This is a genomic window from Rhizobium sp. Root149, from assembly GCF_001427345.1.
Lineage (GTDB): Bacteria > Pseudomonadota > Alphaproteobacteria > Rhizobiales > Rhizobiaceae > Neorhizobium > Neorhizobium rhizoryzae.
Genome location: NZ_LMGD01000004.1, coordinates 54847 through 112010, shown reverse-complemented (window position 1 = coordinate 112010; position 57164 = coordinate 54847). Strand labels below are relative to the sequence as shown.

Here is a 57164-nt window from a genome sequence, read left to right as displayed (position 1 = left end):
CGGCAGTTGACCTGCCCACCCACAAAATGACTTTGGAGAATGCGTATCTTTCCCCTGTTGACTCAGGCGCTAGCGCTGCCGATTTGCGGTTCCTGCTGCTGATTGCCGGACTCGCAGGCATGCTCGTTATGCCTCTTATCTTCAATGCAGCATTCTACCGAGCCCTGCGTGAACCCTTCGTCCTCTGGCACTCGGTCCTCACAACATCGCTGCTGATGACGATAGTTGTTACATCTGGTCTATCGGTCGCTTTATTCGATCCTCCAGCAATGACGCTGAGCTGGATGACGACACTGCTCTTCGGGGTTACGATCAGCTCGGGCGCCATGTTCACATATAGCTTTATTGAGCCCGGCATGATGCATCCCCTGCTGCGGCGCATTCTACCCTATTGTGCCGCATGGGCGGTCTTCCTGAGCGTCTTTCACGCCACCTTCCCCTTCGTCGCACGTCCGGTGCAATCAGTCGTCTACACGGCGGCGTTTGGACCGATACTGGCTGCCTTCGTCTGTGCGATGGTCGATTCCTTGCTGAGAGGAAGCCGTGCTGCGAGGTTCCAGGCCATCGGTTATGCGCCGTTGGCACTGGTCGGATTGGTACGACTGGTGACAGGGGTAAGCCCCTGGCTGCACAGCGCGGACGCGATGGTCCTCTTCTATTTCGGGTGCATGTTTGAAGTGCTTCTCACGACGCTTGGCGTGGCAGAACGTTTCGTCACCATCAGGCGGGAGCGAGATCGTGTGCGCAACGAGGCAGATCTCCTTGAACGGCTATCTGAAACCGATCCGCTGACAGGTCTGCTCAACAGGAGGGCGATCGAGCGGCAGTTCGAGCAGCTTCGCGAGGTTGGTTTCACCGCGCTGGCAGTCATCGACCTCGATCATTTTAAAGCGATCAATGATGGATACGGGCACAGCACCGGAGATGAGGTACTTAAGGCTGTAGCCGTCGCACTGAAGGCAGGGTCGAACGTGCGCGCGTATCGCCTTGGTGGCGAGGAGTTCATACTTCTCCTTCGAGGTCAGGACGTGGATGCAGAGGCCGAGTTTCGCCGCCAGGCAATCCCTGCGACCGTCGCCAATGCGGTTCCGGGTCTCGCAGGGCCTGTGACGGCGAGCATGGGCATCACAGCTATCTCTAGCGTCGATGCCTTCACGACCGTTTATGAACGAGCAGACAAGCATCTTTACGAAGCCAAGAGTGCGGGACGAAATAGAACCCGCAGCGAGTTAGGTCCCACGCATTCATCGGTAACCGCCCAGATTGATCAGGTCATGATTGCATAGCCCGCAGCAGCGCCGACCATGCGGCTCATTACGACTAACTCATTTGCTGATATCTATGTCTGCAAGTGGCGGAAAAGGCTTATAGCACCTCGCGAGCATCTGCTTTCAAGTGTCTGCCACGATGGCTTCTACTACCGAATTGAAGGTGCAAAGCGGTCGTGACGCATGGAGTTGCCCCTTAAAAACCGGACAGGATCAGGTTTCTGTTTGACGGTTTAAGAACTCACGAGGGGAGCGATACCCCAATGCCTTGTGCGGGTGAAGGGTATTGTAGTGTTCGAACCATGAGGGCAGTTGCGCGATGACGGTTGCGGCGTCTGGTCGAGGGTTCACTGAGACGTAGTCGCGCTTGAATGTTTTGACGAAAGCCTCTGCCATCCCATTGGATTGGGGGCTGCGAATGGGCGTGGAGCAAGGCTCCATGCCGATATCGACAAGCAGTGACCTGGTGTCCTTTGCGATGAAGCAGGAGCCGTTGTCAGTCAGCCATTCGATTGGCTTTGGAAGAGTGTTGATGAGACCGAAGCGATTCTCCACAGCCGTAATGACCAAGTCTTGGACGTCCTCACTCTTCATGCCCTCTGTTGTCGCGACATGGGCAATGGCTTCGCGATCACAGCAATCGAGCGCGAACGCAACGCGGACCTTCTCCTTGTTGTCGCAGCCGATCTCGAAGCCGTCTGAACACCAGCGCAGATTGGATTGCTCGACGGCAATACGGCCATCGTGGCGATGGGTGTCGAGAGCACCGGTGTGGCGCTGAAGAAGCATGCCGTGAACCTTCATCACCCGGTAGACGCGTTTGGCATTTGGCCACGGTCGGCTTTCGCTTCGGGCTTTACGGCAAAGGATCGCGTGCACCCGGCGATATCCGTAGGTGGGCATATCGTCGATGATGGTCTTGATCTCATCCACCAGCTCCCGATCAGCAAGCGGCGGACGCCCTCTGGCTTTGGAGGGAGGTCGCTTCACAGATTCCGCGATGTTGGATCGGGCGACACCCAAAGTCTCACACACCGTCGTCATCGGGAACCGTCCTTCGGCAACGAGAGCGAGCGCAACAGGTGTTTTTTTGACCCTGATGCGATCTCAAGCGCTTCCTTGAGGATTTCGCCTTCCATCGTCTTCTTGCCGAGGAGGCGCTGCAGCTCTTTAACCTGGTTCTGAAGCGCTCTGTATTCGGATGCAGGAACGACCTCTTCCTGCGATGCCGTGGCCGTCAGCGCACCCTGCGCCGCAAGTTTGCGCCAGGCGAATAGCTGGTTCGGTTGAATGCCGTGCCGTCGCGCCACGATGCTGACCGTGACATCAGGCTCGTAGGTCTCCTGGACTATCGCCAGCTTCTCCGTTGTCGACCAGCGACGGCGACGCTCACGGCCGGACAGCACTTCTATCTTGGGGATGTGACTGGTCATAATGGGCACATTACTCCTAACACTTAGCAAGTGGGAGATCGTGTCCGGGGATTTAGGGGGCCACTACAACGCACGAGCCGCATATCGCTCAACAAAATACCCTTTTGGGCGTCTTCGCCTTGAAGGGTATCGAACCTACGGCGCGTCCATAAGACATAGCTTAGTCAATTACTTAGCTGCTCTGAGCGGCTTACGCATAACTATGGNGCGTCTTCGCCTTGAAGGGTATCGAACCTACGGCGCGTCCATAAGACATAGCTTAGTCAATTACTTAGCTGCTCTGAGCGGCTTACGCATAACTATGGAACTTAACTTAAGGTTAATTCGCTGTTGATCGCGAACGGACTCTAATGATCAGACGCGACAAATTTAGTGCAAGACGACTATCTACAGTGAGGCTGCAAGGGAGTCGTTTTTCGTTTACCCGCTTGGTAGCCCGACCGGCCTGGACAATCTACGTTGTGCGGCTATCCGAAAAATCGCATTTGCTGCGCCGTATCCGTTGTAGCCGTTGCGTCGCTCGATGATCTCGAAGAAGAAACCTTCGCCGAAGGTGCGGCTGTAGAGCTGGAAATATTCCCCGTCATGGTCACGATCGTAGAGAATGCTGAGGTCGCGCAGCCGATCAACGAAATCAGGCATTAGGCCGAAGCGGGCCTCTAGATCGTCGTAATAGTTCTGCGAAATCGGCAGCGGCTCCAGGCCACACGTCTTCAGCGCCGTTGCCGTCGCGAAGATATCACCCGTCTGGAATGCGATATGCTGCACGCCCGCGCCAAAACCTTCTGTCAGGAAGTGGCCGGCAAAGGTTTTGCGGCTTTCCGCGCCGTTGATCGTCACGCGGAACCGGCCATCCGCGGCATGGATCGCCTGGCTGCGCACGAGGCCGCCCGGATCGGCAACATCCACCATACCGGACCGACTGACATCGAAGATCGCCGTGTAAAACAGAAGCAGGCTTAGCATCTCGTCGTAACGGGTTGTCTGTGCCAGATGATCAATTCGCGTCAGGCCGGCGCCCGTGGTCGAGGTCGACGCGAGGTCAAACTCCTTCGACCAGATCTCTCCCAGTGCATCGCTGCCATCGATGAAATAGATGATCTCGCCACCGCTGGCGGTGACCGCGGGCACCGCCGCCTCGCCCGGACGACGCGGCTCGGAAAAGACTTCCGCTCCCATCGCAAGCGCCCGTTCGACCGCCCGCCGAGCATCTGCCACGCGCAGACCGAAGGCATAGACGTTGACGCCGTGCACGGAATAGGAGGAACTGGCGATACTGTCCGGATCGTTGTTGATGACGATGCGGATCTCGCCCTGCTGGTAAAGATCGACCTTGCGGTTCTTGTGCTGTCCGGCCTTAACGAAACCGAGCGTCGTCAGGAGTGCCACCAGGTCATCGGCGTCCTCCGGCGAAGCTGCGAACTCGACGAACTCGACGGCCTCCACGGCAATGCGCGGCGGCACCTCGTCAGTCGTGACCTTGAGATCGGGAGCCGCCCGCCTCACGTCATCCATCAGGTTGAGAAGCGAGCGATGGCCATCCTCCGCAATCAGGCGCGCCGAACCGCTGCGGAACTGGTCGTTGAAGATTTCCAACGACAGCGGCCCGTCATAACCGGTGGCAGCAATCGCCGCCATGAAGGGCACGAGCGGCAGATCGCCTTCGCCCGGCATGTTGCGGAAGTGGCGGCTCCAGTAAAGGAGATCCATATCGATCTGCGGCGCATCGGCCAGTTGGACGAAGAAGATCTTGTCGCCGGGGATCGAGCGGATGCTTTCCGGATCGATCTTGCGAGACAGCGTGTGGAAACTGTCGAGGATGAGGCCGATGTTCGGATGATCGGCGCGGCGCACGATTTCCCAGGCATCGCGATGGTCATTGATGTGGCGTCCCCATGCGAGCGCCTCGTAGCCGATGCGCAGGCCGCGCTTTGCGGCCCGTTCGCCAAGCTCGCGGAAATCGGCCGCCGCCCGGTCGATGCCGCCGAGCGAGACGGGAGAGACATTCGAGCAGACCAGCATCAGGTCCGTGCCCAGCTGCTCCATGATGTCGAACTTGCGCTCCGCCCGGTCGAAGCAGCGGCTGCGATAGGGCTCGGGCATGCCTTCAAAATCGCGGAACGGCTGGAAGAGCGAGATCTCCAGCCCGTGATCGCTGACCATGCGCCGGACATCGGCCGGCGAGGCGTCATGGATCAGGAGGTCGTTTTCGAAGATCTCCACCCCGCTGAATCCTGCTTTGGCGATGGCATTCAGTTTCTCCGGCAGGTCACCGCTGATCGAGACGGTCGCGATCGAGGTTTTCATCACACGCTCACTCCCTCACCCTGTTTCAAAGCCAGCCGCAAGGCGGCCTGATCCACATCCTGTCCGGTGAACAGGTGGAACGCATCGACGCCCTGGAAGAAAAACAGCTCGTATCCGCTCATGATCGAGAGACCTGCCGCCTTGGCCGCCAGCAGGAACTCCGTATTCACCGGCGTATAGACGGCATCGAATGCCCAGCGCGCGCCGGTGAGGCCGCTCTCCGGCACGGCGGACCCGGCATAGCCGACCATGCCGAGCGGCGTACAGTTGATCAGCCCATCGGCGCCTTCCACGGCATCATCCGCGGATGACGCCACCTCGACGATCAGATCAGGTGCCGCCTGGCTCACGGCCGTGGCAAGCCCCTTGGCCCGCGCCTCATCGCGGTCAAAGAGGTTGAGATGACGGCAACCGAGCTCGATCAGCCCGAAGGCGACCGCCTTGCCCACCCCGCCGGCGCCGATCATGGCCACACGACCGGGCACGGCATCATGGCCGAAGGCTGTGCGGAAACCGCGGACGAAGCCGGTATAATCAGTGTTGAAGCCGCGCGGCGTGCCGGTCCCGAAGAGAACCGTATTGCAGGCTGCGATCTGCCGGATGGCGGGGTCCGCCACATCCAGAACGGAAACGACGCGCTCCTTGTAGGGATAGGTGACGTTGATGCCGGTAAAGCCTTCTGCGCCGCAGAAGGCAAAAACCTCTTCAAAGGTCTGGTTCCGCTGCGGCGGAACCAGACGCTCGTAGGTGACAGTGAGACCGCAGAGACGACCCGCGATCCCATGCAGACGGGGCGACTGTGACGCGGCGATATTATCGCCGATGAGGCCAAGCCGAATTGTCTTTGCGGTCATGCTGGCAATCCCCGATCAGTTGGACTTGATGGCATCGACGGATGTCGGGGCCGCGCCGAAGCGACGCTTCCACCAACGTGTCTGCGTGAAAAGGACGAAGACGATGATGCCGAGAAGCGTCGCCGACAGCGGGCTTGTGAGGATACCAAGCGCAAAGTCCGGCAGGCTCTCGCGCTCGGAGATGATGGCGCGACGCCAGTTGTCATCCATCAGACGGCTCAGGATGATACCCAGGATGACCGGAGCCACCTGGTATCCGTAGAGCTTCATGAAGTAACCGAACACGCCGAATCCAAGCATCCACCAGACATCCGCAACGGAGTTGTTGATCGAGTAGGCGCCGACAACGCTGAGCAGCAGGATGAGCGGGAAGAGCACCGCCTTCGGGCATTCGATGATCTTCGTAAAGATGCGGATGCCGGTCAGGCCGAAGATCAGCATGAAGATATCAGCGAGAACGAGGTTGCCGACGGTGAACCAGAACATGTCCGGCTTTTCCAGAAGGAGCAGTGGTCCCGGGTTGAGGCCGTGGATGAACAGCGCGCCGATGATGACGGCGGTGACCGCATCACCCGGAATTCCGAGCGTCAGCATCGGAATATAGGCGCCGCCGACGGCGGCATTGTTGGCGCTTTCCGGTGCGATCAGGCCCTCCTTCGCACCCTGGCCGAAGGGCACTTCCGGGTTCTTGGTGATGCGCTTGGCATGGTCATAGGCCATCAGCGCAGCAATATCCCCGCCGGTGCCCGGCAGCGCACCGATGATGACGCCGATGCCGGAGGACTGCAGCGTCAGCGACAGGTGGCGTTTGATATCGCCCCAGAGCGGCACGATGCGATCAATCTTCTGCTTCACCGCCTGGGCGTTCAGGTGATGGATTTGCAGCAGGGCCTCGGAGACCCCGAACATGCCGATCATCAGCGCGATGGAAGAAATGCCGTTCATCAGCGAGACGGAGCCGAAGGTGAAGCGCTGCTCGGCGGTCATGGGGTCAAGCCCGACGGTGCCGAGCAGGATGCCGAAGGCACCGGCAAACACGCCCTTGGCTAGGCTTTCCCCGGAGAGCGCACCGACGAGCAGGATGCCCATCACGGCAATCAGCATGTAGTCGCGCGGCTGGAATTTGATGGCGAATTCGCTGATCGTCGGGGCGGCGATGGCCAGCACGACGATGCCAACCAGGCCACCGATGAAGGACATGACCGTCGACAGGCCGATCGCCTGCCCAGCCTCGCCCTTCTTCGCCATCGGGTAGCCGTCAAGGCTGGTAGCAATGGCAGCTGGCGCGCCTGGAATGTTGAGCAGGATGGCCGTTCGCGAACCGCCATAGACGCCCCCCATGAAGATGCCGTTCATCAGCGCCAGCGCCGGGTTCACTTCCCAGCTGAAGGTGAACGAGATCAGAATCGACACCGCCATGGTGACCGAGAGGCCGGGAATGGCGCCGATATAGATGCCGGCAAAAGCGCCGAGGGCGGTCAGAAACAGGAGATCCGGCTGGATCCACGATGAAAAAAGATAGGTCAAGGCGTCCATGACGTCAGATCCCCGCCGAGAAGAGTGATTGGACCCAGGCAATGATGGCGCGTTCCGGGATCAGACCCTCGGGCAGCACCACCTGGAACACCAGGCGAAACACGACGTAGACGCAAATGATGGAGAGCACCGACAGGCCAAACGCACGCTTGAAACGGCCACCCTGCAGGAACGTGATTGACGCCAGCAGGAAGAGGAAGGATGCCGGGATAAAACCCAGCCAGTCCAGGATCAGGCTGTAGACCAGGATCAGCCCGCAGAACACCACCACCGTTGCCGGCAGGATTTCAGCACGGAGCCGTTCAAGGACGGCTGCTGGAGCGGGCTTTCGTAATGTGTTGGACAGAATGATGGCGAGTGACACGACCATAACCGCAGACATGGCCATCGGAAATGCTCCCGCCGAACTCAGGGCGCTGAAGCCAGAAATGCCATAGGCCTGCCAGAGAAGGAAAAGGCTGCCAATCAGCAGGATGAGCGTGAAGACCACTTCGCCGGGCCGGCGTGTGGTTGGCTGTTCTTGCATGAGATGCTCCCCAGGTCGCGGGGCAGCAAATCCATGGTGCCCGGAACCGTCAAATTAGCGGGTTGATGCAAAATGAGTGGCGGCAACGACCGGTATCAGGACCGGCCGTTGCACTCGAAAACCTCATCAAGGCTTCGGAATGCCGAATTCTTCCGGCGACTTCTTGCCCATGCCGGCATCGTAGACAATCCAGGAGGTCGTCGACTGCCACTTCTTCAGGAAGCTGTTGGCTTCATCACCCGATACGTTCATCGAGACATAACCGCGGTCTGAGAGCAGCTTCTGGAAGGCTTCGTTGTTGGCACCCTTTTTGAAGGCATCCACCAGCTTTGCCTTCACGTCATCCGGGGTTTCCGACTTGACGAAGACGCCGAAGAACGGCCCCCAGGGCAGCAGGTTCTCGAACTGCGGATAATCGGCGGTGATCGGGCGGGCGTCCGGCAGGACGGGGCTTGCTTGCTTGTCGAAGATCGCCAGGATCTTGATGCGGCCGGCCTTCACATGTTCGACGGCAGCGCCGAGAACGGCAGGCATGAATTCGACAGCGCCGCCCTGCATGGCGGTCAGTGCCGGGCCGTCACCATCGAAGGGAACGGCGGTAACCTTGAAGTCCAGCTTGCTGGACAGCATGGAACCGACAACCGACGGCAAACCGCCCGGGCCGGTGGACCCCATGCGCACCTTGCCGGGATTCTTCTGAACGTATTCCACCAGTTCCTTGAAGGTGTTGAACGGTGCGTCCTTGTTTGCCACGATCACCGGAATGCCACGCGCCAGCACGTTGACCGGATAGAAGTTCGAATAGTCGAGATTCGACAGGCCCATGACCTTGTAGAGCTGCGGGTTTTCCGCGCTCATTAACAGGGTATAGCCGTCGGCCGGCTGAGTCGAGACGAATTGGGTAGCAATCACGCCGACGCCGCCGGTCTTGTTGGTCATCACGATCGAACGACCGAGTTCCTTCTCGACATGCGGCGCGACGGAGCGCATCACCAGATCGGTGCTGCCGCCGGCACCCCACTGGATCACGCCTTGCAGGTCCTGTTTCGGAAAATCGTTCGCCATCGCGAAAGATGCGGCCAGGCTGAGGGCAACCGCCCCCATGAGTGTCTTCAGCATAGTGTTCTCCTCCCGTACCCCCGGGCTGTGGTGTTTGAGGTGGCTGCGGATCCTCCTCCGCATGCCCCGGATCCTGCTTGTGCAGGCGTGATCATCTTTTTCTATTCCTTGACATAACGCAAATACCATTTTGAGCATGGATCATGCCGAAATGTTATGAATGATCTGTTTGTTCATATGATCCTCCATCAGGCCTCTCAAGAGCTTCACAAAGCGCTCTGCATAGCTCGAAAGCGCTGCATCTGCACGGAAGGCAACATATGTCTGGAAGGTCGTTTCTTCTTCGATGGGAATGATTGCAAGGCTAGTAGAGCCGATTTCGGCAACCGTGAAGGCGTCAAGCACAGCAACTCCCAGATTATGTTCTACCAACCGGCAGACCGTCGTGCCGAATCGAGCACGAATCGCAATGTCGTAAACCAGGTTCTGCCGGGCAAAGATATCCGCCATGATTGCGCCATACGGATCTTTCGGGTCGATACCGATCAGGGGATACTTGATGATGTCGCGGGCGGAAATACTCTTCTGGGTAGCAATGGGGTGATTGGAAGAGGCGATGCAGACCAGCCGACCGCGCGCCAGAGGTTCGAACACGATGGAGGGATGGTCGAGGCGATAGCTCATCACGACAACCTCTCCCTTGTTCAAAAGCAGGTAGTCAATAGCCTCCTCGATCTTCAGGATCTCGAAGTTCAGCTTGATCTGCGGATAGTGTTGGAAAAGCTTGGCGACGGCGCGCGGCACCATGACATTTGCGATGCTGGGTACCGATCCGAGCGACAGTTCCACGTCACGACCCCGCTCCAGCTGGGCTATCGAAAATTGCAACTGATCGATCTTGCGATGTACTTCCTCGATCTGCACGAAGACATCACGAGCTTCGGCAGTCGGCACGTACCGCCCACCCTTCTTCACGAAGAGCTTGATGCCGAGCGATCCCTCAATGTGCTTGACGGTGCGGCTGACCCCCGGCTGTGCAACATTCATCAGCCGTGCCGCACCGGCAATCGTACCAGCCACCATGATCGCTCGGATCACCTCAATCTGTCGAAGGGTCAGTGACAAAAGCGTTCTCCCCGAGGCACAAAAATTTCGGTCAACACAGGTCGAAATTACATCGCCATAACGAAACCTACGATGGCCAAGTCTGCTCTGCTCATCATTGATTCTCAAACTGACAATTTTGACAACGGCGCCTTCCCGCGGTGGGTCCGAAGCTACCGCCAACTATATCTGTATGGTGCAGCGTTGGTGCACGGATCATTCATCAACGGTTACGTAGTCGGCTCGAGTAGAAATAACCCGATTGATTGAACATGCCATTCAAACACAACGCCTGCCGCCGCCATCGTATCGGCAAGATCAAGTTCAAGGTAACGAACTGGCCGCAATACGAGGCCGGCCTGCGTCAGCGTGGCAGCCTGACCGTTTGGCTGACGCCGCAGGCACTGTCGTGCTGGCCGGCACCACAACGGACAACACGCGGTGGCCAGCCGCGCTACTGCGATCTGGCAATTGAGACGGCCCTGACGCTTGGGTTGGTGTTCGGGTTGCGGCTGCGCCAGACGGAAGGTTTGCTGACTTCGGTCCTGAAGCTGATGGGCCTTGATCTCGCTGTTCCCGATCATACGACCCTGAGCCGTCGTGCGAGCAAGCCGGGCGCGCCGGGCAAGCGGTATGGCGATCGCATCCCTCGGAATGGTCCCATCCACGTCCTCATCGACAGCACCGGTTTGCAGGTCTACGGCGCAGGCCAATGGCTGGAAGAAAAGCATGGTGCCAAATCCCGCAGGGGTTGGCGCAAACTGCACCTGGCGCTGGATGCCGACAGCGGCGACATCATCGCACATGTGATGACCCATCAGGAGGTCGGTGACACTTCACAGGTTGGGCCGCTGCTCGACCAGATCGACACGCCGATTGTCCAGTTCACCGCAGATGGCGCCTATGACGGTGAGCCAACCTACGACGCTGTCACCAGGCACAGTCCTGACGCGGCGGTGGTCATTCCGCCGCGGGCCAATGCGCTGGAAAGCGAGCACGACGATCCCAAAAATCAACGAAACCAACATATCGCGGCGATCAACGCCGATGGAAGAATGAAGTGGCAGATCGCCACCAACTACGGAAAACGCTCACTGGTGGAGACCGCCATCGGTGGTTACAAATCGATCATTGGCCGCCGGTTGCGGGCGCGCTCATTCGCGGCACAGCAGACGGAGGTCGCCATCAGCTGCGCCGTCCTCAATCGAATGCTGGCATGCGCACGCCCGAAATCCGTCCGGTGCAAAACCGTTACCGCATAGCCACTGCATCATAGACAGAAATCCGTTCAGTCAGCGATCCATGCACCAACGCCCTTGCGTAACAATGATTAGTGAGGGAAACGCATTGCACCTCTGAGGTGCTTAATCATTTAGCTGGCTACAAAATCCCCCATGCCCGAAACCTCCCCCTCCCCGTCATCTCCCTCAGTCCCAGTTCCAAAACAATCCGCCGCGCCGCCTGCGGTGTCACCTCAAGCGTCTCTGCGACCGTGCCGGCCGACACCAACGGCTTTATCATCACCAGCTCAACCAGCTCCGGCAGTTTCGACGACGTTCGGCGCCCCTCCAGTTTTCGGTCCATCATTGTTCTCGCCAGCGTCAGCCGGTCATGCTCTTTCATGCCGATCTCGGCGGCCGCCAGCAAACCGTGGGCGAACGCGAGTAGCCGGGTTTCTCGGTCGCGATGCCGGCGCCGATTGACAGGAATAGTCTTGAGGCCAAGATTGATCGCTGCGAGATGTGCGCCGGTAGTGACGCCGGCTTGGCGTAGGATCGAGGCGGCCAACAACCGGCCGAGCCAGGGCGCGTGCTGCAGGACCAAAATCTCGTTCCAGGCATCGAGGGCGATGATGGCCCGAAACACCGCGGGCAGGTGTTCGGCCTGTCGCAACACGCCGCGCCACTCTTCGAGCCGCGCGTCCTCGTCCCAATCGAGATCATAGACCAGCGGATCGGCCGGAGCCCGGCCGGGCTTTTTGGCTCGTTCGATCGCGGCGTCAGAACGCGCGAGCAGTGCATCAATGGCGGCATAGTCGACGCCGGGTAAATTCTCCGCATCATCACCCTCGTCCCCCTCCCCTTCCGGATCGATGGCCAGCGCTGGCCGAACGACGCTGGCCGGCACCACCGCGTCCCCGCCGCCCGATCCGATCTCCCAGGTTTTCCGCAGCGAGCGAATGCCTTCCGACGACAGCGCCCAATCCGGCGACTGCGCGGCGATGCGTCGGCGGGTGCGCAACACGTCGCGGGCGATTGCCAGCTCATGAGTGGGTGTGCGAATATCGCGAGTGGAGTCGTGGAGGACGAGATCCTCGAGGTGCACAAGCTCGCCGTCAATCCAAAGTGAGGCGCAGGCATCAGTGAATTGGCAGCGTTCGATCCATCCCTGCCCGACCGTCGAACGGGCAATGCGCTCATCCAGACGCGTCAAAGCGGCCCCGGCTTCGAAAGCCGGCCGCATCAAGGCTATCATGCTGATTTTCGCGAGATCGTAAGCCATTGATATTATGGTAAATGATTTGCTAAAGAAACTCTATCTGGTTATTGCGGTTCCTCACATGGTATGACTTCCGGTTAACGCTCTAACCATCGATAAGTAACCCTTATCGATCCTATGCAGCCGATCTGACCGCCATCATCTGCATTTATTATGGTAAATGATTTGCTAAAGAAACTCTATCTGGTTATTGCGGTTCCTCACATGGTATGACTTCCGGTTAACGCTCTAACCATCGATAAGTAACCCTTATCGGAGATGATATGTACGAACCGCTTGTACGCACGAGAAGGCGGTGGTATCACTGCCTTCAGAGCAAATTTCGGAGGTCCCGATGCGCCAGACAAGCTACAAGATCAGCGAAGCCCGAAAGAATTTCGCCGAAGTCCTCGAGCGCGCCAACCAGGGCGAGGAAATCGTCATCATGCGCGGCAACGAGGTCTATGCCCGCATCGGCCCGGCGGATCTCGCTGACAAACGCCCGTTCGGCCTGCTGCGCCACCGTCGCCTGCCCGATGACCTGTTCGACACGGTCGATGCCGAACAGTCGGCCATCGATGCCGGTGACTGGAATGACGATACCGGTGTCTGGCAAGGCAGCCCGAACAATAGTGAAAGCACGCTGTGAAAATTCTGCTCGACAGCCATGCCGTCTACTGGTGGACGATCGGCAGTGATCGCCTGTCTGCAAAGGCACGATCCCTGATCGAGGACAAGGCAAACGCCATCCTTGTCAGTGCGGTCACGTTTTACGAGCTGGACAACAAGATGCGCCTGAACAAACTTGATCTCAAACCGCAAGAGCTGCGGGCAGCCGTCGTGGAAAGCGGCCTGCAGACTTTGGCCGTCAGCGATCTGCATGCCGAACTGGCTGCAAGCTTCGACTGGGATCACCGCGATCCGTGGGACCGCATTCTCGCCGCCCAGGCGCGGCTGGAGCATTGCACATTCGTTTCCACCGATCTGGCGTTCGACGCGATCCTGCATGAGCGGATCTGGTAAGGGGCAGCGATGACGGAAGTCGTAGATATCGTCGTGGCATCACCTCCAGGGACACGCGAGATAAGCAGTTCGCCGTCACGGTCGATCGACAAACGCATAGAGACGCTGGACACGATCGCCGCCGTCTTGCCGGTTGACCGCCGCGACGAACTCGCTGAGCTGTTGACCGATCAGGATGTTGAGACGCTCCGCCACTTGGTCAACGAGGGCATGGGCGAAAACACGCTGCGTGCACTGACCTCCGACCTTGCCTATCTGCAGGCCTGATCGCTGGCCGCGACCGGCGCTTCCCTCCCCTGGCCGGCGCCTGAGGCCCTTCTCCTGAAATTCGTCGCCCACCATCTTTGGCAGCCCGAGCGGCGTGCCATCGATCCTCATCACGGCATGCCGGCCGAGGTTGAGCAAAGCTTGCGCGACCAGCGCTTTCTCCGGTCGTCCGGCCCGCATGCGCCCGATACGGTGCGCCGGCGGCTTGCCAGCTGGTCGACGCTGACGAAGTGGCGCGGCCTGAGCGGCGTGTTCTCTTCCCCTGCCCTCAAATCGGCGATCCGGCTGGCGGTGCGTGCAACACCACGCCCCCGAAAACGTAAGAGCGCCAAAGCGGTGACCGGCGACGTTCTGGCCAAGCTGCTTGCGACCTGCGACACCGACAGCCTTCGCGATATCCGCGACCGGGCAATTTTGATGGTGGCGTTCGCGTCCGGCGGTCGCCGCCGCAGCGAGGTTGCCGGTTTGCGCAAGGAACAGTTCACCGTCGAGCCGCCGATCCCCGTTGAAGCTGGCCCTCCCCTCCCCTCTCTCGCCATTCATCTCGGCCGCACCAAGACGTCCGGCTCTGAGCAAGATGAGATCGTCTATCTGACAGGACGGCCGGTGGATGCGCTGAATGCCTGGCTTGCGGCTGTCAGGATCGATGGCGGCAGTGTGTTTCGGAAGATCGATCGCTGGGGCAATGTGTCGACGCGGGGGCTGGAGCCGAGTGCGATCAACCAGATCGTGAAGCAGCGGGCGGAAATGGCAGGGCTGAATGCTGGGGAGTTTTCGGCGCACGGGCTCCGGTCGGGATACCTCACCGAGGCGGCCAACCGGGGCATTCCCCTCCCCGAGGCCATGGAGCAATCTCGGCATCGATCAGTGCAGCAGGCGTCCAGCTACTACAATAGCGCAACACGCCGAAGCGGACGGGCGGCACGGCTTCTTTGATAACTGAAATGACGCTAGATTGCTGCTAACCGGCTTCCGCCGCAGTTTTAGCCTCGCGCCCTCGTCTTTGAGGCTTTGTCAGTTCCGCATCGCTATGCCGTCGTTCTGTATCAGATCGTTCGAGTATCCCGACAAAAACCGTTCTTGCGAGGCGTAGAGAACCGTCCCGTGTAATGGTCTCCCATCACGTCTCCTTCTCGGCTTTAGCAAATTCAATTACTTAACCCGTAGTCAGTTGACTACGCACTCCGAGATGCCGCTACGTCTCAGGGTAACTTGCTCGATATTTTTCACGCGCGCTTTGCCTCCTGTCCACCTGCGCGGAGCAGCGCCATCAGCACAGGACCGAGCGAAAACTCGCCACGACGCGCCCTCCCCGTGAGGGACCTCAGATAGCCGCCGGCCGATGAAATATGCCCCGCTCTTTCAAGGATTGCTGCGATTGTGGCAGCTGCATTTTCAGGCCCCATAACCTCGCACGCATCCTCGTAGGCTGACGGGCTCACCCCGAGCATTGATCGCACTACAACAGCAGCGACCATCAGATCGCGCCAACTTTCCACATTGCCGCCAGGCCCGTACATAGCGATCTCCGGGCAGGCACGAAGCACCATAGCCAACGGGAAAGCCTTTATCGGCTCGTTCTTCAGTCCAACAATCGGGCTCGGCTTTTCGCCCGGCTCTTTTTCAGAGCGAGGTTCAAGTTCAATGATAGATTCGGTATTTGAATTCTGTATGTGCTGACGGATATCGGCATCATTGGCGCCGGATTCTTGCGAAATATCACGAATTTCCAACTGGTTGACGACTTCCTCGCGCAGCAGCTCCAACTCTTCAAGAACCCCTTCAAGGCTCTCTGCGGTTTTTGCCGTCCGCATGCGGTCCATCAAGGCGATGTAGACGGCTTCTACTTTCCCCCAGTCGCCTGAAACACCATCCTCAACAGCTGCCGAAATCAGCTTACGGACGTCGCGTCTCGCGATCGTAATGCGCTCTTTGACAATCTTCACATGCCGCTGGGTCGCCGCAACTTGCTGAGCCAGCAGAGCGAGTTCTTCAGAGCGTGCAAGAAGCGGTGAGAGGCTGAAGCCGTAAGCTGTCTCAATAGCTCCATCGGTTCCCTTGCGGGCGTAGCGCTTCCCATTGGGGCTGTCACAACGTTGGATAAGGCCCGCCTCAACGAGATGCGCGAGGTTCTCTCGCAAGGTTGAGCCAGCGATCCCGTTCGCCCGAGCCGTCAGCTGGGCATTCGATGGAAAAACAATCAGATTGCTTCCGTCGCTCAAAGCCGCCTCTGGATAGAATGTCAGAAGAGCGTTGAGGACGGCGAGCGCGCGGTCACGTAGGCTCAGCAGCGAGCGCGCATCGCAAGCGTCCCTGAAGACTTTCCACTTATCGACTGACTTGCCCGGTTCGATCTGCGAGGCCCGCATCTGCGATTTCACTAGGGCAAGGGTCATCGGCCGCCGCCCAAAGGGCGTCGTCACATTTCCAACCTGCATTTTCCTTCACCTTTCTAAAGGCAAAAGAAATTCGCTCACCAAAACGGTGCCAAAAACTCTTGACTGCGATTCATGGAAATGCGATTCTCAGGCTGCTTACACCTTTGAGAGAGGCTTCCATGACGGCAACGTTTGGGGGCCTTTTTCTTTTGCTCCTGCCTTCCGATTTAGTCCTCTGTTAACGGAGCATTGCTCCTGAATTTGGCATAGAGTTCAGGGAGCTTTTCCATCAGGTAGGATGCAAAGGCTTCGTCCTGTTCTCGATTGATCTGAATTTTGCAAAGCTTACCCTTCAACGACAGGGTAGCGATTTGTTTGCCATCGGATGACCGCGCAACAACCGGCGCTTCTGGCTTTGCCGCGCTTCCAGATTCGCCTGTCTTCGCAGCTCTCAGGACGACCGAAAACCGATCATCGGAATCCTTGTGGGCGAAAGCTTTGTCTTCCGTTGCTTTTTGCGCCCTCCTCTCGGAGCCGGCGACCTTGAGACTCTCGACAAGTTCGAGCCACCTCGGCCGTCCGATCTTTGGTGCGCGCCCAATGGCATCGATCAGCGAACGAGGAACACCACGAGCGACACTCAGAAGCTTCTGGACTTCCTGGCGATCAACAGAGAGCGCAGTCTGGATCAGCGAGCGCTGGATACCGCCTTCTTCGAGTTTCAAGGCAAAGATTGCCCGCTCGATGAACGTCAGGTCTTCACGCGCCGAATTCTCGACACCCTGGGCAACGACAAGACGATCGTCATCGAGCTCGCGGACATAGGCTTTAACCGCGATGCCGAGTTCAGACGCCGCACGCACACGTCGATGGCCATAGGCAATTTGATAGCGCCCAGGTGCTGTGGGATGAACTCGAACAAGAATAGGAATCTCCTGCCCATGTTCAGCTAGCGATGTTTTCAGCGCCTCGACCGCCGCCAGATCCTGATCGACGAAGCGGTCAGCGAAGGGGGATGGGTCGAGTAAACCGGGGTCGAGTTCGACGGGAAGGGCGCCACTTGCGACCTGTTGCTTCAGCTCTTCGTAGTCACGTTCCACTTCGGAAAACGTGTCTTTCAATGACCTCACAGCGCCAGACGCGACCCGCTGGATCGGCTGTCGGGGTTCATCGGTCGCTGCTTCTTCCGCACCTCCGGCGAAAAGAGAGCGGATTGACTGTGTACGCTTGCTCACGCAGATATCTCCCCGTCACCGCCGGTCTCATGATCCGGAATGTAGTCAGCTGACGACATGTTAAGTGTCTGAATTTTATGGAGAGTCATGAAGATCATCGCCGCCAGACCTCGTTCAAGAGCTCGACAACTTCCTGGTTGACGGCGTTGATTGATTCCATCGCGCGATCATAAGTGGATCGTCCAACGGCCCCTCTTGTGAGCTCGTAAAGAGATTGCTTGGTCAACCCTGCATTCGCTATCGCGGTCGATTTCCACGCCGTTGCCGCCATGACATCCGATCCGAACACATCGCGCATCAGTCCAACAATCTCTTGCTCCGGAACATCGCGTGGATCGTGACGGGTCACAAGAAACCGCAGAAAGTCATAATCAAGGCGACCGCCGGCCTCCTCAATGACGGATACGAGGTCCGAGGTCATCAGGAGGAACTGGCTCATAGATGCAACATCGACCATCTGTGGATGGACGGTGACGATCATGCCCGTTGCGGCGTTGAGTGCGCCCATGGTCAGAAAGCCCAACTGAGGCGGGCAATCCACGACGACGACATCGAAATCGTCTTCGACCTGGGCGATTGCTCCCGCGACCCTTCTGAAGAACAGATCCTCGGGCCGGCCACGATTTTGCAGCATGAAGCGCGGGGTCTGATGTTCAAACTCCATGAGTTCGAGATTGCCAGGGACGATGCTGATCCCCGTAAAGTACGTCGGGCGGATCACATCCTTCATCGTGACGCGCTGATCGTCATAACGAATAGCACCATAGAGGGTAGTATTCTCCGCGACATCAAACTCAGGCTGATAACCGAACATGGCCGAGAGTGAAGCCTGCGGATCGAGATCGATCGCCAAGACGCGATAACCCTGTAGCGCAAGCCCTTGAGCCAGATAGAGCGAGGTGGTGGTTTTTGCGGACCCGCCTTTGAAATTGGCAACTGTGATGATCTGCAGCTTCTCACCATCGCGCCGACGTGGAAAAAACCTCGTCGCTTCCTTTGGGCGAGCGCTTGCGAGATACTGCCGCAGCTCGTTGATCTGCTCGAGCGAGTAGGACCGCCGCCCGCCATTTCCAAGATCCGGCGTTGGACCTAGACCATCGATCGATAACTGACGCAGGTAGCCATCCGAAACGCCGACGATCTCCGCGACTTCGCCCGATGAAAACGACCGAAGTGTTTTCTGCGCGGTCGGCGGAAATGCGCGTTCTCCCACTGCACGCAAACGGGCAGACAGCGCTTCCGCCCGCTGTGTGATATGGGCAGAAGTCGATGTTTTTAGGATGTGCCGGTCGATCACGTTCACATTAGCCTCTGTTCTCAGACGGTTTATTGGCGTCAGACGCGCTATTACCGTCTCAAGCTAAGCCACGATTCTAACGCTGCCGCAAGAGAAATAGGGTTAACAAGACCCTAACACACATAAGCGGGGAATCCGGCCACGACCTGTATTCGCCATATTATCACGTAACTTCAATGTTTTAACTGCCATCACACACTGTCAGCCCAAATGGCCAACTAACACTTTTGCTAGTAAATCCGATGGCTTCAGAGAGGTTCGCTGCACAAAAATTCACGCCTCAGCGAGAATCACTCGCTAACACTTTTGGCAGTAGATCGAACTTGTCCGCCCCGGCAAACCTCCTTGCGTCACCAACGCAGGGGAGATTTGCTCGATGCGCATCGTCGCCATCAAGAACCCAAATAGCGAAGCTGAGCAGCGCCTCGTTCACGAAATGCACCGGCTCCGCGCCCGCATCTTCCGCGGCCGACTGGCGTGGAAAGTCCGTTGCACATCCGGTCTCGAAACAGACCGCTTCGACAGGCTGAACCCGACATACATCCTTTGCCTTGACCGTTCCGATGCTGTGATCGGATGCGCGCGGCTCTTGCCAGCAACCGGCGGCACGATGCTGGAACAGCTCTTTCCCCAACTACTGGAGACGGCACATCTCCCGACTCACCAACGAATGATCGAGAGTTCTCGATTTTGCGTGGACACGACTGCGGCCACCAAACGTGAGCAGGCGGGCCTTCACTCGGCGACCCTAGCCATGTTCGCCGGCATCGTGGAGTGGAGCATCCTCAACGGCTATCGGGAAATCGTGACCGCAACGGACGTCAGGCTCGAGCGGATCCTCCGTCGTGCGGGCTGGCCTCTGAGCCGACTCGGCGCGCCTGCGCAGATCAACGAAACGAAGAGCGTCGCCGGCCTGCTCCCCGCAGACTGGCAGAGCTTCGATCGTCTTCGCCCCAGCATCTATTCGTCAAACATCTCAATCCATCAAAAGGAAGCGGCCTGATCATGCTTAGCACCCAAAACCGCTCACTCCCCCGTCTCGTCAGCAAGCTTCAGAACGCACTGGGAGATCATCTGTGTGTCGCACTGGAGGATCCAAGCGTCGTAGAAATCATGCTTAACCCTGATGGTCGCCTCTTTATCGAAAGGCTGGGTCACGGTATGGCCGCGGCTGGCGAGATGACGCGGTCTGCGGCCGAAACCGTCATCGGCAGCGTTGCTCATGTCCTGAACTCGGAAGTCGATGACGATCGCCCTATCGTTTCGGGCGAGCTGCCAATCGGCGGGCACCGTTTCGAAGGACTGCTCCCACCGGTCGTTTCGGGTCCATCGTTCACCATCCGCCGTCGTGCATCGCGCCTCATCCCGCTGGATGACTATGTGTCCACCAAGGTTATGACCGCGAAGCATGCAGAGATCATTCGCAGCGCAGTCGCCTCAAAGCTGAACATACTCGTTGCCGGCGGCACGGGCTCCGGCAAGACCACGCTGACCAACGCGATCCTTGCTGAGATCGTATCGAGCTCTCCCGACGATCGACTTGTCATTCTGGAAGACACCGCGGAAATCCAGTGCGCCGCCGAGAATGCTGTCTGCCTGCACACCAGCGACGCCGTCGACATGTCGCGTCTCCTGAAAAGCACGATGCGCCTTCGGCCGGATCGGATCATCGTCGGAGAGGTCCGAGACGGTGCAGCGCTCACCATGCTGAAGGCCTGGAACACCGGGCACCCCGGAGGGGTCGCGACGATCCACTCAAACAGCGCGCGTTCCGCACTTCAGCGTCTCGAACAACTGACCGCCGAGGCGAGCCATCAGCAGATGCAGGCGGTGATCGGAGATGCAGTCGATCTGATCATCTCGATCGAACGAACGGCAAAGGGCAGGCGGATCAGCGAGATCCTTCACGTCACCCGCTTCGCGGGCGGCCAGTACCAGACGGAACCCTACGCAGAGGAGAGCCGCGATGCCGCATAAGAGATCATTCCTGACAATCGCACTCATTACTCTGGCAGCAATCGCCGCTGCATCGCCTGCTTTCGCAAGCTCTGGCGGAAGTCTTCCGTGGGAAGGGCCGCTCGAGCAGATCCAGGAATCCATCACCGGCCCGGTCGCAGGCTACATTGCTCTGGCCGCTGTCGCGATTGCCGGGGGCATGCTGATCTTTGGTGGCGAGCTCAACGATTTTGCCCGCAGGCTGATGTACGTCGTCCTCGTCGCCGGCATTCTGCTCGGCGCCACGACAATCGTCGGCCTCTTCGGCGCGACCGGTGCGTCGATCGGCTTATCCAGGGAGTCGGTCATGCAACTTGCTTCGGACCTCGAAGGGGAGGGGGCTTGATGGGTCTCCACCGCAACCGCATCCATCGCGCACTGTCACGGCCGAACCTCTTGATGGGTGCCGACCGTGAATTGGTGCTCATCACCGGGCTCGCCGCTGTGATCCTGATTTTCGTCGTGCTGACGGTCTACTCAGCGCTCTTCGGCGTTGCGGTCTGGATCGTCATCGTTGGCCTGCTTCGGATGATGGCCAAGTCCGATCCACTGATGCGGAAAGTCTACGCCCGTCACATTTCCTACAAGCACCACTATCGGCCGACGACCGCGCCGTGGCGGAAATATTGAGGAGGCGGTGATGGCAGCGCTGAAACGCTTTCGAGCCACGGGACCATCCTTTGCTGATCTGGTCCCCTATGCCGGTCTGGTCGACAACGGCGTTCTGCTTCTGAAGGACGGCAGTTTGATGGCTGGCTGGTACTTCGCCGGACCGGACGCCGAAAGCGCCACTGACCTCGAACGCAATGAGCTTTCCCGGCAGATCAATGCGATCCTGTCGAGGCTCGGGACAGGCTGGATGATCCAGGTCGAGGCCATCAGAGTGCCGACGGTCGATTATCCCGGGCCTGACCAGTGCCACTTTCCGGACCCTGTCACCCGCGCGATCGATGCCGAGCGCCGGACCCATTTTCGGCGCGAGCAGGGGCATTTCGAGAGCAAGCACGCGATCATCCTGACCTATCGACCGCTCGAATCCAAAAAGACGGCGCTTAGCAAATACATCTATTCGGACGAGGAGAGCCGAAAGAAGTCGTATGCAGACACGGTTCTTTTTGTGTTTCGCAACGCGATCCGCGAAATCGAACAATATCTCGCGAATACGCTGTCGATCGCCCGGATGCAGACCCGCGAAGTTCGCGAGAGGGGAGGGGAACGGGTTGCTCGCTATGACGATCTCATCCAGTTCGTCCGCTTTTGCATCACCGGAGAAAGCCACCCGGTACGTTTGCCTGATGTACCTATGTACCTGGACTGGCTGGCGACGGCTGAACTGGAGCATGGTCTGACACCCAAAGTCGAGAATCGGTTTCTCGCGGTTGTCGCCATAGATGGCCTGCCGGCGGAGAGCTGGCCCGGAATTCTCAACAATCTCGATCTGATGCCGCTGACCTACCGCTGGTCGTCGCGGTTCATCTTCCTCGATGCCGAGGAGGCGCGCCAGAAACTCGAACGGACGCGAAAGAAATGGCAGCAGAAGGTTCGACCATTCTTCGATCAGCTCTTCCAGACCCAGAGTAGATCGGTCGATCAGGATGCCATGACGATGGTCGCCGAGACCGAGGATGCTATCGCTCAGGCCTCGTCCCAGCTTGTCGCCTACGGCTATTACACCCCGGTCGTCATCCTGTTCGATGAAGACCGAGAAGCTCTCCAGGAAAAGGCGGAAGCCATACGCCGGCTGGTTCAGGCCGAGGGGTTCGGGGCTCGCGTCGAGACCCTGAACGCGACCGATGCCTTTCTCGGCAGCCTGCCTGGTAACTGGTACGCCAACATCCGTGAGCCGCTGATAAACACAAGCAATCTGGCGGACCTCGTTCCGTTGAACTCGGTATGGTCGGGAAATCCGGTAGCGCCGTGCCCGTTCTATCCGCCCAACTCGCCGCCACTGATGCAGGTGGCCTCGGGATCGACGCCGTTTCGCCTGAACCTGCATGTCGACGATGTTGGTCACACCCTGATCTTCGGGCCGACTGGCTCTGGCAAGTCGACCCTTCTCGCCCTGATCGCCGCGCAATTCCGTCGCTACGAGTTCGCCCAGATCTTTGCCTTCGACAAGGGCAACTCCCTCCTCCCACTCACACTCGCTGCCGGCGGCGATCATTATGAGATCGGCAACGACCAGAACGGGGAGGGGAGAGCACTGGCATTCTGCCCGCTGTTCGACCTTTCCACGGACGGAGATCGCGCCTGGGCGAGCGAGTGGATCGAGATGCTCGTCGCGCTTCAAGGTGTCACCATCACGCCCGACCATCGCAATGCGATCTCACGCCAGATCGGGTTGATGGCGACAGCGCCCGGAAAGTCCCTGTCGGACTTTGTCAGCGGCGTGCAGATGCGCGAGATTAAGGATGCGCTCCATCACTATACCGTCGATGGCCCGATGGGTCAGCTTCTCGACGCTGAACAGGACGGCCTGACGCTCCGGGCGTTTCAGTGCTTCGAGATCGAACAGCTCATGAATATGGGCGAGCGTAATCTGGTGCCCGTCCTAACCTACCTCTTCCACCGTATCGAAAAGCGGCTTGACGGCTCTCCGAGCCTGATCCTGCTCGATGAGGCGTGGCTGATGCTTGGCCACCCGGTGTTCCGCGACAAGATCAGGGAATGGCTGAAGGTTCTCCGCAAGGCCAATTGCGCCGTTGTACTGGCGACGCAATCCATCTCCGACGCCGAGCGCTCCGGCATTGTCGACGTGCTGAAAGAATCCTGCCCGACCAAGATCTGCTTGCCAAATGGCGCCGCACGCGAGCCGGGCACGCGCGAGTTCTATGAGCGGATCGGGTTCAACGAGCGCCAGATCGAGATCGTCTCGGGCGCCATCCCGAAGCGCGAATATTACGTCGCTACGCCAGACGGACGGCGGCTCTTCGACATGTCGCTCGGGCCGGTGGCGCTGAGCTTTGTGGGCGCATCCGGAAAGGAAGACCTGAAGCGGATACGCGCGCTGAAGGCGGAACACGGCCAGGACTGGCCTACCCATTGGCTTGAAATGAGAGGAGTTCACGATGCCAAGTCGCACCTCAACGTCGAATAAGTGGATTGTCGCAACCATTGGCGCGACGATCATGCTGTCGCCAGTTGTTTCTGCCCACGCCGGATCAGCGACAGGCGCTGCTACCGAATGGACGCAGCTTGCTAACAATGCGCAGCTCATCGACCTTCTGAAAAGCTCCGGCCTGCAGGTCGATAACCAGCTGACCCAGATCACACAACTGGCGGAGCAGATCCAGAACCAGCTGAAAATCTACGAGAACATGCTGCAGAACACGGCGCAGCTCCCTACCCATATCTGGGGCCAGGTCGAGAGCGATCTTAACCGCCTGCGCAGCATTGTTGACCAGGGGCAAAGCATTTCGTTCTCGATGGGCAATGCCGACGATGTCCTTCAGCAGCGGTTCAAGAGCTATGCGGACCTGAAAACCAACCTGCCGAACGCCGAGACGTTCTCGAACACCTACCAGTCCTGGTCGGACACGAACAGGGACACGATCGGCAGCACGCTGAAGGCAGCGAGCCTGACAGCGGATCAATTCGATACCGAGGAAGGCACGATGAGTTCGCTGCGATCGATGTCAGAGTCGGCCGACGGCCAAATGAAGGCCCTCCAGGTCGGACACCAGATCGCTGCCCAGCAGGTTTCCCAGATGCAAAAGCTGCGCGGCCTGGTTTCCCAGCAGATGACGATGATGGGGACGTGGCTTCAGACCGAGCAGACGGACAAGGATCTCGCCCAGGCGCGCCGTGAGGAATTCTTCAAATCTACTGCGCCCTCAACATCGGGCGGCGAAAAGATGAAGGTGGAATGGTGAGAACGAAACTGATCCTGACCATCATCGCCACAGTCGTAGCTCTCGGCGGAACGGGCCTCTGGTTCCTGATCTCGGAGAGACAGACAGCGCAAGAACGGCGCGAAAAGTTTTTCGGATCGGCAAAGGAGCATCCGACGTCTGGTGGCGAGAAGATGAAGATCGAGTGGTGATCGTATGACCTCTGAGCTCAAGATGATCAGGGGCATTGCGGTGCTCGTCGCGTTCATCGTCGTGTCGTTCCAGCCCGCGATTGCGCAGGAGGGGTCTGTTCTAACATCCCTCCAGAACGAGATCACCACTGCCGCCAAGGGTTGGGAGACCACCGTCATGGATGCGGCGAGATCCCTGTTCTGGATCCTCGCAGGGATCGAGATCGGCATTGCCGCGGTCTGGCTGGCGCTTCAGGCCGCGTCACTCGACAGCTGGTTTGCTGAACTGGTCCGACGCATCATGTTCGTGGGCTTCTTCGCATTCGTTCTCGCGCAGGGTCCGACCTTTGCGAAGGCGGTCGTCGATAGTCTGTTTCAGATCGGCGCTGGTGGAGGCACGGCTTCGCCAGCCGATGTGTTCAATGCGGGCTTGGCCGTTGCGACCAAGATGTCAGAGAAGGTGCAGTTCGGGCTGTTCGAAGACAACGCGCTCGCCATCTCGGCGGCGTTTGCAATGGTCGTCACGGTGATCGCATTCTCACTCGTCGCGGCGATTTTCATGTCTGTGATGGTCGAGATGTACCTTGGTCTGCTCGCCGGCATGATCATGCTCGGATTGGGCGGTTCCTCCTTCACTAAGGATTTTGCCATCCGCTACCTGATCTATGCGTTCTCGGTCGGCATGAAATTGATGGCGCTGGTGATGATTTCCCGGATCGGCTCCGAGGTCCTGATTGGCCTCGCGAACCGGCCCAACGTGGGAGATCAGTTCCAGACCGCATTGGCAATTGCCGGGATAGCGGTCGTGGTCTTCATCATCGCCATGTACGTTCCCAACACCATCCAGGGCGTGGTGCAAGGGGCATCTGTCTCTGGCGGCATGGAAGCCATCCGTCACGGTGGTCAGGCCGCCTCATTTGCACTTGGCGCAGCGTCGCTCGCGGCCGGCGCCGTTGGAGCAGGGGCTGCTGCAGCTCAATCCGCTCGCGCTGGAGGCTCTTCTGTTGCCGGCGCAGCACTTCGCGGTATGGGCGCCGGGATCGGGTCGGCTGGGAAAGCGGCTGGCTCGGCCGCCAAGGAAAAGGCGATCGGTTCGCCCGGCGCCTATGCCGGTTCGATCATGGGGCTCGCCAACGCCAAGCTCGATCAGAGCCGCACCGGGCAAAGCGGACCCAAGACGCCACCCGAACGAAACGACAAGTAATCAACAGGAAGGCAACAAGCGATGGCAGCAAACCGGCCGCCCGACAGCCCTTACCTTGCCGCGCGGCAGGAATGGACGGAACGATATGGATCTTATGTCCAGGCGGCACGCGCATGGCGGATCGTCGGCATTCTTGGATTGTCGATGGCCGTGATCGGCTTCACCTATGCCATGTATCTCAGCACACAGGTCAAACTTGTGCCTTACATTGTCGAGGTCGACAAACTCGGCACTTCGGTAACGGCCGGCTTTCCCCAGCAGATCGAGTATGCCGATGCCCGCGTCGTCCGCGCGACACTCGGCAATTTTATCACGAGCCTGAAGTCGATCACGCCCGACGCCGTGGTGCAGAAGCAATATATTGACCGTACCTACGCGCTTCTCCGGACCTCCGATCCCTCGACCCAGAAAATCAATGCCTGGTTCCGCGGCAACTCGCCGTTCGAAAAGGCCAAGACGTCGACCGTTGCGATCGAGGTCAACAACATCGTTGCGCTGTCCAACCAGACCTACCAGATCGACTGGACCGAATACGAACGCGACCGCAAGGGCAAGGAAACGGGAACGCGCCGGTTTCGCGGCATCGCGACGGTCGCGCTGACCGCGCCACAGGACGAGGCGATCATCCGCCTCAACCCGATCGGTCTTTATGTCCAGGACTTCGACTGGACCGCACAGCTTTAAGGGCAGGGGAATTCACATGCACAGAACAGGATTGATCGCGGCCGCCGGCTGCATGGCCGGACTCGTCCTTGCGGATTGCGCAATCGCGCAAAGCATGACGTCGAACGAGGTGAAGGGGACCAACATCTCACGGAAATGGCGCGGAACGCCGGGGCTAGTGACGACCGGGCCAGACGGGAAAGTCATCTTTCTGTTCGGCGAGACCCAGCCCTCCGTCGTGTGCTCGCCGCTTCAGGTCTGCGACATCGAGCTGCAGGGCGGCGAGATCGTCCGCGACGTGCTTGTCGGTGATACGGTCCGCTGGAAAGTCGAGCCAGCGACGTCGGGGGCGACCGGCGGGCAGGCGATCCACCTGATCGTCAAGCCGTCCGAGGCCGGCCTGGTGACGTCGATGGTCGTCACAACCTCGCGGCGGACCTATCATATCCAGCTCAAGTCCCATCCCAGCCAGTATATGGCCCGGATCGGCTTTGAGTATCCGGAGGATGTGTCGACCAAGCTGGCCGATATCAATGCCCGCCTCGAGACCGGCGGCATCCCCGGGACCGCTCCGGACAAACTGAACTTCTCCTATTCGGTTAGTGGCAGTGCATCGTGGCGGCCAAAGCGCGTCTATTCCGACGGTGCAAAGACCTACATCCACTTTCCCCGGTCGATTTCCGGGCAGGACGCACCTGTCCTGTTTGTCGTCAGCGGCGGCCAGAACCGCATCGTCAACTATCGTATGAAGAACGACATGATGATCGTCGACTACGCCGTCGATAAGGCCGTTCTCGTCTCCGGCGTCGGTTGGCGCCAGCAGAGAATAACCATCCGGCGCGGAGGCTGACCGATGAAGAAGACAATCGCCGCCATCATCATCACGACCATCCTTTCCGGTTGCCAGACTGCGGATGAAACCCTGACCACAAATTCCACTCCGATCACCGTCACTGGCGCCACCGCAAGCGCGATCGCCGGCGACATGGCAAGCCGCCTTGCCGAGCAGGTCGGGCCGGCCGGCACCACGACCCTTAAAATGGACAAGGACACTTCCGAATATGCCGCCGCTCTTGAGGCTGCGCTGAAGGGATGGGGATACACAGTCATCGCCGATGGGAAAATCGGCAAGGATCAGAAGCCGGTCGAGGTTGCATGGTCGATCGACAGCTTTGACGGACAGGTCCTCGCGCGGGTCAGCACGCCGACCATCGCGCTCGGGCGGGCCTACACGGCGACGTCGGCCGGTGCGACGCCCGCCAGCCCGCTTTCGATCATGCAGCGCAACTGAGGGGAGGGGAGAGCATGGTTCAATCGCTCCAGCTTGGCACGGCGGGCAATGCTGACGATCAACAGAGCATGCGGCGCCTCAATCGCCTGCCGATCATCGTCGCGATCATCATCATCGTACTGTTCTTCGGTGTCGTCATCATCGGCCTGTCCTGGCGCGGCCTATCCTTCAACCGAGGAAATGAGCTCGACAGCACTTCCGCCTCTCCGGCCACGACGTTTGGCGATCAGCTGAAACGAGGCGTGTCGGACGGGATCATAGGTGAACCTGAGCAACGCGAAGTGTTTCAGCCGACGCCCGTCGTAGTCGAGCGGGAGCCCGTGAGGGAGCGGGTAGCGGAGCGCCAGAACGAGGTCCGGACTGAACGGCGATCGCAACTCGAACCGGAAGCCGAGTGGAAGGCGCGGCTGAAGCGGGAACAGGACGAGCAGATCCTCCGCGAAGCCCAGCGTCAGAGGATGGCCAGCCTCCAAGCGCGGGCGACGGCGCTTGATTCACCGCTGAAGGTGGACGTATCAGAGGTACAGAAGAGCGCCTCGGAAAGCAGGACCGACGCCCGTCAACCGCTCAATGCCACGACGAACAGTGCTTCCGATCTCTATAGCGCTGCGATGAAGTCCGGTTTGCTCGGGCAGAACGTCGATCAAAACGGTCAGACATCAAAGGAGGACTTCTTCAATCAGGACATCAAGGATCTTGGCTATCTGCCTAACCAGGTGGTTCCGCAGCTCTCGCCATACGAGTTGAAACGCGGATCGGTTATTCCTGCCACTATGATTACCGGCTTGAATTCTGACCTCCCCGGCAGGATCTCCGCGCAGGTCAGCCAGAACGTCTATGACAGCGCCACTGGCTACCGGCTACTCGTTCCTCAGGGGGCGAAGCTGTTTGGTCGCTACGACTCTAAAGTGTCGTTCGGCCAGGAGCGCGTGCTGGTCGTCTGGACCGACCTGATCTTTCCCAATGGCTCGACGCTTCAGATCGGGGGAATGTCCGGCACGGATGCCGAGGGATACGGCGGCTTCAAGGACAAGGTCGATCGTCACCTCTGGCGCACCTTCGGCTCCGCCGCGCTCGTTGCCATCATCGGCACGGGCATCGACATGTCGATGCCAGAGAGCTCGACGCTTGCCACGCAGGATACGGCTTCAGACGCGGCGCGGCGGAATTTTGCCGAAAGTTTCGGCCGGGTGGCAGAGCAAACCATTTCGAAGAATCTGAATGTCCAACCGACGATCAGGATCCGACCTGGGTACAAATTCAACGTTCTGGTCGATCAGGATATCATTTTTCCGAACGCATATCGAAATTAGAACAGACATTGGCGCATATCGACCAACTGGTGTGTAATTGAGTAAAGGCGACGCAATACAATCTTGCGTGGCTTAATTCTTTCTCTTAAAAGTCAACTTTAGGCGAGCGCATTCAAGTGCTTCGCCTCCGTTCCGGAGCTGTTTAGCCCACGACGACGGGCACTGCCATTTATGATTGCAACCTTGTTGCGTTCATAACCTCACTCAAAGGAGGCCGTGAATTGAACCAATGGTTTGAGCGATTGACCGAACAGGTCGCCCTGGCGCATGACGAAGCTGCGGTGAAGGCGACCTTGGAGAAGCTAAGCCGCGAAGCAGGTTTTGGCGCATACGCCTATCTCAATCTGCAGGCGGAGACGCAAACGGCGATCTCAAACTATGACGTCGAGTGGCAGCTGCGCTACTTCGAAAAATCCTACGCTCTCATTGATCCCGTCGTGCGCAATGCGCGCGATCAGTTGGAGGCCTTCGCGTGGTCCAACGAAGCGTCCCGCAGAATGAGCAAGGAGCGCAGAAACTTTTACGGAGAGGCCGGGGAGTTCGGGATCCGCTCCGGTATCACAATTCCGATCAAGACTGGCTTTGGCCGGATGGCAATGCTCACCCTGGCTTCAGAAGAAGCAGACTTTGCCATGGGGCAATCGCTGAACCCGGTGCTTGCCGCTTCCGCGGTCGCGCAACTGCATTCGAGGCTTGAAGGTCTTGGAGCCAAGCCCACTCATCATACCCCGATCCGCATGAAATCCGATGAACTGACCTGCTTGCGGTGGTCAGCTGAAGGCAAGTCGATGAAGGCTATCGCCATAATCGAGAACACCACATACGCCAATGTCGCGTTCTTCCTCCGCAATGCCAAATCGGCCTTGGGCGCGACGAGCTTGCCGCAGGCAACTGCGATGGCGAAAGAGTTCGGCCTGATTTAGCTCAGTGCGCCTTCGATTTCGGCATGTCCGGTATGTAACCCAGAATGTCGAGAAGTGTGGAAACGACCGTCTGCTGCGCGTGGACCGCGATCATTGCGGCGATGAAGTCCTGACTCGCCTCACGAGCCGCGTCTGGCTCAGACGCGGCATCGAGTTTCGCTTCAAGCATCACTGCGTCATCGCGCAGGCGACGGTGTTTCTCGATCTCGCGCACGACGTGGCGCTCGATCTCTTCGGGCGGCTGGTCGCTCATCAATCCGATAAGTGGCCGCAATATGAGTTTGGTATCAGACACTGGCCCGTCTGCGCTTGCTTTAAACATTATCGGTCCAATTACCGTCCATGGGCCGCCGGTGTAAACCTTCTTTGAGATCAGCCGTCTGCAGAAACAAATCGGTTTAGATCTCAATTACATACTATAGTTGATAAACTTAAAGTATGTAAACGTCGATCTTCCGCGCATGGATATGCGCAAGCTGGTTGGCCGGAATTTTGCCCGCCTCCGTCGGGAAAAAGGCCTGACACAGGAGGATGTGGAAGCGCGTTCCGGCTTTAGCCAGCAATATCTGAGTGGTCTTGAACGAGGAAAGCGAAACCCGTCCATCGTTACGCTTTACGAAATCGCTCAGGCGCTCGGAGTGAGCCATGTTGAACTGGTTGCGCCCGAGAATGAAACTGGAGATCCAATTGTCCCTTCGTGAGGCCGAAAACGCGATCGAGCGTGTCCCAGGTGTATGCGACGGCGAGCCTGTGTTCAGGGGCACCCGTGTTCCGGTTAGCATAATTGCAGCCAGGAGGAGACAAGGCGCAACCCCGGCGGAGATCGTTGGCGGCTATCCGTCGCTCACAGTTCGCATGGTTGAGCTTGCTGAGATTTGGACGGCGGCACACCCGGTACTCGGTCGACCGCCCCAACTTTTGGACCTTGGTGCTACGGTAAACAACGCAAAGCGTTTCTCGCTGCCGCTGCCACCAGGCAAAATCTCACAAGCCCTGTAATCCGCTTCACATCGACCAGAGGATTGACAAGGGCGCTGCTTGCAGGCGCTCTGCAAACGGAGTGATGCGGTCATGATCATGCAGGACGAGGCCTCGCACGAAACGGTCACCGACCGCTGCCTGCAACTGACGTAACCCGCGAAAATCATCCGTCTTGACGGTGGCAGACGCCTTGACCTCAATACCAATAATTCTGCCGCGCCGATCTTCGATCACGACATCGACCTCATCCAGATCCTTCGTTCTATAATGCGAAAAGGACACGCGCCTCTCGGACCAGGACGCCAGCTTCATCAACTCGGAAACGACGAAACTCTCCAGCAAGGCGCCAAATCGGGACTTGTCGTCGGATAGCCGGGCCAGTTCGTCTTCGCGCAAGGCCGCCAGAAGTCCTGTATCGATGAAATGGAGCTTTGGCGTTTTGACAAGCCGACTGAGCCGGTTGTTCGACCATGGCACCAGGGTTTTGATAAGGAATAGCCGTTCCAGGATGGCTATGTATTTCTGAGCGGTGACCCCGGACAGTCCCAGCGCCGAACCGAAGCTGCTATTGTTGATCAGTTGCCCGGCATGCTCCGCGAGGATGTCCAGAAGGCGCGGCAAACGATCGAGCTGGTCGATATTGGCAATGTCGCGCACGTCGCGATCCAGGATCAGACTCACATAGTCTTCGAGCCATGAGATGCGCCGGGCTGCCGTAGTTCGCCTCAAGGCTTCAGGATAGCCGCCGGCCAGAACCATGCTCATCAGGTCCTTGCCCAGAACAACTTCACCATCAATGGCTGGTTCGTCTCCTGCAAACAGTCGATCAAGCATGAGGCCTGGACCTGAGCGGATTTCGGCCTGCGCAAAGGGAAGAAGCGGAATGACTGCCATTCGCCCGGCGAGCGAGTCGGCAATGGCGGGAATGGTCGCGAGATTGGCGGAGCCCGTTAAAAGAAACCGTCCCGGCTCCTGATCGTCATCCACGCTCGCCTTGATCGCAAGCATCAGATCGGGGGCTCTTTGGACCTCGTCGATAACTGCGCGCTTGATCCCCCGGATAAACCCGGTCGGGTCGGCCTTCGCGGCGTTCAAGGTACCCGCATCATCCAATGTGATGTATGGTCGATCCTTGTCCGAGAACATGCGCGCGAGCGTCGTCTTCCCTGCCTGCCGCGGCCCGGATATCAAGACGACACGGGTGTCGGCTAGAGCTGCCTCCACGAGAGGCAACGCTTTACGATCTACAAGGGGCTTCGAATTCGAATGACCAGTCATGCGGCCATTCTTAACTCAATGACCGTCCAATTTAAAGTGAAATGCCGTCCATTTTTAATCTAACAATCGTCCGATCTTGAACAACATCACTTTTGGCCTCCGATCCTCGTCAGATCGATGCGGATGCCGGCGTCGTCGGGCTTGATCGGCGTTTCCTCCGGCATTTCGGAGGATGCATCATCCTCGGCTTTGTCAGCAACTTCGGCCTCCACCTCCGAACGCTGCGCGACCGCGCCGCCCGGATCCTCAGCTTGAAACACGCTCTCACCCTCGAACTTGCCGGTCCGCCAGGCGTGAACAGCGTCATCGAACAGCTGCGGGAACACCTCTTCGCTCGTCGGATTTCCATACCACTTCGCAACGATGCGGAGGATCTTCGCGAACATCGCGGTGCCCATCCGCAGATTGGCGCAGGGTTCGACGAGATCCACCTTCAGCTCCGACGCGTCATTCAACCCTATGCCCGCGGGGATCTGAGTGAGGCCGACCCGGACGATAGAGCCACCGATGTTCTCGCGGACGATCTCGATCGCCTCCTCGGGCGTTTTCGGCCTGGGAACGAGGATCAGACGCCCGCCGGACCTTACCGTGATGGCAAGCGGATCGTCCGAACCGACCGCCTGGACGAACTGCTCGACGATCGCCGGCTTCAACGATGGATCGGCACATTCCTTGATCAACGCAGCATCTAGCATGCGAGCTCCATGTTTCAACTGTTGAATGAGATGACGAGAGGAAGATCAAACAGACGGGCCCAGGCGGCGCTGCTCGCCCGCTGTATATCGATGATCGACGTTCCCGCCGTCCACCAGCCGTTTCCAACTGCGACGATGGCGTCAGGGCGGTGGAATGCCGATTGCAGGACCGGCCAAATAAGGAGCTGTTCGTAGCAGATCAGTGGCGCGACCTTCGTATTGCCAACGTCGACGACGGGGTTTGCGAAGAAATGCGCTCGCGCGCCGCCTTCACTACCACTACCATCGCCCATCCAGCTCCGCCACGGCTGCCACATCGATCCGGGCACGGGCATTCGTTCTCGGTAGAGAACCTCATTTCCCTCCGCGGATATCGTCACGAGCACGTTGTCGTAGCCACGCCCATTGATGCGCGCCGCTCCAACAATGACAGTGATGTCCGTCCCGGTGAGCCCGTTCTGCCAGAAGCGACCAACCGTCGGCGTCCAGAAACCGAGAGCGCTTTCCGGCAGCACGATCGTCGTGCCGGGCGGTTGGGCGCGAGCGAAATCGATCAGGTCCTGTTGCCGCTGGAGGCTCGCCTCCCGGCCGAGGGACGCGCCCATTTCAAGATCGACACCTGCCCACGACGCAAGTAGAATCGGCGGTGTCCACTGAGCGGCGGACCAGAGCCATAGCCCTATCATGACTATCGTTGCCGCCGGCCGATATAGCGTCGCCATGACGACCAGGCCGGCTGCCATCGCTCCCAGACCCCACCATCCCCAGCCAGGAAACAGAACGCCCGCGGCAGTGATCGGATGCGCCCATCCCAAAATGCCGAAAGGTGGGATCGCCATTGTGACGCAAGCAGCCATGTATCGGAGCGGCTTCTGCCATCCATTGCAATCCGTCCAGAGGACAGAATGGACTGCCACGAATGCTGTTGAGGCGACAAGCCATAGCAGGAGACCCGGCCAGATATCCTGGCCATAGAAGTTGGCCACGCCCTGCGGCAAACCACGCGATGCCGCAAGGAAGTAGGCACCGGAGACAGCGGACGCCTGCAGGCGAGTTCGCGCCAGGGACCAGAGCTGGGGGAAGGCGGCAGCGACAGGAAGCAAGAGCACATGACCGCTCCAACCGATCCATCCGGCGCAGGCTGATAATGCGACGAGGACACCCGTTCGGAAGAGCTCACGGCGCATAGGTCCAGACCTCTCCCGCCAATCCGAGTATTCCATCCATCGGCAGAGGACCGAAGTACCGGCTGTCGAACGACCCCGGAAACTCGGAATGCAGGAAGACCGTGCCGGGCGGAACGAAACCACCGTTATAAGGCGTCATCTCACGCCCCTGGCCGTCCGTCCGCGCAACGCGCGAGTGAGGAAGCGGCCGACCATCGACGCGTACGTCATCAGCTATCTCGATCGCCTGCCCGGACGTTGCCACCACCGTCTTGATCAGTGGTGCGACCCAACCAGTGCAGAGGCCGAAGCGGAGATATCCTCGCGCACGCGCCTTGCGCATCTCGTTGGTATTCGGTGGGCAGATGAAGATCAGATCGCCGACCAGGATCGGGCGATTGGGTTCGATGATCCGCCACAGACCCAACGGCTCGCTCGGTGTCAGATTGATTCTGAAGCCCTGACCTCCGAGCAGCACAATGAGGCTAAGCGTGAACAGGCTGACGCTGCTGATCCGATAGAACCAGACGAGCCGTTTCATGCGTCGTAGCACTCTATGTCGATGACGCATCTTCATTTGAGGGTGAGCCCTTGAGATCTGGTCTGACGCAGTGCTTCAGTCTGCTTAAGTGCCGTCACACTGCGCTCATGGGCAGACAACTGCTGCACCGTGCGCATCGTGGTCCAGGCCTGTTGCACTTCGCTCGTCTGAGCGGCATTCATTCCCGAGGTGACCCGCTGGAACGCCTCACCGCTGGTGTCCTGTGCAGCAAGGGGCAGGAAGGTTCTCTCCCCGAAACGTTCGGTGACCGCCTTGGCGAAACCTTCCAGTTCAGCCTTCACCATTTTGTCTGCGAGCGCGTACTCAAGACCCGAGGGCAGGTCGTTGCGGTCGATGGCGTCTCGTACCCGCTCCAGCACGCTTTTCGCATTGGAGGACAGAGCGGGGATTTCCAGCGCAACCTGTTTGCGCACCGCTAGCTCCTCGGCGTGATTTCGCCGCTCCGCTTCGCCACGCTGGCGAAGATAGTCACGGATACTGTCGGCGAGCGGCGTCACATTTTTAAGCGCACGGTCGCGGTCCGCCTTGTCAGCGCGGCTCGCGAAGACACTGGTCTTGCCTTTCAGGGATCCGAAGGCTTCCGGCTCTGCAGTGATACGTGAAAGCATTTTCTCCGCGGTCGCCGGATCGCTCAGCATCGCATCGACATTCGCCGCCTTGAACGCCGCTTCGGGCTGCGCGTAAACGTGGTGGAAGCGCATCGAGACTTCCTCCCACTGCTTCTTCAATGCCGGATCGGATGCAAGCTTGTCCTCGACTGCCTGATCGATCGATTTGGGATAAGTCGTGATACCGGCCACCATGGGTTTGGCCTCCTTCGCTGCTGTGGGAATTGTATCGGCCGTCGACCTTGCGAAACCGAGCCTGGCGCCGATGGCCGCGAGCCGACCGGCGAGATCAACAAGCCTCGAGGTCTGCCGTACCGTCCATTCGAGACGGTCGCGCGCGACGGTTCTGGCAACGTTGACGACGTGCATCCCGCGCGCTTCGGCAAAGCGGAGAGCCTGCCGGTAGATACTGCCGCCGGCATAATCGAGCGTCGTTTCCTTCGAATTCTTGCGCGACAGGATTTCGACCAGGCCGCCAGCCTTGGCGAAGGATCGACTGCCATAATAGACGCCGAGATCCTCGCGGTGACGGGTCATCGCGACATAGGTCAGGTGCCGATCGAGAGAGAGGGACGCGAGCACCTTGACGCGATCGACGGTGGCACCCTGGCTCTTGTGCACCGTGGTGGCGTAGCCGTGATCGACATTGTTGTAGAAGCGCTGTTCGACCGAAATTTTGCGCAGATGTTCGCCCTTGCCGATCACTGCCACGATGCGACCGGGCGCAACCTCCACCACCTTGCCCAGCATGCCGTTCTTGACGCCGATCGAACCCTCGTTCTTCAGGAAGACAATCTGGTCACCGGCCGCAAAGCTTCTGACACCATCGGCGCTCTTGAACAGCGAGCCTTTCTCGATGATGCCCCGTTCGATGAGCTCGGCGCGCACCAGCTCATTCAGCATACGGACGTCGCGGCGTAGGTGAGCGAGGATCAATGTGGACTTGGCAGGATCGTAGTCGCGGATCCAGTCGGCGAGGAGTTTGGTGACCGCATCAGTCTTCAGCTCGGAGCCGATCATCTTGCCATTGGATTGATAGGCCGCGACGGCTTTGCCGACATGGCCGCGCGCAAGATCGAGCGATGCATCGCGCATCCATTGCTCACGCTGGCGATAAATCGTCTCGAGTTCCGCATAGCCGATGCGATCGGCGATGGCCCGGAACGCTGCACCCGCCTCGATCGGCTGCAGTTGCTCTGGATCGCCAACAAGCACGAGCTTGGCGCCAGCCCTGGTGACGGCTTCAACGAATTTCGCCATCTGCCGTGACGACACCATGCCGGCCTCATCCAGCACGAAAACCGTTTTGTCGTCGAGCTGCCCGCGCCCCTGACTCCAACGGAGTTCCCAGGACGACAGCGTGCGCGAGACGATGCCGGCTTCCTTCTCCAGACCTTCGGCCGCCTTGCCGGCGAGGGCGCCACCGACGACACGGTAGCCGGCCGCCTCCCAGGCCTCGCGGGCCGCCTTCATCATCGTTGTCTTGCCTGCGCCGGCGCGGCCGATCACAGCGGCAATCCGCTCACCACCGGCAACATGTTCGATCGCGGCGCGCTGCTCGTCCGACAGCCGCTTATGGCGTGCGAACGTTTCCTTGAGCACTGATTGCCGGACACCATGTGACGACCGCTGCGAGAGCCAGATCGCTCGGTTCGCCATCTCGGCTTCAAGCCGGATCAGCTCGCGTGTCGTGTATTTTGCCGGCGCCCGGACCCCGGTCTCGAAGTCCAGCCGCTCGCGGTCGAGGCGCAGGGTTTCGGGGTTCTGCAAAATGCGCGCCATCAGACTTTGGAAGAGACCGGCATCATCGATATAGCGATGCAGGATCTTGGCGACATCGCGTTCGTCGAAGACGCTCTTTTCCCGCGTAATCATGTCGAGCACGAGCCCCGGATTTCGCTGCACACGGCGGGCATTCTCAGCTCGCCGCTCTTCCTGCAACACCAGCCGTTCGAGCGCAGCCTTCTCCTCCGCCGCACCATCCCCACTGGCCGCCTTCCTCTCGATCGCCTTCGTGCCGACGCCAAGATGAATGGTCGGAACAAGCTCGACCCCCTGCTTCTCGAAGGAGCGACCATCGACACGGATGTCGAGGCCCGCAAGCGCCAGATGGCGGTTCTGGCAAGCGAACCAGCCGTCGCGAAACGCGTTGAAGTCCTCGAGTCCACCGGCCCAGAGTTCGTACACGATCTTGCCGCTATCGGTGCGTAGCACCTGGCCGTCGGGTCCGGTCACCGCCACTTTCTTCGACCCGAACCCGTCCTCTGTCAGCGGCCGCAGCGTCGTCATCAAGTGGATATGCGGATTGCCCGGTGCGTCGTGGAACACCCAGTCCGCCACCATGCCCTGAGCTGTGATGTGGCGCGCCACAAAGTCCCTGACGAGCTCGACGTTCTGCTCAGGTGAAAGCTCTATCGGCAGGGCGATCGTGACATCCTTGGCAAGCTGCGCGTCCGACCGCTTCTCGAAGTCCTCGACCTTGTTCCAGAAGGCTTCCGATGCGCCGGCGACAGACCGATCGGCAATCAATGATTGCAGCCATTCCGGTGCATCGGTGGGGATGACAAACTCCTCATGCAGCAGGCCCTGCTTGCGGGTGTAGTCGATCGTCCGGGCTTCCCGCTCGTAGTCCATTTTGGCGCAATGCCGATACGCCGCCGACAGCACAGCACTGCGGCCGGAGCCGCGTGCCACGATGCTGACTGAGAAATGCGGGACGGCCATTGAAAAGCTCCGCTGATCGAACAATTTCAAAGCGTTCGTCAGGAACGGAGGGCCCCGCCAGGGAGCAAAAGCAGAGCGTCGCATCAGCGACGTATAATTGCGCCCTTCGGATCCGTCCTTACGAACGGTCGGGATGATGCTCAAAAGCGTAGGCTGCGCCTACTCGCATTTCTGTTAGTAGATCGGCACGCCGATCTGAGCGACTCTGGCTGCGTGAACCACATCATGCAGCAATGGGGACAATCCAGATATGAAGAAGCCATCCTCCAAGATCCGCGAAGAAATTGCCAAGCTCCAGGAGCAGCTCAAGCACGCCGAAACGAGAGAGGCCGAGCGCATCGGCCGCGTCGCGCTTCGTGCGGGTCTTGGCGACATCGAAATCGAGGAGACGGAGCTTCAGGCAGCGTTAGAGGAACTGGCAAAACGCTTTCGCGGAGGCAAGGCCGGCACCAGCGGACGGAAAGGGGCGGGCGAAAGCAGCACGGGCAGCGGGCAGTCCGAAGCGCTCGCGCCTGGCGCGGCTTCGGGCAGCGCTAGTGAGGCTTGAGCGAATGAGCAGGAACGTGACGTCAGATGCCCGAAAGAAGGACACGCGCGACAAGATCGAGCTTGGAGGCCTGATCGTCAAAGCCGGCCTTCGCTTCGAGAAGCGCGCACTTCTTCTCGGCGCGCTTCTCGACCTGCAGAAGCGGTTGAAGTCCGACGACAATGAGCGAGCACGACTGACAGCGGTCGGCGCGGAGGCGTTCGGCAATGAAGGCGAATAGGATCATTCTCGTCTTTCTGCCCGCAGTCATGATGGTGGCGACCGTGTTCCTGATGACTGGCATCGAAACATGGCTTGCCGGTTTCGGAAAGACCGAGGCGTCAAAGCTTGCATTGGGACGGGCAGGGGTCGCGGCGCCATACGTGGCGGCCGCGACCCTCGGCCTGATCTTCCTGTTCGCAACGGCCGGGTCCGCAAACATTCGCGCCGCGGGCGTTGGTGCTGTGATCGGAAACGCCGCGGCCATCCTGATGGCTTGCTTGCGTGAAGGCGTGCGTCTCGCCGCGCTCGCCGCGCAGGTGCCAGCGGGAAAATCTGCTCTGTCGTATCTTGATCCCTCGACCACGATCGGCGCAGCCGCCGCACTCATGTCAGGCTGCTTTGCGATGCGCGTGGCGATGGTCGGCAACGCCGCCTTCGCGCGAGCTGTGCCGAAACGCATCATCGGCAAGCGCGCCTTGCACGGCGAGGCCGACTGGATGAAACTTGCCGAAGCCGACAAGCTGTTCCCGACGACCGGGAGCATCGTCGTCGGCGAACGGTATCGCGTCGACCGCGACGGTGTCGCCGCCGTTTCGTTCCGTGCCGCTAACAGTGAGACCTGGGGCGCCGGCGGCAAGTCACCGCTGCTCTGCTTCGATGGCTCGTTCGGTTCCTCGCATGGCATCGTCTTCGCCGGATCGGGCGGTTACAAAACGACCTCGGTGACGATCCCGACCGCGCTGAAGTGGGGTGGGGCACTCATCGTGCTCGACCCCTCGAATGAGGTTGCGCCCATGGTGTCTAAACACCGTGAAGCAGCGGGCAGGCGGGTCAGGATCCTCGACCCGCGCAAACCCGCGATCGGCTTCAATGCTCTCGACTGGGTCGGCCAGTATGGCGGCACGAAGGAGGAGGACATCGCATCTGTCGCATCATGGATCATGAGCGACAATGGCCGCGCGAGTGGAGTCCGCGACGACTTTTTCCGTGCCTCCGGCCTTCAGCTCCTGACGGCGATCATCGCCGATGTCTGCCTGTCCGGCCATACGCCCAAGGAAAAGCAGACGCTCCGCCAGGTCCGCGAGAATTTGTCCGAGCCCGAGCCGAAACTGCGACAACGTCTGCAGGACATTTACGACAACTCGGAATCGGACTTCGTGAAAGAGAACGTTGCCGCATTCGTCAACATGACGCCGGAAACCTTCTCCGGCGTCTACGCCAACGCGATCAAGGAAACGCATTGGCTCTCGTATCAGAACTACGCGGCGCTGGTCTCTGGATCGACATTCCGCACGGAGGACATCGCGTCGGGGACGACGGACGTCTTCATCAACATCGACCTGAAGACGCTGGAGACCCACGCTGGATTGGCACGCGTTGTGATCGGCTCGTTTCTGAACGCAATCTACAATCGCGACGGCGCAATGAACGGGCGCGCCTTGTTCCTCCTAGATGAGATCGCGCGCCTCGGTTACATGCGTATTCTGGAGACCGCGCGGGACGCCGGCCGGAAGTATGGCATCACGCTGACGATGATCTATCAGTCAATCGGCCAGCTGCGCGAAACCTATGGCGGGCGCGACGCGTCCAGCAAGTGGTTCGAGAGCGCGAGCTGGATCAGTTTTGCAGCGATAAACGATCCGGAAACCGCCGATTACATCTCTCGTCGTTGCGGCATGACGACGGTCGAAATCGATCAGGTTAGTCGCAGCTTCCAGTCACGCGGCTCGTCGCGGACGCGGTCAAAGCAGTTGGCTGCCCGCCCTCTGATCCAGCCACACGAAGTGCTGCGCATGAGGGCGGACGAGCAGATCGTGTTCACGGCAGGCAATCCGCCACTCAGATGCGGCCGTGCCATCTGGTTCCGGCGGAAAGATATGACCGCTTGCGTGGAGCGGAGCAGGTTTCTACGGCGCGACGCGCCTGCACATAAAGAATGAAGAGCATCGGAGAAATCAGCATAGCGACGACCGGTAGGGCGTGATTTCGGGAATTCTCGACATGCTTCGGTCGGATATCGGGCAGCCGCAGGAGGCTTAGCATAGCGCCGCGTAAGCGGAAGCCGGGACCGACTGCCCCCGACCGAGGCATTCTGCTTCAAACAGTCATCCGTTAGTCGGAGGTCCCTTCGGTGAGTCCGTCGAAAACCTCCATTATAGCGTTCGTTATGGCTTGGCCAAGAGCGTTGCCAGCCACGCGAACGTCGTCTTCAGAACCATCGCGAGAAGCACGGGCAAGTTCAAACCCCTGATCCCCGACAATCTGCTTGGCCACTTCGATGGCCCAGAGGCCGAAGTCGCCGCGGTTGTCGATCTGGATAGCATCTTCCATCTGCCCCTCCTGAAGTTGGTCCGGCGGCTCTTTCCATAGACGTTACGCAAGAGCAAGCGCGAGGCACCGATGTTGACCAGGTTCCCATTCAGGCAGATAGACGCCTGCCGTTGTCCGTCGATGCATCACGAATTTGAATCGATCACGCTCGAACGATTCACAACTCTCGTTGGACGGCGAATCCTGAAAACACGATCATGTCGGCATGACCACTCAGCCTTACAACCTCCATGTCGAGAAAACGGACCTCTCGAAAAACATGGCCCGTTTCTACGCGATGGCCATCGAGCCTAACCTGTTTGGGGAGGCTTGCCTGATGCGGCGTTGGGGACGTATCGGAACGAAAGGCCAGACAATGAGCCAGCATTTCGAGACCGAACGAGAGGCGGTGGCTCTCTTTCTCGACCTCCTCCGACAGAAGAAGCGCCGCGGCTACGCAGCTGTCGTTCGGCAATCGTGCACCGATATCTGATAGACGGCACCAGGATTCGGGGGACAGGCATGAACAGCAGACCAGGTGATGTTGATCATCGGCAAACGCGGGGCATCATAAAACTGATCTTGGTCGCGATGATCGCAGTGTGTCCAGCTGTGCAAACTGCGATAGGCGACAAGGCCTATGCGAGCGAAAGCACATCAACGGTCAACGAGCATTTTCAAATGTGCTCCCGAGGCTCGCACAAGGCCTGCGTCGTCGATGGAGACACGATCTGGTTGGATGGCCAGAAGATCCGTATCGCTGACATCGACACGCCGGAGGTGAGCGAGCCGAAATGCTCGTCGGAGCTGGCACTTGGCAACCGCGCCACGGACAGAATACTTGAACTCATCAACGAGGGGCCTTTCGAACTCAAAGCATGGCCGGGGCGTGACACCGACCGATATGGTCGCAAACTTCGCGTGCTGGTGAGAGACGGTCGGAGCCTGGGCGATATTCTGGTTTCGGAAGGTCTCGCCAGGACATGGAGCGGCCGACAAGAGCCATGGTGCTGAGAATAGCTTATCGGCCCGGTGAAACGGGCCGGTATGGCGTTTAACGCCGTCGGTCCAAGTCGGTCTCGAAATTGATTTCGACCTCGACGAAGAACGGGATCTTGATCGCGATCTTCAAACCGAGCTTTCCCTTGCGGAAGAAGTGACAGATCACCTTGGCGAGGGTGCGAAGGCGGCGGCCGGTAGCTTTGAGGAACTTGGCGAGCTGTTGCATATGATTTCTCCTGTCGATTAAGTTTCGTCGCGGGGATGAAATGCGGATCGGCAAGGAGTGCTGCACCGGTCACGGCCGAAGCGCAGCGGAGGACTTGAGGACGGCTGAATTTTGCTGCGCGAGGAACCGAAGGTGGGGAAAATTCTGCCGGCATCAGGTTGCGGCGCGCCGTACGATCCGCATCATTCCCAATGTCGATGAAATGAGATCGACCGGAAACCTGCAGCAGGTTGGTCACGATGATCGTGAACGACGTCGTCCGCCTCAGAAAGGCGGTTCGGCTTCTGCAAGGCCCTCCCTCTCGGCAGCAGCGACGGCCAGCTGCGCCTGGGCGATTTCAAGCTCGGCCCGGATCTGACGGCGCTCAGCGTCACCGACAGCATTGCGCAGCTCGGCCCGCAGTTCTTCAATCTGGATCTCGAGTTCGTAGGTCATCTTCGTCTCCTGACGTTTGGGAAAGATGACAAGCCGGTCCGAGAAGGGGATGGCGGGGTCAGGGATCGCGCCAGCGACCGGCAGAGCCGGGGAGTGGGGGAGCCGATTTGCGTAACCTGCCCATCGGGCGGGTGGAGTAAATTGGGGGAACCGCTCATCCTTGGGGCCGCGATGCCCGCTTGGTACGATGGCTCATTCTGAGCAGCTTCCCCGCTCACGTAGGGCACCCCAAAAAAGCGGGACCTGGCTCGATGCCCGGTCCGGCTTTGATTTTCGGCAGAGGAGAAGGCCCCGCTGGTGGCGGAGCCCCGTGATGTCAATCAGTCTCGGTTCGGGCGGGACCAGATGAGCTGGAGGCCATCCTCGCCCTCAACTTCGGCAAGCGTTGCGTAGATCGGAGCCGGAAAGCTCGGATCGTCGAGCTTGACCGAGAGGTAGTCGCGCCCCTGTTCGGAGGTTTTCTGCCAGGCGGCACCTAGCTCAACGCTCCCAGCGTAGACGCGGAACTGCGGGCCCTTGTCGGAGGGGTTCTCGACCCGGGCGATGCGGGCCTTGACGTTGAGGGCGAGCGTGCGGATGGAGCCGGTGAAGCCGTTTTCGGTGGAGGTGAATGTGCCGATGGTTGCCATTGTGATATTCCTTTTCGTGTTCGGGCCGCGCCCATCGCGGCCTCGATGGCTGTCGAACAGACCGGTGACGATCGGACCGCACCCAATAGGGCCGCAATGAAATGGAGGGCGGCAAGTCGCAGATTTGTTAGTGGGAGAGGAGGAGCCCACAGGGGTCCGGGGTAAGAAATCTGAGCCTTGTCGTTGCGGGAAGACGATCGAGGCGCAGCCGGTCTCCGGTCAGACATGCCTCATCGAGCCCGCAGATGGGTTGCCGGAAACTCTAACGTGAAGGGATATGGCAATGGTGTTCCGCCGCTCTCGCCCCAGGGCACAAATGGCACCCGATCCATCGCCTCACTAGCACGGCCGTCGCCGCATGCATCCGTTGGGGGAAACGGTCCCGCAAACATTGGCCGGCTTGCTGGATATACGCCATGCGATATCGTGCACACGCGAATCCCAGCCTGGAGGAACAATGCGTCAGCAGACCAAGCCTTTCATCATTGAACGCAAGCCATCCCGGAAACCAAAACCCGACGCTGCAAAACCGTCGATTTGGGGAAGGCTGGATGCTGATATTGCACAAGGTCTTCAAGACCAGCGCGACATGGATCACGCGGCCGCCACCGGTGGTGACGACCGCGCCTGAACCTCAGGCCGCAGCCTTCAGATCCGCTTCCGGCTGCAGGGAATGCAGGAAGCTCACCGCGCGCTGCGCATGGGCCGCCGCCTGGAAGATCGACCGCTTGTCGTTGGCCAGCACCGATAGCCACGACTGTAAATAGGACGCGTGATCGGGTCGCGGCTCGAGCTCTGGCGCGATGCCGAGATCAGCGCAGAGGAAGCAACTGCCGAGCTCTGCAATAAGTTCTTCGCGGGCGCGTTCCGTCCGGTCCTTGGCATATCGGGATAGATCACGTCCGGCCCGATGGTCTGCTGCAGTCCAGTGCGTCACCTCATGACTGAGGACGGCCGCGTATCCGGCAGCATCGCGAAACGCCTCGAAGGGCGGCATCTGGATGTAATCCATGACCGGCGAGTAGTAGGCTTGGTTGCCGCCGTGCCGGATCACCGCGCCGGTGTTGCGGAAGAAGCGATCGACGCTTTCAATCCGCTCGACGGGATCCCGCACCTTTGCCGGCGGAGCATAATAGGTGTCGGGCAAACCATCGATCTGCTCGATATTGAACACCGAATATGCCTTCAGGAACGGGATTTCCCGATCGACATCATTGCCGTTTCCGTCGGCTACCGACTTGGTGAAGCGGCTGGCAAATACGACCGTCGAGCCCGTTTCGCCCTTCCGCACGGCTCCACCCAGTTCGAGGGCCTGTTTGAAGGTCATCCACATCGTGGAGCAAAAGCCCCGTGACATCTGCTCGGACCACAGGAGCAGCACGTTCATGCCGGAATAGGGAAGGCCGTTATGGCGCATGGGCCGTGTGATACGCCTATCGGTGTTGGCGGCGCTCCATGGTTTCATCCAGGGACGAACGCCCTGTTCGAGATCTTTGACGATACGATCGGTGATGCGCGTGTAGATGTCGATACGGTTCGATTCCGCTTTCTTCGTCATGACTTCTTCTCCTTTTCTCAGGACCGCGCCTATCGCGGTCCGTCACGGAGGTCCGAAGTCAGGGGCCGATGGTGCGGCCATGCACCGGAACGGCCGAAACAGCGTGGAGGACGGCAAAGCCGTTGTATGGGTGCCCGGCTCCTGCAGGACCGCCGAGCGGGACGGGCCGCGATAGGTACGTCTTAAGCTTCTCGTTCGACATGGAAAAAGGCCGGCGCGTACAGGCGCCAGCCGCGGTAGAAGAGCAAGAGGGCGGGGCACTGCCCCGCCGATAGTGTCATCCGAAGGCGGCCATCTGCGTTTCGGCCGCCTTGCGATCTAGCGACGCGCCGGGGTTCTCGACCGGACGGTCGAAGGGCTTCCAGGTCTCGCCGATGACCTGTTCGTAGGCGGAGACTGCGCCCTCCGCCGCCATGCGCAGCGCGTGGGACTGGACGCCCATATCAGCGGCAAATTCCCGTTTGCGCTGGGCGGCACTATCGTATCCGACCGGACCGTCGAGATCCTCATCGCGAGCGTCGTTGGAAGCTTTGGCGGTAGCGTCGCGGGCCTCGGTGACAGCGCGGGAGTAGAACTGCCCGGCGCCATGCGCCGATCCGACAAAGGCTCCGACGATACGCTGCAGATGGATCTGCATGGCCTTGTCTCCCAAGCCTTCGGAGAGGCTTTCGGCTGTTTCGACGATCAGCCGCTCATGCAGGCTGCGGATGCCATCGCTGTCAACGATGGCCGTGCCGAAGCTTTCGGCGATCTTCAGCGCCTGGGTGGCGTCGGGGCAGGAGAGGCGAACCATTTCGAGGGTGGTGCCGCGGCGAGATTGCGAGACCCGAGCGTTGGAGCGATTGGGGGTGGTTGGCTTGGCCATGTCTGATCCTTCCTTTGCTGCCGAAGTGGTTCCGGCCCGTGCCGGTCTGCCCTTCGATGCGGACGACCAGGAACCGGCAAGGGACGGGCGGCTTCACAGGTCCGATCCGACTGAGCCAGCAGGGCAGGTTTGCGGGCCAGCAGGCTTTAACCTGCGCAGACCGCGGGCTTGCCCTCGCGCAGAGAGGCTGGATCGGCCGCCCCGCGGCGCGACAGCGGCCTTGAAACGACCGGCCGCCGGTTCAGACCGCAACGAAAAGAAGGGCAGTCGGCACGGGTCCGATATCGGTCGCAAGCCGGCGGGGAACGACATGTCCAAGCCTGCATCCTTTGGTAAACCTCAGACGGCAGGAGCCACCCCGCCGCAGCCTCCTTGGGTCCACCTATCCCGCTACGGGCGGAAAGGCGGGATCTCCACAAAGTTCGAGTTCGTCGATGACTTGCTGTTGCAATGCCAACCGATGTGCGAGCGTATCGAGTTCGCCCACCTTTCGAAGGCCAGTCGGTCTGCCAGCTCATGACGATAAAGGCGAGGACCGGACCGGCGTCGCGCCCGGCTCCGGACCCTCACAGTAAGCGCCTGTCGTCCGGCGCGCGCAGCAATCTGACGGGTCAGACAATCGAGATGCCGCTGGGTCTCGCGCCGGGCACCGATTGCTTTCACCAGTGGGTTTGAAGCGAAGATGTCGATCATGATCCGCTACCCCGGCTTCGCCTTCCTATGAACGAGGACGGCCCACGATACTCAGCATGACGGGTGGGATCGATGACAAAGCCGAACCGGCCGCGCCCGGCATACTCGTCGCTCGGCACCAGAAAGCGACGCTCATCGTCGCTGGCCCTTCTATCACCGCCGACGACCGCCACGACCTCGGTCATGCCTGAGTGCTGATCGGAGAATATTGCCGATATGACGACATGGTCTGCCGCATGACGCTGATCGAACGCCCGTCGATCCTTGAGCGAACTTTCGCCCTCGGCCAGCTTGCAGCGGTGGATCGCCTCCCAGGCATCCGGCCAGGTGTTGCGGATGGTCTTCTCCGCCAGGGATCTCTCATAGCCGGTGAACAGATCCGGAAAGCTCAGCGCCACGATCGCCCATTCGTTGTCCTCTTCGTACCATGGGGTATCCTTCCGAAGCAGCGGATGGACTTTGGCATTGCGCTCGGCAGAGAGGTGAAGACCGCCGTGGCCAGCCGTGCTATGGGCGACGACGCCCTCTGCGTACACGACCGCCATCTGCGATCTGCCCCATGGTGTGCTGGCCGACATGCGGGTTTGCACGCGGTTCAGCTTGGCCAGATCGCGTTTCTGACCAGCGGTTTCGGCGACGCGCACCCGGAATTCGGCCTCATTGGCGACCCGACCATCATGCCCGATGAAATCTGTCCGTGTCAGGTCTGCGAGTGGCCGACGGACAGCAACCGCGCTCGCTAGAAAAGCAAAGCCGCTGGGTGTTGTGACCATTGCAAGGACCAGGTCATCAATGCGGGCGACGGGCAAGCCGTCCGCACTGGTGGCAAACTCCACCCCCGAAAGATCGGGGGTGGATACTGCAATATTCGACTGGAGGGCGGCGGTCATGCGGCAGCCCTCTGATCGAAGTCTTCGTCCTGATCATCGTGGTCGGGCAGATCCGCATCCTGCGACTCGCCGTCGACCACATCTTTGAGTTCTTGTTCTGCCTGAACGTCCGATGGATCGTCGAGATCGCTGTCCCCGACATCCTGGGACCCCGCGCCGATGACATCCGCGGCAGCGCCTGCCCGGATCCATTCGAGCAGTTCGTCAACCGGCGGCGCGAAGCGGCCCGACGGATGGACAAAGTGCTCGGTCGCGAAATGCTCTACCAACGCTGCGCGGGTTTCGCGAACCTTCTGCCTTGGCTGGACCGACGCCTCGGCGCAGGAGGCTTCCAGCGCCTGACGCGACAGGCACAAGAGGAAGTCCTCCGAGCCCATGTTCGGCAGGAATTCGTCAGCGCCGATCGCATCGCCCGCAATACGCGCGACCATGCCGCTGTTTGACATTCCCCTCCGGCACGAAAGTACATCGACCAGTACGGAGCGCACGGCAACCCGAAGCGTGTCCTGATCGAAGGCGAGCTTGCCATGCTCGTCAAACAGCCCGACGGCATGACGCGAAAAGCGCTTGCCGCCGTAGAACGTCCCGCCTGCGCCGGAGTCAACGCGGACGTTCTGCCCGGCGAAGGCCAAGACCATCAACGCCATCAGCATGTCATCTTCGATCGGAGCGCGGCCAAGCGCATCGTGCAGGGCGTCGGTGCGGAAATCGCCGATCATATCATGGCCCTTCTGGGTGACGTCCGGCCGGACTTTCGGCGTGGCGACTGCGTTGGCGTCATCGCCGCCAGTGACCGATCCGTCGCAAGCAGCACCCTTCGGCTTCGCCGCCTCGGCCATGCGGTAATGCACCGTCTGCACCTTGCCGTCACGATCGAGGTAGAGCGCCGCGTGGTCGGACTTGGACGGTTTTCCGTAGACTTGAGAAGCCTTCTTTGGCAGCTCCGGCTGACCCCAGCTGTTGACGTCGACGATCGCACCCTTTTTCGGCAGATTGTTCGTCATCCATTCATGCTGGGCGCCGAGAAAGCCCTCCACGTTCGTGGTGTAGCGACCATCCTGGTCGGCGGGCGCGAAGAGATCCTCAACCCACTCGATGCCGTAGGCTTGGGCGAGATCGTCGCCAAAGCTCGCATCCCTGGCGTACATGCGCTTCCTGGTCAGCGCATTGGCGATCTGCCACCAGGGAGCGGTGTCGCCCTTCTTCGGCTTGTGCGCTTTCCAGACCTCCTTCTGCTCGGCCTGGCCCGCCGCTGCGATCACCCGCAACTGCTGCTCGGACGGCATGTCGCCCAGCGCCATCTGTTCGAGCATTGCCGAAAGGACATTGGCGAGCAGGCGCAGCTTGCGGATCTGGCGGACAGGAAGAGCGAGAGCGACGGCGATCGCTTCCTCGGTCCAGCCGAGAGCAACAAGGCGTTCAATACCTCGCCATTGATCGACGGGATTTAGCGCTTCACGAACGCTGTTCTCGACCATGGAACGCATCGCGCCATTGTCGTTGGCTGCATCAACGACGAGGATTTCGATTTCTTCAAGACCGGCCGCGATGGCGAGGCGGACCCGACGATGCCCGGCGTCGATAATGTAGCCGTTTCCACCATCGGTTTCCGGCGCCACCACCGGCGGCTGGACGATGCCGACGGCCTTTATCGTGGCCAGCATCAGCGCATCGGCCTGCGGCGAGGACTTCGACTGGCGCATCCGGTCGGGGTTTTCCTTCAGAGCGCGCGGGTCAACCTTCATGATCTGCATGGGATTTGTCCTTGTCTAGAGAGTTCCGGACCGGCGCCTTGCCAGCCCTACCTGTCTTCATTTTTCTCGAAGACACCTCCAGGACCGCCGAACGGCCGGACTGACGCAACTGCGGCCGAGCATCCCTGCTGTGAAGGACGAGCGGGGCTGACAGCCCTGCGAAGAACGAGTAGCCGGGATGGCGCAGGCGGCGGTTGAGCGCACGCGTCGGCAGGAGGACCGATCGGCGACCGGTTCTTTCCCTCCCTTTATTTCCTCTTCTCTTCCGGAGAGCCGGCTCGCGCACGGACAGGCGCGATCGACACGAAGAACCCTGCCAGGAAACTGAAACGCAAAAAGGGCGCTCGACCCGCGAGGGGAGCGCCCTTTGTCTGACCCGGACAACGTCGAAAACCATGGCCAAGCGCCATCGGCAGGACATCATCTGAACGGGAAGTGATTGGCAGATATGGTCGAGGTCGAGAGATTTCAAGTCTCTACCCGCCATCTCTGGTCAAAGCCACGATGGGAGTGGAGCCCGGGTGACAAGAACGGCCTGGGCTTGCGCCGCTCATGCGGCGATCTGGTCTGCATTGACGGTGGCAGAGGCCGCCAGGTCTTCCTCGACCTGGCGAAGTAGCTTTCGTTTGTCACGGAGTTCATCGCCGAACTGAAAGGCACCGCCTATGCGCGACCGATACGAACTCAGACGGCGCTCGGCCTGGTCGAGACGTCGACGATACTGACGCCGCTCCTCTTCGAAGCCGTCGAGGCCATGCTCCAGCCGTGAGATCGCGCCCAGCGGCGTGACCGTGATCGAAAGGTCGATCTCATACTCTGCCCCGGTGCGTTGGAGCAGCGTCTCGTAGCGATAGCCATCGCCCTTGCCAAACCGCTCACCCTCATAGACGAGGTCAAAGCCGCCGATCGTCGCCAGATGCACCTCGCCTTGCCTCTGCAGCTGTAGCAGCGCGAGGATCTCCTTCATCAACGCGCGACCGGCTTCCTTGCGTTCGGTATATTCTTTGCCAAGCACCATCATCGTGAAACCGTCACCGCCTGTCGGTCGAAGCCGAGCGATGTCCTCACTGATCTCGCCGATGCGCCGGGTCGAGACCTCGATCTCACGCTCGGCATCACGCATCTGCCGACGGACGGCATACTGATCGTCTTCGTGAGCAGCCCGCAGCCGTTCGAGCCGGGCAATATCAGCTTCCAGCCCAGCCTTCTGCATGAGGCGCTCGTCGCCGGAAGCAATTGCCTTCGCCATGGCGAACTGGTTGGCCGCACCTTCTCCAACATCTTCCAGCCGCCGGATCGAGGTATCTCCCGACAGTGCCGCGGCGATGAAGCGGGCCTTGCGCTCGTTATTCTGCCACATCGAAGCGTCTAGCGAGCCTTCCGTCGCGTAAGCGAAGATATCGACCTCATCATGCTGATTTCCCTGGCGAACGATCCGACCCTCGCGCTGTTCGATCTGCGACGGCAGCCATGGGACATCGAGATGGTGGAGGGCCTTCAGCCGAAGCTGGGCGTTGACGCCGGTGCCCATCGTTTCCGACGACCCGATCAGGAAACGGATCTTGCCGGCGCAGACATCGCAGAACAGCCTTTGCTTGGCCTCGGTCTTCTTAAAATCCTGCATGAAGGCGATCTGCGATGCCGGGACACCGAGCCGGATCAGCTCGTCGCGGATGAAGCGGTAAGCTGAGAAACCGCGGGACTTTTCGACATTAATCGTACCGAGATCGGAAAAAATCATCTGCGCGGCGCCCGGCAGGTCAAAATCTTTGCCATCGTGGCGACGATAGGTGGAGTCGCCAGTTTCCTTCCAGATCCGATGGGCGTTGCGGACGAGAAGATTGAGCTTGTTATCTTCGTCGTTCTCAGACCCCGGCATGACGAAGCGCAGGTCGATCGCCGCATGGCGGCCATCGGTGATGACCGATAGCAGAATGTCATCGCCGGGCTTAGCCGGTCCCTCACGCTGCTCGATCGCCTTGATGCGCGCGCCGAGCATTTGCTGATAGGTCTTGAACAGAGCCGTCGGCTTGGCCGTCAGGATCTGCCGGCGCCCGGTCGAGATGTTGGGGACCTTCACATATTGCCTGAGATCCTCGGGCATGACGACATCCGCAAACGAGCGGAACATGGCGATCAGTTCGGGAACATTGACGAAGGAAGCGAAGCGGCTGACCGGCTTGCATTTGCCGGACGGCTGGATTTCGAGTTCCGTCGTAGTATCGCCGAAGCATGATGCCCAGGCATCGAACTCGTGCAACCCACGCTCGGCAAGTGCATCGTGGCCAAGCAGGCGCTGGATCGAGAACATTTCGCCGAGCGTGTTGGTGACCGGCGTGCCGGAGGCGAGAACCAACGCGCGGCCCGGGTTTCTCGTTTCGATATAGCGGGATTTGACGTAGAGGTCCCAGGCGCGCTGCGAGCCGTTCGGATCGATGCCTTTCAGCGTCGACATGTTGGTGGCGAAGGAGAGCTTGCGGAATTCCTGTGCCTCATCGACGACGATCTGATCGACGCCTATCTCGGAGATCGTCAGCAGATCGTCCTTGCGAGTCGCCAAGCCTTCAAGCCGCTCCTGCAATCCTTCCTTCAACCGCTCGAGGCGCTTGCGCGAGACGCGGTCCTCGCTGTCGACCTTGGTCAGCAGGTCCTCATAGAGCTGTAGCTCGTCCTGGATCATTTGGCTCTCGAAGGCCGAGGGGACAGCGATGAAGCGGAAGGCAGAATGCGTGATGATGATCGCGTCCCAAGTTGCCGTCGCCGCCCGTGACAGGAACCGGGCGCGCTTGTCCTTGGTAAAGTTGGTCTCGTCAGCCACAAGAATGCGCGCATTCGGATAGAGCGCCAGGAACTCGCGAGCGGCCTGCGCCAGGCAATGGCCGGGGACGACCAGCATGGCTTTGGCGATCAGGCCGAGCCGGCGCTGCTCCATGATGGCGGCGGCCATGGTCATTGTCTTCCCGGCGCCTACGGCATGGGCGAGATAGGTCGAGCCATCGGCAATGATCCGCCAGATGCCGCGTTTCTGGTGTCCATAAAGAACAAAGGCGCCTGAGGCACCGGGAAGTTTCAGATGAGAGCCGTCGAATTTGCGTGGCGCGATATTGTTGAAGCGATCGTTGTAATCGTGGGCCAACCGATCGGTCCGATCGGGATCTGTCCAGACCCAGTCCTGAAACGCTTGCTTGATCCGCTGTAGCTTGTCGCGCGCCGCCTCGGTATCGACGACATTCAGCACGCGCCGCTCGCCATCGACATCCTTGAAGGTATCGAAGATCTGTGGGATCCGGCTGTTTAGCGCATCGGCGAGAAGCTCGCCGGCATGGCGACGGCTGGTCCCCCATTCGGAGGTGCCGGCGGCACTGTATCCGAGCTGACGGGCCTCCACCGTCCAGGACCCGAGTTCCGGCATGTGGTGGATGCGGATATCGGCCTCCATCTTTTGCCTGACGAAGGCGACGACATCGGCGGCCGGAATCCACGGTGCACCGAGACGAGCCGTGATGTCGGACGGTCGAAGATCGGCCGGCTGGACATCGGTTAGGGCGCGGACATTGCGCTTATAGGTCGGATCAAGCTCGGCGGCGGCCTGTGCGACGGCAAGTTTGGTGCGGACGGCGCCGGAGAGATATCCGTCTGCTGTCTTCCACGCTCCATCCGCCGGATCGCGGAAGATAGCCTCGCCTAGCTCATCGACCACGGCTCCGGCATCGGTGTGCAGCAGCTCGGCGATATGGTCGATATCGACGTGGCCTCGTTCATTCAGCACGACGGCGAGCGCATCTGCAGGAGAGGTGATCGTCGGCGCCGCGGGCGGAGCAATCACGCGTTCGGAAAAAATCGGACCCGGTTTCGCCGTGTCGGTCTCCAGATCGTAATCCTCGATCGAGGCGACCAGCCAGCAATCGGGATCGTCGCGGAAAGGTGCAAGGTTAGGCTGGCGATGGGTCTCCTTGACCGCGCCGGTCTCGGCATCCTCCTGGATCGCAACGGTCGTATGGTTGATCGGCCCGAAATCGCGCACAAAACTCGACCAGGCGATGCGCAATCGCACTTGGAGATCTCGCCATGGCCGATCGGCCTCCTGCGCCTTCAGCACTTCACGCACTGCATCGCGGATCGGGATCAGCTTTGAGACGATCCGGATATGCTTTTCCGGTACCCCATCGCCTGAGCGACCCTTGCGGACGGTGACCGGCACGGCTGATCCGTCGAGCATCTGCATCAGGCCCTTTGCCCGGTCGACGAAGAAGCTGCCCTCGCGAACAGTCCCGCCCTTAGGCTGCAGATCGACGATCTCGCCGAGTTCTTCCTCAAGATCGATATCGATCGGTGTCGGCTCGCCGTCATAGAGATCGGCCGGCAGAAGCTCGATGGCAGTAGCAAGGGCGGTTTCGAGATCCTCTCCATCGCGTGGGCGGCATGTGTAGGTCTCGCCGAACGGGTCGGAGGTCAGGGCGTGTGTGCCAAGCACGAAGTCCGGATGGCGGGCGAACCAGCGATTGACCCTGATGGCGACATCGTCGCCTGTGGCCGGCCTTATCTCATCGACATCGAGCCACAGCTGATTTCCCTCCGGCTCTCCGGCCTTCCGCTTGCGGAAGAAGAGGATGTCGACGACGACATCAGTGCCGGCGTCGTGGCGAAAGCTGCCTTCGGGCAGGCGGATCGCCGCGATCAGGTCGGCAGACTTGGCGATATGCTCCCGCGCAGTGCTATCGGCTTTGTCCATCGTGCCATGTGAGGTCACAAAGGCAGCGAGCGCCCCCGGTTTCAAGAGGTCGATCGACCGAGCAATAAAGTAGTCGTGCAGGCGCAGGCCGAGCGCCCGGTAGGCCCGGTCCGAACGGACGATGCGGTCGGAGAAAGGTGGGTTGCCGATGGCGAGATCATAGATCGGTGCGAGATCAGTTCGGGCGAAGTCGCCATTGATGATCCGCGCCCTAGGCTGAAGCAGGCGGACGATACGGGCTGTGACCGGATCGAGCTCGATCCCGGTGACATATGCGGCATTGCGATAACGTTCCGGCATTAGGGCAGGGAACAGCCCGGTGCCGACGCCCGGTTCCAGCACCTGGCCGCCGCGCCAGCTAAGCCTTTTTATGCCGGCCCAGATCGCCCGTATAATAAACTCAGGCGTGAAATGCGCATACTGGGTGCAGCGGGCGAGCGACGCATAGTCGGATTCGGAAACCGCAGTCTCGAGCGAAGAGCCAATATCGTCCCAGCCTTGCCGGAAATCGACCTCGCCCGGCCGGCGAAATATGCCGTTAGCCAACTCGCCAGCGCCGAAGCCGGTGAAACGGATCAGCTGCGCCTGTTCCTTTGGCGTTGCCGGCCGGTCCTGCTTGGCAATGCCATCGGCAACGAGAATCGCCGCTACGTTTGCCCGGGCTCGCTCCTTCCACGAGGCACCAAGATTGCGATCGCCGTCGAGATAAAAGTTTGCCCGAAGCCTCGCTCGCCGGACAGGCGTGGCAGCAATAGGCAAGGCGGAGGCGGGTGCTGGCGGCACGGGATCCGGATCGTCATCATTGGCGGCATCAGGCGAGAAGCCGCCGAAGGCGGTAACGTCCAGCCCGAGGCCGGAGGACAGGGCAGAGCTGCCGAACATGTCAAAGGTAAACGGGTCGTTACTCATGGAAAGCTCCTTGGAATGAGGGCGTGCGCGTTCGTCCGGTCGAGAATTCGACCGGCTGCAGTGCGAAGTTGGGGAATTGGTCTGACTCAGGCGGCCAAGGGTGAGGGGAGGTGGCGCAAATGCACCGGCAGCTTGGCGGCAATCTCGTCGTCGCTGAGCGTATCGAGCAGCTTCAGCAACGTGCCTTCCTTGCCGCCGTAGAGCATCACCGTGCGATGGCCCTGCATTGGCTTCGGCCAGCGGTCACTGGCATATCCACGATAGTCGTCCGCAGTCGTGCTCCAGATATGCTCGAGCCGTTCTTCGCGGCTCATCGCCCGGACAGGCCGGGTTTCGCGGTCGAGGATAGCAGACCGCATCGCCTCCACAGAGTTCGGGTCGGAGAGGTCGCAATAGGTATGAAAGTAGCGGACCGCTTCATCGATCCGGATCGCGTAAAAGACCGATGTCACCGAACCGGTCATGAACTCCCGCATCGCAAAGATCGGCCCGCGCATCCAGAGCGGCGGCAGAATGTCCAGCATATAGGAGTAGGAGGTTTCATCGATCTCGAACCATTCGCCTGCATAGACGGCAGACTGATCGCCATCAAAGCGGTCGGGGCGCATCGCGTGCCGGTCGAACATGCGGAACATGTCGGCCCGCTTGGCAACACCCTGAAACACTTTGCGGGGGAGGGATATCGAGGTCATCAGCTTGGTCCTTTCGGGGTTTGGGACCGAAGGCAGCACTGTCGTTTCGACCTTGCCATTCTCTTCAGTCCTTCATGACCCCTTCCGCGCTGCCGGCCTCGTGTCCGGCCGGGTCAAGGGCCGGCGCATGCCGGGCGAAGCCTCCCTTGATGCGGCCGGCGCGCATGCGGCAGGCCTCGTTATTCCCTTCGGTCTTCCTTTCCCGTTTTTCCCTCTCCCTGTTTTGAAGAACCGCGTTCCAATCCTCTGCCGGCGGACGTAGCCGCTGCCAGTCACAGCCGTACGCCTCGGCGAGCGCACGCAATCGTTCTGCGTAGACATCCCCTTGGGAATTGGCATCCGTGGCCGCGACCAGTGTCAGTCCCGGCCGCGCAGCAAGTTCGGCAAGCGCGGCATCTGTCGCCGGAGACCACCCACCGCCAGTGCTGAGATAGAGAGTTTGCTCGCGCGGACCTTCGAGTGCCGCAAGGCTCATCGCGTCGATCGCAGCCTCGGTAACGCAGAGACGAGAAGCATCGCTTGGTCCGAGGCGAAAAAGAACCTTCGAGCCCCCAGTGGCAAAGCCACGCCAGTCGGGACCGCGCTCCTCCCAGCCGACGACGCGACCCTCGCTATCGACATGGGCCGCCCATATACTGCCGAAGGGTCCTTCCCGCAGGACACCCTCTCGAATGGCCTGCCGGGCGATGGCCGTCGGGATCCAGCGCGCCCAGCACAGATAGCGCCAGGCACCGGATCCGGGCGATGGCGTGGGCCGGCTGCGCCAACGGTCACAAATGTCTTTTACCGGCACGGAAGACCGCGAGGACCTCCATTCCGGCCGGGAAAGTTGATACCCGACAATTGACGCGACCGCGTCCGTTGCGGACGGGAATGCGATCCTTTCCAGGAACATGGCAAGGCCGAATACATCGCCTTTCTCGTCGCTGAGCGGATCGAACCAGCCGCGTCCGTCATGCGTGACAATGACGATGTTGCCGCCACGCCGGTATTTGACGGCGCGTCGCGTGCTTTCCTTCAGATCAATTTCGTAACCGGCTCGTTCCAGCACGGCTTCGCAACTCACCTTGGCGCGCAGCGCCTCCAACTCTTCTCGTTTCATATTTTTCAGCCGCCTAGCGGCCGTCCCTTCTTCTTCTCGCAACTTGCGGGTCACCTTCCACCCGCCGGGAAGAGCGAAGGGGGCAAGGGCGCAGCACGCAACTGACAAAAGTTGCAGCATAATGCTGCGGCGAAGCTTCCCTTGCGGCCGACAGGTCGCCAGCGGCAGGGACATGCGGGTCTCAATGAGACCCGCGGGGGAAATATTCATGCACGATCTCAAGATCGTCTTCGTCATCGAGTTCGTCGGACGGAAGGACGCCGAATTCGTCGCCGGATTTGAACAGGGTGACGGGAACCATGAGGATGCGGGAAAGCGAAAATGCGTGGCTTTGGGCGAGTGCAAGATCCTGTGCCATGTGAGAAACCTCCGTCCGGAGCAGGCCAATCCCGCTCGATGGCTCCGCAAAGGACCGGGGACGGTCGCGATC

General features: G+C 59.9%; 54 protein-coding genes and 1 pseudogene (1 of these 55 running past the window's edge). 26 read left to right on the top strand and 29 right to left on the bottom strand.

Features of this window, described 5'->3' with window-relative positions:
* Positions 1–1286: the 3' portion of a diguanylate cyclase gene (locus ASD54_RS05265; protein WP_062553570.1), read on the top strand. It extends 439 nt beyond the left edge of the window; the window shows 1286 of its 1725 coding nt (coding positions 440–1725); the start codon falls outside the window, past its left edge; its stop codon occupies positions 1284–1286.
* Between the two features lie 195 nt (positions 1287–1481).
* Here the strand turns inward: ASD54_RS05265 and ASD54_RS05260 are convergent.
* The 7 genes from ASD54_RS05260 to ASD54_RS05225 form a co-directional block, all read right to left on the bottom strand.
* Positions 1482–2701 (bottom strand): IS3 family transposase gene (locus tag ASD54_RS05260; protein ID WP_156379083.1). Its coding sequence is split into 2 segments (ribosomal slippage): positions 1482–2362 and positions 2362–2701, totalling 1221 coding nucleotides; the frame shifts between segments, so codons are not numbered across the junction.
* Positions 2702–3121: 420 nt separating this feature from the next.
* Positions 3122–5008, bottom strand: a complete 1887-nt coding sequence (locus tag ASD54_RS05250; RefSeq protein WP_062553567.1) for a sugar phosphate isomerase/epimerase and 4-hydroxyphenylpyruvate domain-containing protein — start codon at positions 5006–5008, stop codon at positions 3122–3124.
* Positions 5008–5862: a shikimate dehydrogenase gene (locus ASD54_RS05245; RefSeq protein WP_062553566.1), complete on the bottom strand. Its 855-nt coding sequence runs from the start codon at positions 5860–5862 to the stop codon at positions 5008–5010. The genes ASD54_RS05250 and ASD54_RS05245 overlap by 1 nt, the downstream gene beginning before the upstream one ends.
* Positions 5863–5877: 15 nt before the next feature.
* A complete protein-coding gene (locus ASD54_RS05240; RefSeq protein ID WP_062553565.1) occupies positions 5878–7398 on the bottom strand; it encodes a tripartite tricarboxylate transporter permease in 1521 nt (506 codons plus the stop codon).
* Between the two features lie 4 nt (positions 7399–7402).
* Positions 7403–7924: a tripartite tricarboxylate transporter TctB family protein gene (locus tag ASD54_RS05235; RefSeq protein ID WP_062553564.1), complete on the bottom strand. Its 522-nt coding sequence runs from the start codon at positions 7922–7924 to the stop codon at positions 7403–7405.
* Between the two features lie 126 nt (positions 7925–8050).
* Positions 8051–9043 (bottom strand): tripartite tricarboxylate transporter substrate binding protein, encoded by a 993-nt coding sequence (locus tag ASD54_RS05230; RefSeq protein WP_062553563.1) that lies wholly within the window; start codon positions 9041–9043, stop codon positions 8051–8053.
* 141 nt (positions 9044–9184) lie between these two features.
* Positions 9185–10108 (bottom strand): LysR family transcriptional regulator, encoded by a 924-nt coding sequence (locus tag ASD54_RS05225; protein ID WP_082547090.1) that lies wholly within the window; start codon positions 10106–10108, stop codon positions 9185–9187.
* 251 nt (positions 10109–10359) lie between these two features.
* Here ASD54_RS05225 and ASD54_RS05220 point away from each other — a divergent pair, with 251 nt between their 5' ends.
* Positions 10360–11349 (top strand): IS5 family transposase, encoded by a 990-nt coding sequence (locus tag ASD54_RS05220; RefSeq protein WP_062553562.1) that lies wholly within the window; start codon positions 10360–10362, stop codon positions 11347–11349.
* Positions 11350–11467: 118 nt separating this feature from the next.
* On the opposite strand, the gene ASD54_RS05215 is transcribed toward ASD54_RS05220, so the two are convergent.
* Complete coding sequence (locus tag ASD54_RS05215; RefSeq protein ID WP_062553561.1) at positions 11468–12598, bottom strand: RHE_PE00001 family protein; 1131 nt, start codon at positions 12596–12598, stop codon at positions 11468–11470.
* A 322-nt stretch (positions 12599–12920) separates the two neighbouring features.
* Between ASD54_RS05215 and ASD54_RS05210 the strand changes: the two genes are divergently transcribed.
* From ASD54_RS05210 to ASD54_RS05200, 3 genes and pseudogenes are all read left to right on the top strand, one after another.
* Complete coding sequence (locus ASD54_RS05210; protein ID WP_062553560.1) at positions 12921–13214, top strand: type II toxin-antitoxin system prevent-host-death family antitoxin; 294 nt, start codon at positions 12921–12923, stop codon at positions 13212–13214.
* Entirely contained in the window at positions 13211–13588 is a 378-nt protein-coding gene (locus ASD54_RS05205; protein WP_062553559.1) for a PIN domain-containing protein, read from the top strand. Before ASD54_RS05210 ends, ASD54_RS05205 begins: the two co-directional genes overlap by 4 nt.
* 9 nt (positions 13589–13597) lie before the next feature.
* Positions 13598–14791, top strand: a pseudogene (locus tag ASD54_RS05200) (tyrosine-type recombinase/integrase).
* A gap of 290 nt (positions 14792–15081) precedes the next feature.
* Here the strand turns inward: ASD54_RS05200 and repC are convergent.
* The 3 genes from repC to repA all read right to left on the bottom strand — a co-directional run bounded on the left by repC (position 15082) and on the right by repA (position 18771).
* Positions 15082–16293 (bottom strand): plasmid replication protein RepC, encoded by a 1212-nt coding sequence (gene repC, locus ASD54_RS05195; protein WP_062553558.1) that lies wholly within the window; start codon positions 16291–16293, stop codon positions 15082–15084.
* A 167-nt stretch (positions 16294–16460) separates the two neighbouring features.
* Positions 16461–17468 carry a plasmid partitioning protein RepB gene (gene repB, locus ASD54_RS05190; protein WP_062553557.1) on the bottom strand — a complete coding sequence of 336 codons (1008 nt, stop codon included), beginning with the start codon at positions 17466–17468 and terminating at the stop codon, positions 16461–16463.
* A gap of 94 nt (positions 17469–17562) precedes the next feature.
* Positions 17563–18771, bottom strand: a complete 1209-nt coding sequence (repA, locus tag ASD54_RS05185; RefSeq protein ID WP_062553556.1) for a plasmid partitioning protein RepA — start codon at positions 18769–18771, stop codon at positions 17563–17565.
* 370 nt (positions 18772–19141) lie between these two features.
* On the opposite strand from repA, the gene traI reads away from it, so the two are divergent.
* The 13 genes from traI to ASD54_RS05120 all read left to right on the top strand — a co-directional run bounded on the left by traI (position 19142) and on the right by ASD54_RS05120 (position 30175).
* Positions 19142–19768: an acyl-homoserine-lactone synthase TraI gene (gene traI, locus ASD54_RS05180; protein ID WP_062553555.1), complete on the top strand. Its 627-nt coding sequence runs from the start codon at positions 19142–19144 to the stop codon at positions 19766–19768.
* A 2-nt stretch (positions 19769–19770) separates the two neighbouring features.
* Positions 19771–20742 carry a P-type conjugative transfer ATPase TrbB gene (gene trbB, locus ASD54_RS05175; RefSeq protein WP_062553554.1) on the top strand — a complete coding sequence of 324 codons (972 nt, stop codon included), beginning with the start codon at positions 19771–19773 and terminating at the stop codon, positions 20740–20742.
* The gene (locus ASD54_RS05170; RefSeq protein WP_062553553.1) at positions 20732–21106 is read left to right on the top strand and encodes a TrbC/VirB2 family protein; all 375 of its coding nucleotides are present in this window, start codon (positions 20732–20734) and stop codon (positions 21104–21106) included. The genes trbB and ASD54_RS05170 overlap by 11 nt, the downstream gene beginning before the upstream one ends.
* Positions 21106–21390, top strand: coding sequence for a conjugal transfer protein TrbD (locus ASD54_RS05165; RefSeq protein WP_062553552.1), 285 nt, complete (start codon positions 21106–21108; stop codon positions 21388–21390). Before ASD54_RS05170 ends, ASD54_RS05165 begins: the two co-directional genes overlap by 1 nt.
* Before the next feature lie 10 nt (positions 21391–21400).
* On the top strand, positions 21401–23857 hold the full coding sequence (locus ASD54_RS05160) for a conjugal transfer protein TrbE (protein WP_062553551.1): 2457 nt from the start codon (positions 21401–21403) through the stop codon (positions 23855–23857).
* Complete coding sequence (gene trbJ, locus ASD54_RS05155) at positions 23829–24632, top strand: P-type conjugative transfer protein TrbJ (protein ID WP_062553550.1); 804 nt, start codon at positions 23829–23831, stop codon at positions 24630–24632. Before ASD54_RS05160 ends, trbJ begins: the two co-directional genes overlap by 29 nt.
* The gene (gene trbK / locus ASD54_RS05150; protein WP_062553549.1) at positions 24626–24802 is read left to right on the top strand and encodes an entry exclusion protein TrbK; all 177 of its coding nucleotides are present in this window, start codon (positions 24626–24628) and stop codon (positions 24800–24802) included. The genes trbJ and trbK overlap by 7 nt, the downstream gene beginning before the upstream one ends.
* 22 nt (positions 24803–24824) lie before the next feature.
* Positions 24825–25985, top strand: a complete 1161-nt coding sequence (gene trbL / locus ASD54_RS05145; protein WP_244484687.1) for a P-type conjugative transfer protein TrbL — start codon at positions 24825–24827, stop codon at positions 25983–25985.
* Between the two features lie 21 nt (positions 25986–26006).
* The gene (locus tag ASD54_RS05140) at positions 26007–26669 is read left to right on the top strand and encodes a conjugal transfer protein TrbF (RefSeq protein WP_062428114.1); all 663 of its coding nucleotides are present in this window, start codon (positions 26007–26009) and stop codon (positions 26667–26669) included.
* Between the two features lie 16 nt (positions 26670–26685).
* On the top strand, positions 26686–27498 hold the full coding sequence (trbG, locus tag ASD54_RS05135; protein ID WP_062553547.1) for a P-type conjugative transfer protein TrbG: 813 nt from the start codon (positions 26686–26688) through the stop codon (positions 27496–27498).
* Positions 27499–27501: 3 nt separating this feature from the next.
* Entirely contained in the window at positions 27502–27939 is a 438-nt protein-coding gene (gene trbH / locus ASD54_RS05130; protein ID WP_062553546.1) for a conjugal transfer protein TrbH, read from the top strand.
* A gap of 14 nt (positions 27940–27953) precedes the next feature.
* A complete protein-coding gene (gene trbI, locus ASD54_RS05125) occupies positions 27954–29252 on the top strand; it encodes an IncP-type conjugal transfer protein TrbI (RefSeq protein ID WP_062553545.1) in 1299 nt (432 codons plus the stop codon).
* Positions 29253–29473: 221 nt separating this feature from the next.
* Positions 29474–30175: an autoinducer binding domain-containing protein gene (locus tag ASD54_RS05120; RefSeq protein WP_244484681.1), complete on the top strand. Its 702-nt coding sequence runs from the start codon at positions 29474–29476 to the stop codon at positions 30173–30175.
* A 1-nt stretch (position 30176) separates the two neighbouring features.
* On the opposite strand, the gene ASD54_RS05115 is transcribed toward ASD54_RS05120, so the two are convergent.
* Positions 30177–30470: a transcriptional repressor TraM gene (locus tag ASD54_RS05115; RefSeq protein ID WP_162249550.1), complete on the bottom strand. Its 294-nt coding sequence runs from the start codon at positions 30468–30470 to the stop codon at positions 30177–30179.
* Positions 30471–30636: 166 nt separating this feature from the next.
* Between ASD54_RS05115 and ASD54_RS25970 the strand changes: the two genes are divergently transcribed.
* The gene (locus tag ASD54_RS25970) at positions 30637–30876 is read left to right on the top strand and encodes a helix-turn-helix transcriptional regulator (protein ID WP_082547088.1); all 240 of its coding nucleotides are present in this window, start codon (positions 30637–30639) and stop codon (positions 30874–30876) included.
* A gap of 304 nt (positions 30877–31180) precedes the next feature.
* On the opposite strand, the gene ASD54_RS05100 is transcribed toward ASD54_RS25970, so the two are convergent.
* The 5 genes from ASD54_RS05100 to traA all read right to left on the bottom strand — a co-directional run bounded on the left by ASD54_RS05100 (position 31181) and on the right by traA (position 38189).
* On the bottom strand, positions 31181–32434 hold the full coding sequence (locus ASD54_RS05100) for an ATP-binding protein (RefSeq protein ID WP_062553541.1): 1254 nt from the start codon (positions 32432–32434) through the stop codon (positions 31181–31183).
* A gap of 86 nt (positions 32435–32520) precedes the next feature.
* Positions 32521–33129, bottom strand: coding sequence for a TraH family protein (locus tag ASD54_RS05095; protein ID WP_062553540.1), 609 nt, complete (start codon positions 33127–33129; stop codon positions 32521–32523).
* A gap of 14 nt (positions 33130–33143) precedes the next feature.
* Positions 33144–34316: a conjugal transfer protein TraB gene (locus ASD54_RS05090; RefSeq protein WP_062553539.1), complete on the bottom strand. Its 1173-nt coding sequence runs from the start codon at positions 34314–34316 to the stop codon at positions 33144–33146.
* A complete protein-coding gene (gene traF / locus ASD54_RS05085) occupies positions 34306–34836 on the bottom strand; it encodes a conjugative transfer signal peptidase TraF (protein ID WP_062553538.1) in 531 nt (176 codons plus the stop codon). The genes ASD54_RS05090 and traF overlap by 11 nt, the downstream gene beginning before the upstream one ends.
* Before the next feature lie 32 nt (positions 34837–34868).
* Positions 34869–38189 carry a Ti-type conjugative transfer relaxase TraA gene (traA, locus tag ASD54_RS05080; RefSeq protein WP_062553622.1) on the bottom strand — a complete coding sequence of 1107 codons (3321 nt, stop codon included), beginning with the start codon at positions 38187–38189 and terminating at the stop codon, positions 34869–34871.
* Between the two features lie 250 nt (positions 38190–38439).
* Between traA and traC the strand changes: the two genes are divergently transcribed.
* From traC to traG, 3 genes are read left to right on the top strand one after another with little or no spacing between them, the layout of a single operon-like run.
* Complete coding sequence (gene traC, locus ASD54_RS05075) at positions 38440–38736, top strand: conjugal transfer protein TraC (RefSeq protein WP_062553537.1); 297 nt, start codon at positions 38440–38442, stop codon at positions 38734–38736.
* 4 nt (positions 38737–38740) lie between these two features.
* Positions 38741–38956, top strand: coding sequence for a type IV conjugative transfer system coupling protein TraD (traD, locus tag ASD54_RS05070; protein ID WP_062553536.1), 216 nt, complete (start codon positions 38741–38743; stop codon positions 38954–38956).
* Positions 38943–40877 (top strand): Ti-type conjugative transfer system protein TraG, encoded by a 1935-nt coding sequence (gene traG / locus ASD54_RS05065; protein WP_062553535.1) that lies wholly within the window; start codon positions 38943–38945, stop codon positions 40875–40877. The genes traD and traG overlap by 14 nt, the downstream gene beginning before the upstream one ends.
* Before the next feature lie 172 nt (positions 40878–41049).
* On the opposite strand, the gene ASD54_RS05060 is transcribed toward traG, so the two are convergent.
* The gene (locus ASD54_RS05060) at positions 41050–41268 is read right to left on the bottom strand and encodes a hypothetical protein (protein ID WP_062553534.1); all 219 of its coding nucleotides are present in this window, start codon (positions 41266–41268) and stop codon (positions 41050–41052) included.
* A 205-nt stretch (positions 41269–41473) separates the two neighbouring features.
* Between ASD54_RS05060 and ASD54_RS05055 the strand changes: the two genes are divergently transcribed.
* A complete protein-coding gene (locus tag ASD54_RS05055; RefSeq protein ID WP_062553533.1) occupies positions 41474–41740 on the top strand; it encodes a WGR domain-containing protein in 267 nt (88 codons plus the stop codon).
* A gap of 29 nt (positions 41741–41769) precedes the next feature.
* Positions 41770–42261 (top strand): thermonuclease family protein, encoded by a 492-nt coding sequence (locus ASD54_RS05050; RefSeq protein ID WP_244484680.1) that lies wholly within the window; start codon positions 41770–41772, stop codon positions 42259–42261.
* Between the two features lie 40 nt (positions 42262–42301).
* Here ASD54_RS05050 and ASD54_RS26900 read toward each other — a convergent pair whose 3' ends face one another.
* From ASD54_RS26900 to ASD54_RS05045, 3 genes are all read right to left on the bottom strand, one after another.
* Positions 42302–42475 (bottom strand): hypothetical protein, encoded by a 174-nt coding sequence (locus ASD54_RS26900; protein WP_200958444.1) that lies wholly within the window; start codon positions 42473–42475, stop codon positions 42302–42304.
* Between the two features lie 264 nt (positions 42476–42739).
* A complete protein-coding gene (locus ASD54_RS26895) occupies positions 42740–42910 on the bottom strand; it encodes a hypothetical protein (RefSeq protein ID WP_200958443.1) in 171 nt (56 codons plus the stop codon).
* A 320-nt stretch (positions 42911–43230) separates the two neighbouring features.
* Positions 43231–43539 (bottom strand): DUF736 domain-containing protein, encoded by a 309-nt coding sequence (locus ASD54_RS05045; RefSeq protein ID WP_018326263.1) that lies wholly within the window; start codon positions 43537–43539, stop codon positions 43231–43233.
* 457 nt (positions 43540–43996) lie between these two features.
* Between ASD54_RS05045 and ASD54_RS26890 the strand changes: the two genes are divergently transcribed.
* Positions 43997–44170, top strand: coding sequence for a hypothetical protein (locus ASD54_RS26890; protein ID WP_200958442.1), 174 nt, complete (start codon positions 43997–43999; stop codon positions 44168–44170).
* A 3-nt stretch (positions 44171–44173) separates the two neighbouring features.
* On the opposite strand, the gene ASD54_RS05040 is transcribed toward ASD54_RS26890, so the two are convergent.
* The gene (locus ASD54_RS05040) at positions 44174–45097 is read right to left on the bottom strand and encodes a zincin-like metallopeptidase domain-containing protein (protein ID WP_062553532.1); all 924 of its coding nucleotides are present in this window, start codon (positions 45095–45097) and stop codon (positions 44174–44176) included.
* 277 nt (positions 45098–45374) lie between these two features.
* Positions 45375–45962, bottom strand: coding sequence for a hypothetical protein (locus ASD54_RS05035; protein ID WP_062553531.1), 588 nt, complete (start codon positions 45960–45962; stop codon positions 45375–45377).
* Between ASD54_RS05035 and ASD54_RS26470 the strand changes: the two genes are divergently transcribed.
* Positions 45961–46482, top strand: a complete 522-nt coding sequence (locus ASD54_RS26470) for a hypothetical protein (protein ID WP_062553530.1) — start codon at positions 45961–45963, stop codon at positions 46480–46482. The genes ASD54_RS05035 and ASD54_RS26470 overlap by 2 nt on opposite strands.
* 169 nt (positions 46483–46651) lie before the next feature.
* Here the strand turns inward: ASD54_RS26470 and ASD54_RS05025 are convergent, their stop codons facing one another.
* The 6 genes from ASD54_RS05025 to ASD54_RS26885 form a co-directional block, all read right to left on the bottom strand.
* Entirely contained in the window at positions 46652–47545 is an 894-nt protein-coding gene (locus ASD54_RS05025) for a hypothetical protein (protein ID WP_062553529.1), read from the bottom strand.
* A complete protein-coding gene (locus tag ASD54_RS05020) occupies positions 47542–49299 on the bottom strand; it encodes a ParB/RepB/Spo0J family partition protein (RefSeq protein WP_062553528.1) in 1758 nt (585 codons plus the stop codon). Before ASD54_RS05020 ends, ASD54_RS05025 begins: the two co-directional genes overlap by 4 nt.
* A gap of 550 nt (positions 49300–49849) precedes the next feature.
* Positions 49850–54940, bottom strand: coding sequence for a DEAD/DEAH box helicase family protein (locus ASD54_RS05015; RefSeq protein ID WP_062553527.1), 5091 nt, complete (start codon positions 54938–54940; stop codon positions 49850–49852).
* Between the two features lie 86 nt (positions 54941–55026).
* A complete protein-coding gene (locus ASD54_RS05010) occupies positions 55027–55632 on the bottom strand; it encodes a DUF1419 domain-containing protein (protein WP_062553620.1) in 606 nt (201 codons plus the stop codon).
* A gap of 64 nt (positions 55633–55696) precedes the next feature.
* Positions 55697–56734 (bottom strand): DUF3991 and toprim domain-containing protein, encoded by a 1038-nt coding sequence (locus ASD54_RS05005; RefSeq protein ID WP_062553619.1) that lies wholly within the window; start codon positions 56732–56734, stop codon positions 55697–55699.
* Between the two features lie 181 nt (positions 56735–56915).
* The gene (locus tag ASD54_RS26885; protein WP_018326273.1) at positions 56916–57092 is read right to left on the bottom strand and encodes a hypothetical protein; all 177 of its coding nucleotides are present in this window, start codon (positions 57090–57092) and stop codon (positions 56916–56918) included.
* Positions 57093–57164 lie beyond the last annotated feature (72 nt).

Bases quoted from the DNA above. Each gene is read 5' to 3' on its own strand.
- ASD54_RS05250 (WP_062553567.1), bottom strand. From the start codon at position 5,008: ATGAAAACCTCGATCGCGACCGTCTCGATCAGCGGTGACCTGCCGGAG.
- ASD54_RS05245 (WP_062553566.1), bottom strand. From the start codon at position 5,862: ATGACCGCAAAGACAATTCGGCTTGGCCTCATCGGCGATAATATCGCC.
- ASD54_RS05240 (WP_062553565.1), bottom strand. From the start codon at position 7,398: ATGGACGCCTTGACCTATCTTTTTTCATCGTGGATCCAGCCGGATCTC.
- ASD54_RS05235 (WP_062553564.1), bottom strand. From the start codon at position 7,924: ATGCAAGAACAGCCAACCACACGCCGGCCCGGCGAAGTGGTCTTCACG.
- ASD54_RS05230 (WP_062553563.1), bottom strand. From the start codon at position 9,043: ATGCTGAAGACACTCATGGGGGCGGTTGCCCTCAGCCTGGCCGCATCT.
- ASD54_RS05220 (WP_062553562.1), top strand. From the start codon at position 10,360: ATGCCATTCAAACACAACGCCTGCCGCCGCCATCGTATCGGCAAGATC.
- ASD54_RS05210 (WP_062553560.1), top strand. From the start codon at position 12,921: ATGCGCCAGACAAGCTACAAGATCAGCGAAGCCCGAAAGAATTTCGCC.
- repC (WP_062553558.1), bottom strand. From the start codon at position 16,293: ATGCAGGTTGGAAATGTGACGACGCCCTTTGGGCGGCGGCCGATGACC.
- traI (WP_062553555.1), top strand. From the start codon at position 19,142: ATGCGCATCGTCGCCATCAAGAACCCAAATAGCGAAGCTGAGCAGCGC.
- trbB (WP_062553554.1), top strand. From the start codon at position 19,771: ATGCTTAGCACCCAAAACCGCTCACTCCCCCGTCTCGTCAGCAAGCTT.
- ASD54_RS05170 (WP_062553553.1), top strand. From the start codon at position 20,732: ATGCCGCATAAGAGATCATTCCTGACAATCGCACTCATTACTCTGGCA.
- ASD54_RS05165 (WP_062553552.1), top strand. From the start codon at position 21,106: ATGGGTCTCCACCGCAACCGCATCCATCGCGCACTGTCACGGCCGAAC.
- ASD54_RS05160 (WP_062553551.1), top strand. From the start codon at position 21,401: ATGGCAGCGCTGAAACGCTTTCGAGCCACGGGACCATCCTTTGCTGAT.
- trbJ (WP_062553550.1), top strand. From the start codon at position 23,829: ATGCCAAGTCGCACCTCAACGTCGAATAAGTGGATTGTCGCAACCATT.
- trbK (WP_062553549.1), top strand. From the start codon at position 24,626: ATGGTGAGAACGAAACTGATCCTGACCATCATCGCCACAGTCGTAGCT.
- trbL (WP_244484687.1), top strand. From the start codon at position 24,825: ATGATCAGGGGCATTGCGGTGCTCGTCGCGTTCATCGTCGTGTCGTTC.
- ASD54_RS05140 (WP_062428114.1), top strand. From the start codon at position 26,007: ATGGCAGCAAACCGGCCGCCCGACAGCCCTTACCTTGCCGCGCGGCAG.
- trbG (WP_062553547.1), top strand. From the start codon at position 26,686: ATGCACAGAACAGGATTGATCGCGGCCGCCGGCTGCATGGCCGGACTC.
- trbH (WP_062553546.1), top strand. From the start codon at position 27,502: ATGAAGAAGACAATCGCCGCCATCATCATCACGACCATCCTTTCCGGT.
- trbI (WP_062553545.1), top strand. From the start codon at position 27,954: ATGGTTCAATCGCTCCAGCTTGGCACGGCGGGCAATGCTGACGATCAA.
- ASD54_RS25970 (WP_082547088.1), top strand. From the start codon at position 30,637: ATGGATATGCGCAAGCTGGTTGGCCGGAATTTTGCCCGCCTCCGTCGG.
- ASD54_RS05100 (WP_062553541.1), bottom strand. From the start codon at position 32,434: ATGACTGGTCATTCGAATTCGAAGCCCCTTGTAGATCGTAAAGCGTTG.
- ASD54_RS05095 (WP_062553540.1), bottom strand. From the start codon at position 33,129: ATGCTAGATGCTGCGTTGATCAAGGAATGTGCCGATCCATCGTTGAAG.
- ASD54_RS05090 (WP_062553539.1), bottom strand. From the start codon at position 34,316: ATGCGCCGTGAGCTCTTCCGAACGGGTGTCCTCGTCGCATTATCAGCC.
- traF (WP_062553538.1), bottom strand. From the start codon at position 34,836: ATGAAACGGCTCGTCTGGTTCTATCGGATCAGCAGCGTCAGCCTGTTC.
- traA (WP_062553622.1), bottom strand. From the start codon at position 38,189: ATGGCCGTCCCGCATTTCTCAGTCAGCATCGTGGCACGCGGCTCCGGC.
- traC (WP_062553537.1), top strand. From the start codon at position 38,440: ATGAAGAAGCCATCCTCCAAGATCCGCGAAGAAATTGCCAAGCTCCAG.
- traD (WP_062553536.1), top strand. From the start codon at position 38,741: ATGAGCAGGAACGTGACGTCAGATGCCCGAAAGAAGGACACGCGCGAC.
- traG (WP_062553535.1), top strand. From the start codon at position 38,943: ATGAAGGCGAATAGGATCATTCTCGTCTTTCTGCCCGCAGTCATGATG.
- ASD54_RS05060 (WP_062553534.1), bottom strand. From the start codon at position 41,268: ATGGAAGATGCTATCCAGATCGACAACCGCGGCGACTTCGGCCTCTGG.
- ASD54_RS05055 (WP_062553533.1), top strand. From the start codon at position 41,474: ATGACCACTCAGCCTTACAACCTCCATGTCGAGAAAACGGACCTCTCG.
- ASD54_RS05050 (WP_244484680.1), top strand. From the start codon at position 41,770: ATGAACAGCAGACCAGGTGATGTTGATCATCGGCAAACGCGGGGCATC.
- ASD54_RS26900 (WP_200958444.1), bottom strand. From the start codon at position 42,475: ATGCAACAGCTCGCCAAGTTCCTCAAAGCTACCGGCCGCCGCCTTCGC.
- ASD54_RS26895 (WP_200958443.1), bottom strand. From the start codon at position 42,910: ATGACCTACGAACTCGAGATCCAGATTGAAGAACTGCGGGCCGAGCTG.
- ASD54_RS05045 (WP_018326263.1), bottom strand. From the start codon at position 43,539: ATGGCAACCATCGGCACATTCACCTCCACCGAAAACGGCTTCACCGGC.
- ASD54_RS26890 (WP_200958442.1), top strand. From the start codon at position 43,997: ATGCGTCAGCAGACCAAGCCTTTCATCATTGAACGCAAGCCATCCCGG.
- ASD54_RS05040 (WP_062553532.1), bottom strand. From the start codon at position 45,097: ATGACGAAGAAAGCGGAATCGAACCGTATCGACATCTACACGCGCATC.
- ASD54_RS26470 (WP_062553530.1), top strand. From the start codon at position 45,961: ATGTCTGATCCTTCCTTTGCTGCCGAAGTGGTTCCGGCCCGTGCCGGT.
- ASD54_RS05035 (WP_062553531.1), bottom strand. From the start codon at position 45,962: ATGGCCAAGCCAACCACCCCCAATCGCTCCAACGCTCGGGTCTCGCAA.
- ASD54_RS05025 (WP_062553529.1), bottom strand. From the start codon at position 47,545: ATGACCGCCGCCCTCCAGTCGAATATTGCAGTATCCACCCCCGATCTT.
- ASD54_RS05020 (WP_062553528.1), bottom strand. From the start codon at position 49,299: ATGCAGATCATGAAGGTTGACCCGCGCGCTCTGAAGGAAAACCCCGAC.
- ASD54_RS05015 (WP_062553527.1), bottom strand. From the start codon at position 54,940: ATGAGTAACGACCCGTTTACCTTTGACATGTTCGGCAGCTCTGCCCTG.
- ASD54_RS05010 (WP_062553620.1), bottom strand. From the start codon at position 55,632: ATGACCTCGATATCCCTCCCCCGCAAAGTGTTTCAGGGTGTTGCCAAG.
- ASD54_RS05005 (WP_062553619.1), bottom strand. From the start codon at position 56,734: ATGAAACGAGAAGAGTTGGAGGCGCTGCGCGCCAAGGTGAGTTGCGAA.
- ASD54_RS26885 (WP_018326273.1), bottom strand. From the start codon at position 57,092: ATGGCACAGGATCTTGCACTCGCCCAAAGCCACGCATTTTCGCTTTCC.